The sequence below is a fragment of the Photorhabdus caribbeanensis genome (assembly GCF_018448885.1).
Taxonomy (GTDB): Bacteria; Pseudomonadota; Gammaproteobacteria; order Enterobacterales; family Enterobacteriaceae; genus Photorhabdus; species Photorhabdus caribbeanensis.
This window is the reverse complement of sequence record NZ_RCWB01000008.1, coordinates 57,672-115,342: the sequence shown is the minus strand read 5'-3', so window position 1 is coordinate 115,342 and position 57,671 is coordinate 57,672. Positions and strand designations below refer to the sequence as shown.

General features: G+C 40.7%; 53 protein-coding genes, 1 tRNA gene and 1 pseudogene (1 of these 55 only partly in view). 30 read left to right on the top strand and 25 right to left on the bottom strand.

All coding sequences use genetic code 11. From position 1 onward, the window contains the following. The first annotated feature begins 175 nt into the window (after window positions 1-175). Both EAE90_RS07995 and EAE90_RS07990 read left to right on the top strand, forming a co-directional pair. Window positions 176-697, top strand: a complete 522-nt coding sequence (locus EAE90_RS07995) for a MarR family winged helix-turn-helix transcriptional regulator (RefSeq protein WP_214053051.1) — start codon at window positions 176-178, stop codon at window positions 695-697. Window positions 698-854: 157 nt separating this feature from the next. After that, entirely contained in the window at window positions 855-1,226 is a 372-nt protein-coding gene (locus EAE90_RS07990; RefSeq protein WP_214053050.1) for an antibiotic biosynthesis monooxygenase family protein, read from the top strand. A gap of 105 nt (window positions 1,227-1,331) precedes the next feature. On the opposite strand, the gene tkt is transcribed toward EAE90_RS07990, so the two are convergent. Next, window positions 1,332-3,326: a transketolase gene (tkt, locus tag EAE90_RS07985; protein WP_214053049.1), complete on the bottom strand. Its 1,995-nt coding sequence runs from the start codon at window positions 3,324-3,326 to the stop codon at window positions 1,332-1,334. Window positions 3,327-3,966: 640 nt separating this feature from the next. On the opposite strand from tkt, the gene EAE90_RS07980 reads away from it, so the two are divergent. From EAE90_RS07980 to EAE90_RS07965, 4 genes are all read left to right on the top strand, one after another. After that, window positions 3,967-4,656 carry a PAS domain-containing protein gene (locus EAE90_RS07980; RefSeq protein ID WP_214053048.1) on the top strand — a complete coding sequence of 230 codons (690 nt, stop codon included), beginning with the start codon at window positions 3,967-3,969 and terminating at the stop codon, window positions 4,654-4,656. Window positions 4,657-4,716: 60 nt separating this feature from the next. Continuing rightward, on the top strand, window positions 4,717-5,400 hold the full coding sequence (locus EAE90_RS07975) for a helix-turn-helix transcriptional regulator (RefSeq protein WP_339921032.1): 684 nt from the start codon (window positions 4,717-4,719) through the stop codon (window positions 5,398-5,400). Between the two features lie 17 nt (window positions 5,401-5,417). Continuing rightward, the gene (locus EAE90_RS07970; RefSeq protein ID WP_214053047.1) at window positions 5,418-6,086 is read left to right on the top strand and encodes a helix-turn-helix transcriptional regulator; all 669 of its coding nucleotides are present in this window, start codon (window positions 5,418-5,420) and stop codon (window positions 6,084-6,086) included. A gap of 605 nt (window positions 6,087-6,691) precedes the next feature. After that, window positions 6,692-6,958 carry a helix-turn-helix domain-containing protein gene (locus EAE90_RS07965; RefSeq protein WP_214053046.1) on the top strand — a complete coding sequence of 89 codons (267 nt, stop codon included), beginning with the start codon at window positions 6,692-6,694 and terminating at the stop codon, window positions 6,956-6,958. A gap of 141 nt (window positions 6,959-7,099) precedes the next feature. Here the strand turns inward: EAE90_RS07965 and EAE90_RS07960 are convergent. Then, a tRNA-Asp gene (locus tag EAE90_RS07960) sits at window positions 7,100-7,176 on the bottom strand. A gap of 129 nt (window positions 7,177-7,305) precedes the next feature. Then, the gene (gene dnaQ / locus EAE90_RS07955) at window positions 7,306-8,052 is read right to left on the bottom strand and encodes a DNA polymerase III subunit epsilon (RefSeq protein WP_214053045.1); all 747 of its coding nucleotides are present in this window, start codon (window positions 8,050-8,052) and stop codon (window positions 7,306-7,308) included. 57 nt (window positions 8,053-8,109) lie between these two features. On the opposite strand from dnaQ, the gene rnhA reads away from it, so the two are divergent. Then, window positions 8,110-8,580, top strand: a complete 471-nt coding sequence (gene rnhA, locus EAE90_RS07950) for a ribonuclease HI (RefSeq protein ID WP_214053081.1) — start codon at window positions 8,110-8,112, stop codon at window positions 8,578-8,580. Here rnhA and EAE90_RS07945 read toward each other — a convergent pair. Next, on the bottom strand, window positions 8,577-9,293 hold the full coding sequence (locus EAE90_RS07945) for a class I SAM-dependent methyltransferase (RefSeq protein WP_214053044.1): 717 nt from the start codon (window positions 9,291-9,293) through the stop codon (window positions 8,577-8,579). The genes rnhA and EAE90_RS07945 overlap by 4 nt on opposite strands. 42 nt (window positions 9,294-9,335) lie before the next feature. Here EAE90_RS07945 and gloB point away from each other — a divergent pair, with 42 nt between their 5' ends. The 3 genes from gloB (at window position 9,336) to EAE90_RS07930 (ending at window position 13,177) form a co-directional block, all read left to right on the top strand. After that, window positions 9,336-10,088: a hydroxyacylglutathione hydrolase gene (gene gloB, locus EAE90_RS07940; RefSeq protein ID WP_214053043.1), complete on the top strand. Its 753-nt coding sequence runs from the start codon at window positions 9,336-9,338 to the stop codon at window positions 10,086-10,088. A gap of 71 nt (window positions 10,089-10,159) precedes the next feature. Continuing rightward, on the top strand, window positions 10,160-11,524 hold the full coding sequence (gene mltD / locus EAE90_RS07935; protein WP_214053042.1) for a murein transglycosylase D: 1,365 nt from the start codon (window positions 10,160-10,162) through the stop codon (window positions 11,522-11,524). A 717-nt stretch (window positions 11,525-12,241) separates the two neighbouring features. Continuing rightward, window positions 12,242-13,177, top strand: a complete 936-nt coding sequence (locus EAE90_RS07930; RefSeq protein ID WP_214053041.1) for a 2OG-Fe(II) oxygenase family protein — start codon at window positions 12,242-12,244, stop codon at window positions 13,175-13,177. A 206-nt stretch (window positions 13,178-13,383) separates the two neighbouring features. Here EAE90_RS07930 and EAE90_RS07925 read toward each other — a convergent pair whose 3' ends face one another. The 4 genes from EAE90_RS07925 to EAE90_RS23730 are packed head-to-tail and all read right to left on the bottom strand — an operon-like array spanning window position 13,384 to window position 15,794. Next, window positions 13,384-14,565, bottom strand: coding sequence for an MFS transporter (locus EAE90_RS07925; RefSeq protein ID WP_214053040.1), 1,182 nt, complete (start codon window positions 14,563-14,565; stop codon window positions 13,384-13,386). A gap of 49 nt (window positions 14,566-14,614) precedes the next feature. After that, window positions 14,615-15,286, bottom strand: a complete 672-nt coding sequence (locus EAE90_RS07920; protein WP_214053039.1) for a dTMP kinase — start codon at window positions 15,284-15,286, stop codon at window positions 14,615-14,617. Further along, window positions 15,279-15,506 (bottom strand): hypothetical protein, encoded by a 228-nt coding sequence (locus tag EAE90_RS23735; protein ID WP_232832529.1) that lies wholly within the window; start codon window positions 15,504-15,506, stop codon window positions 15,279-15,281. The genes EAE90_RS07920 and EAE90_RS23735 overlap by 8 nt, the downstream gene beginning before the upstream one ends. Window positions 15,507-15,530: 24 nt before the next feature. After that, complete coding sequence (locus EAE90_RS23730; RefSeq protein ID WP_246550486.1) at window positions 15,531-15,794, bottom strand: hypothetical protein; 264 nt, start codon at window positions 15,792-15,794, stop codon at window positions 15,531-15,533. A gap of 455 nt (window positions 15,795-16,249) precedes the next feature. On the opposite strand from EAE90_RS23730, the gene EAE90_RS07910 reads away from it, so the two are divergent. Together EAE90_RS07910 and EAE90_RS23725 are read left to right on the top strand one after the other, a co-directional pair. Further along, entirely contained in the window at window positions 16,250-17,050 is an 801-nt protein-coding gene (locus tag EAE90_RS07910; RefSeq protein WP_246550484.1) for an MFS transporter, read from the top strand. Next, the gene (locus tag EAE90_RS23725) at window positions 17,051-17,383 is read left to right on the top strand and encodes a hypothetical protein (protein ID WP_246550482.1); all 333 of its coding nucleotides are present in this window, start codon (window positions 17,051-17,053) and stop codon (window positions 17,381-17,383) included. A gap of 121 nt (window positions 17,384-17,504) precedes the next feature. On the opposite strand, the gene EAE90_RS07905 is transcribed toward EAE90_RS23725, so the two are convergent. Beyond that, window positions 17,505-18,890, bottom strand: a complete 1,386-nt coding sequence (locus EAE90_RS07905; protein ID WP_214053038.1) for an SLC13 family permease — start codon at window positions 18,888-18,890, stop codon at window positions 17,505-17,507. A gap of 1,417 nt (window positions 18,891-20,307) precedes the next feature. On the opposite strand from EAE90_RS07905, the gene EAE90_RS07900 reads away from it, so the two are divergent. The 6 genes from EAE90_RS07900 (at window position 20,308) to EAE90_RS07875 (ending at window position 26,034) form a co-directional block, all read left to right on the top strand. Further along, on the top strand, window positions 20,308-21,030 hold the full coding sequence (locus EAE90_RS07900) for a helix-turn-helix transcriptional regulator (protein WP_214053037.1): 723 nt from the start codon (window positions 20,308-20,310) through the stop codon (window positions 21,028-21,030). Between the two features lie 310 nt (window positions 21,031-21,340). After that, on the top strand, window positions 21,341-22,063 hold the full coding sequence (locus EAE90_RS07895; protein ID WP_214053036.1) for a helix-turn-helix transcriptional regulator: 723 nt from the start codon (window positions 21,341-21,343) through the stop codon (window positions 22,061-22,063). 318 nt (window positions 22,064-22,381) lie between these two features. After that, entirely contained in the window at window positions 22,382-23,104 is a 723-nt protein-coding gene (locus EAE90_RS07890) for a helix-turn-helix transcriptional regulator (protein WP_214053035.1), read from the top strand. A 310-nt stretch (window positions 23,105-23,414) separates the two neighbouring features. Further along, entirely contained in the window at window positions 23,415-24,137 is a 723-nt protein-coding gene (locus EAE90_RS07885) for a helix-turn-helix transcriptional regulator (RefSeq protein ID WP_214053034.1), read from the top strand. Window positions 24,138-24,428: 291 nt separating this feature from the next. After that, a complete protein-coding gene (locus EAE90_RS07880; protein WP_214053033.1) occupies window positions 24,429-25,151 on the top strand; it encodes a helix-turn-helix transcriptional regulator in 723 nt (240 codons plus the stop codon). A gap of 160 nt (window positions 25,152-25,311) precedes the next feature. Further along, window positions 25,312-26,034: a helix-turn-helix transcriptional regulator gene (locus EAE90_RS07875; RefSeq protein WP_214053032.1), complete on the top strand. Its 723-nt coding sequence runs from the start codon at window positions 25,312-25,314 to the stop codon at window positions 26,032-26,034. A gap of 332 nt (window positions 26,035-26,366) precedes the next feature. Here the strand turns inward: EAE90_RS07875 and EAE90_RS07870 are convergent, their stop codons facing one another. The 8 genes and pseudogenes from EAE90_RS07870 to pyrG all read right to left on the bottom strand — a co-directional run bounded on the left by EAE90_RS07870 (window position 26,367) and on the right by pyrG (window position 32,582). Then, the gene (locus tag EAE90_RS07870; protein ID WP_214053031.1) at window positions 26,367-26,579 is read right to left on the bottom strand and encodes a helix-turn-helix domain-containing protein; all 213 of its coding nucleotides are present in this window, start codon (window positions 26,577-26,579) and stop codon (window positions 26,367-26,369) included. 443 nt (window positions 26,580-27,022) lie between these two features. After that, a complete protein-coding gene (locus EAE90_RS07865) occupies window positions 27,023-28,201 on the bottom strand; it encodes an MFS transporter (protein WP_214053030.1) in 1,179 nt (392 codons plus the stop codon). A gap of 22 nt (window positions 28,202-28,223) precedes the next feature. Then, the gene (locus EAE90_RS07860; RefSeq protein WP_246550503.1) at window positions 28,224-28,631 is read right to left on the bottom strand and encodes an aminotransferase class V-fold PLP-dependent enzyme; all 408 of its coding nucleotides are present in this window, start codon (window positions 28,629-28,631) and stop codon (window positions 28,224-28,226) included. 108 nt (window positions 28,632-28,739) lie between these two features. Continuing rightward, window positions 28,740-29,069 (bottom strand): annotated as a pseudogene (locus EAE90_RS07855) (hypothetical protein); the annotation flags it as partial. Beyond that, complete coding sequence (locus EAE90_RS07850; RefSeq protein WP_422615982.1) at window positions 29,029-29,184, bottom strand: type II toxin-antitoxin system RelE/ParE family toxin; 156 nt, start codon at window positions 29,182-29,184, stop codon at window positions 29,029-29,031. The pseudogene EAE90_RS07855 and the gene EAE90_RS07850, both read right to left, overlap by 41 nt. Window positions 29,185-29,269: 85 nt before the next feature. Continuing rightward, complete coding sequence (locus EAE90_RS07845; protein ID WP_214053029.1) at window positions 29,270-29,425, bottom strand: type II toxin-antitoxin system antitoxin, RelB/DinJ family; 156 nt, start codon at window positions 29,423-29,425, stop codon at window positions 29,270-29,272. 145 nt (window positions 29,426-29,570) lie between these two features. After that, the gene (eno, locus tag EAE90_RS07840) at window positions 29,571-30,872 is read right to left on the bottom strand and encodes a phosphopyruvate hydratase (protein WP_036780494.1); all 1,302 of its coding nucleotides are present in this window, start codon (window positions 30,870-30,872) and stop codon (window positions 29,571-29,573) included. Window positions 30,873-30,944: 72 nt separating this feature from the next. After that, a complete protein-coding gene (gene pyrG, locus EAE90_RS07835) occupies window positions 30,945-32,582 on the bottom strand; it encodes a glutamine hydrolyzing CTP synthase (protein WP_214053028.1) in 1,638 nt (545 codons plus the stop codon). 409 nt (window positions 32,583-32,991) lie between these two features. Between pyrG and EAE90_RS07830 the strand changes: the two genes are divergently transcribed. From EAE90_RS07830 to EAE90_RS07810, 5 genes are read left to right on the top strand one after another with little or no spacing between them, the layout of a single operon-like run. Next, window positions 32,992-33,339: a hypothetical protein gene (locus EAE90_RS07830; protein ID WP_214053027.1), complete on the top strand. Its 348-nt coding sequence runs from the start codon at window positions 32,992-32,994 to the stop codon at window positions 33,337-33,339. A 1-nt stretch (window position 33,340) separates the two neighbouring features. Continuing rightward, window positions 33,341-33,943 (top strand): restriction endonuclease fold toxin 5 domain-containing protein, encoded by a 603-nt coding sequence (locus tag EAE90_RS07825; protein WP_214053026.1) that lies wholly within the window; start codon window positions 33,341-33,343, stop codon window positions 33,941-33,943. A gap of 12 nt (window positions 33,944-33,955) precedes the next feature. Further along, window positions 33,956-34,678, top strand: coding sequence for an Imm52 family immunity protein (locus EAE90_RS07820; RefSeq protein WP_214053025.1), 723 nt, complete (start codon window positions 33,956-33,958; stop codon window positions 34,676-34,678). 60 nt (window positions 34,679-34,738) lie between these two features. Beyond that, a complete protein-coding gene (locus tag EAE90_RS07815) occupies window positions 34,739-35,461 on the top strand; it encodes an Imm52 family immunity protein (protein WP_214053024.1) in 723 nt (240 codons plus the stop codon). Between the two features lie 59 nt (window positions 35,462-35,520). Continuing rightward, a complete protein-coding gene (locus EAE90_RS07810; RefSeq protein ID WP_214053023.1) occupies window positions 35,521-36,243 on the top strand; it encodes an Imm52 family immunity protein in 723 nt (240 codons plus the stop codon). A gap of 155 nt (window positions 36,244-36,398) precedes the next feature. Here EAE90_RS07810 and mazG read toward each other — a convergent pair whose 3' ends face one another. The 3 genes from mazG to rlmD are packed head-to-tail and all read right to left on the bottom strand — an operon-like array spanning window position 36,399 to window position 40,797. After that, the gene (gene mazG / locus EAE90_RS07805) at window positions 36,399-37,184 is read right to left on the bottom strand and encodes a nucleoside triphosphate pyrophosphohydrolase (RefSeq protein ID WP_214053022.1); all 786 of its coding nucleotides are present in this window, start codon (window positions 37,182-37,184) and stop codon (window positions 36,399-36,401) included. A 23-nt stretch (window positions 37,185-37,207) separates the two neighbouring features. Beyond that, window positions 37,208-39,439 (bottom strand): GTP diphosphokinase, encoded by a 2,232-nt coding sequence (gene relA, locus EAE90_RS07800; protein WP_214053021.1) that lies wholly within the window; start codon window positions 39,437-39,439, stop codon window positions 37,208-37,210. Window positions 39,440-39,480: 41 nt separating this feature from the next. Further along, window positions 39,481-40,797: a 23S rRNA (uracil(1939)-C(5))-methyltransferase RlmD gene (gene rlmD / locus EAE90_RS07795; protein WP_214053020.1), complete on the bottom strand. Its 1,317-nt coding sequence runs from the start codon at window positions 40,795-40,797 to the stop codon at window positions 39,481-39,483. Between the two features lie 53 nt (window positions 40,798-40,850). Here rlmD and EAE90_RS07790 point away from each other — a divergent pair, with 53 nt between their 5' ends. Then, window positions 40,851-43,202, top strand: a complete 2,352-nt coding sequence (locus EAE90_RS07790; protein ID WP_214053019.1) for an ATP-binding protein — start codon at window positions 40,851-40,853, stop codon at window positions 43,200-43,202. Here EAE90_RS07790 and dgt read toward each other — a convergent pair. Further along, on the bottom strand, window positions 43,186-44,712 hold the full coding sequence (gene dgt / locus EAE90_RS07785) for a dGTPase (protein WP_214053018.1): 1,527 nt from the start codon (window positions 44,710-44,712) through the stop codon (window positions 43,186-43,188). The two genes, EAE90_RS07790 and dgt, sit on opposite strands and share 17 nt — an antisense overlap. Before the next feature lie 126 nt (window positions 44,713-44,838). Here dgt and mtnN point away from each other — a divergent pair, with 126 nt between their 5' ends. Further along, window positions 44,839-45,540: a 5'-methylthioadenosine/S-adenosylhomocysteine nucleosidase gene (gene mtnN / locus EAE90_RS07780; protein ID WP_214053017.1), complete on the top strand. Its 702-nt coding sequence runs from the start codon at window positions 44,839-44,841 to the stop codon at window positions 45,538-45,540. Between the two features lie 95 nt (window positions 45,541-45,635). Next, window positions 45,636-46,463: a vitamin B12 ABC transporter substrate-binding protein BtuF gene (gene btuF, locus EAE90_RS07775; protein ID WP_214053016.1), complete on the top strand. Its 828-nt coding sequence runs from the start codon at window positions 45,636-45,638 to the stop codon at window positions 46,461-46,463. Window positions 46,464-46,550: 87 nt separating this feature from the next. On the opposite strand, the gene erpA is transcribed toward btuF, so the two are convergent. Beyond that, a complete protein-coding gene (erpA, locus tag EAE90_RS07770; protein WP_036781943.1) occupies window positions 46,551-46,895 on the bottom strand; it encodes an iron-sulfur cluster insertion protein ErpA in 345 nt (114 codons plus the stop codon). Between the two features lie 346 nt (window positions 46,896-47,241). Here erpA and EAE90_RS07765 point away from each other — a divergent pair, with 346 nt between their 5' ends. Next, window positions 47,242-48,027, top strand: coding sequence for a DUF1460 domain-containing protein (locus EAE90_RS07765; protein WP_214053015.1), 786 nt, complete (start codon window positions 47,242-47,244; stop codon window positions 48,025-48,027). Window positions 48,028-48,077: 50 nt separating this feature from the next. Continuing rightward, window positions 48,078-49,361 (top strand): glutamate-1-semialdehyde 2,1-aminomutase, encoded by a 1,284-nt coding sequence (gene hemL / locus EAE90_RS07760; RefSeq protein ID WP_214053014.1) that lies wholly within the window; start codon window positions 48,078-48,080, stop codon window positions 49,359-49,361. Between the two features lie 41 nt (window positions 49,362-49,402). On the opposite strand, the gene EAE90_RS07755 is transcribed toward hemL, so the two are convergent. After that, complete coding sequence (locus tag EAE90_RS07755; protein ID WP_214053013.1) at window positions 49,403-49,663, bottom strand: antitoxin; 261 nt, start codon at window positions 49,661-49,663, stop codon at window positions 49,403-49,405. Between the two features lie 152 nt (window positions 49,664-49,815). Here EAE90_RS07755 and EAE90_RS07750 point away from each other — a divergent pair, with 152 nt between their 5' ends. Both EAE90_RS07750 and EAE90_RS07745 read left to right on the top strand, forming a co-directional pair. Next, complete coding sequence (locus EAE90_RS07750) at window positions 49,816-50,076, top strand: type II toxin-antitoxin system RelE/ParE family toxin (protein ID WP_214053012.1); 261 nt, start codon at window positions 49,816-49,818, stop codon at window positions 50,074-50,076. Next, window positions 50,066-50,350, top strand: coding sequence for a helix-turn-helix domain-containing protein (locus tag EAE90_RS07745; RefSeq protein ID WP_214053011.1), 285 nt, complete (start codon window positions 50,066-50,068; stop codon window positions 50,348-50,350). Before EAE90_RS07750 ends, EAE90_RS07745 begins: the two co-directional genes overlap by 11 nt. Before the next feature lie 136 nt (window positions 50,351-50,486). Here EAE90_RS07745 and EAE90_RS07740 read toward each other — a convergent pair whose 3' ends face one another. Continuing rightward, window positions 50,487-55,349, bottom strand: coding sequence for a non-ribosomal peptide synthetase (locus EAE90_RS07740; protein ID WP_214053010.1), 4,863 nt, complete (start codon window positions 55,347-55,349; stop codon window positions 50,487-50,489). Next, on the bottom strand, window positions 55,346-57,671 hold the end of the coding sequence (locus EAE90_RS07735) for a non-ribosomal peptide synthetase (RefSeq protein WP_214053009.1). The gene runs 2,384 nt beyond the window's last position; the window shows 2,326 of its 4,710 coding nt (coding positions 2,385-4,710); the start codon falls outside the window, past its right edge; the stop codon is at window positions 55,346-55,348. The genes EAE90_RS07740 and EAE90_RS07735 overlap by 4 nt, the downstream gene beginning before the upstream one ends.

Genomic DNA, 57,671 nt, shown 5'->3' with positions numbered 1-57,671 from the left:
GACTGTTGCTCATATTCGTCGAACGTAAACAAGCAGAAAGAAACAATCCCACCGTTATTGACTCACAACTGCGACATTGATCATCAATATCACTTGTTGAAATATTGACATTCAATCTCAATAAATGGAAACTGGTTGTCGTTTTTTGAGGTGATAAGGAATAAGGAAGTAAATCGTGCCAACCGAGAAAACTTCAACGTTTGAGGTATTCACTGAGATCACATTGGCAGTATTTCGGCTCAATGCCCTACTGCTCTCTAAAGGGGATCAGCTCGTTGCTCCGTTGGGAATCACGAGTGCGAGATGGCAAATACTCGGTGCGATTGCGCATGCGCCACATCCACTTACTGCGCCTCAGATTGCCGCCGCAATGGGTATCACGCGCCAGGGAGTGCAAAAGCAATTGAATCTCGGGCTGAGCTCAGGGATGGTGAAAACTATCACTAATCCTCGCCATGAACGCTCACCACTCTATCAACTGACCGAGCTCGGTTGGCGTACTTTTGATGCGGCAATATCGCTGGAAGCTGAATGGGTCGGATCATTGATGCAATCCTCTGATCCTAACGAGCTAAAGGTGACACTAAACACCTTAATGAGCCTGGAGACGGCGCTGGAAGAGTTACCGGTGCCAAATACACGACATAGCGCTACAGATTCGTTTGTTAATAACGATCAAGAGTTACCAAATAGTTAAACGAAATACAACGTGGAAACAGCATGTAATTGGTGGAACACATTTGTCTCTACGTTGACATATTGTTGCCGTCAAAAGCCGCGTAAATCACGCGACTCGTCTTGGCAGGATAGCAATACAAGCATAAATATAAACAAATAATTTTCAGGAGATAGAAATGGTCAAGCTAGAAGAAATGGACACCCACGTAACCCTGCGGGAACAGTTATTTTCGAACACCGATGGCTCCATAGTGCTGGTGAACATATTTCATGTTGATCCCTCAATGGCTGACGCCCTAATAGAAACTTGGAAGGAAGATGCAGAATATTTCCGGTCTAAGGTAGGACTGATTTCCGCACAATTACATCGTGGAATCGCTGGCAGCGGCACATTTATGAACTATGCCATTTGGGAGAGCCTGGAGCGTTTTCGCGACGCGTTCATGGACCCTGAATTCAAGGAGAAACTCTCCAAGTATCCTGATGGGATTGTCGGCTCGCCTCACGTATTCCAAAAAGTAGCCGTCCCTGGAATTTGCGTGGCATAAGCCGAGGAAAACTGTCACGATCCCTCTTCGATAACGATATCGTGCAGAAAAAGAGCGCACCCGCTCAACGTTTACCTCAGGTGCGCTCATTTATGAAGCGATTAATTATTTCAGCAGCGCTTTAGCCTTAGCGACCACATTCTCTACAGTAAAACCAAACGCTTTAAACAGTTGATCAGCAGGAGCTGACTCACCAAATGTATCCATACCAACGATAGCGCCATTCATACCGACATATTTAAACCAGTAATCGGCGATACCCGCTTCGATTGCAACACGTGCCGAAACCGCAGCAGGCAGAACCGCTTCTCGGTATGCAGCATCTTGCTTATCAAAAGCATCAGTAGACGGCATGGAGACTACGCGCACCTGACGACCTTCCTCAGTCAATTGGTGGTAAGCACTCACCGCCAACTCAATTTCTGAACCGGTTGCAATCAGAATCAGTTCTGGCTGTCCTTCACAATCTTTCAGAATGTAAGCCCCTTTCTCAATATTAGCCAACTGCTCAGCAGTACGTTCTTGCTGTGCCAGATTCTGGCGAGAGAAAATCAGCGCTGATGGACCTGCTTTACGATCAATAGCGTATTTCCACGCCACCGCAGATTCAACCTGGTCGCATGGACGCCATGTGCTCAGATTTGGCGTCACACGCAAACTGGCAAGCTGTTCTACCGGCTGATGAGTCGGACCATCTTCACCCAAACCGATTGAGTCATGGGTATAAACAAAGATGCTGCGAATTTTCATCAATGCCGCCATACGCACTGCGTTACGGGCATATTCAACGAACATCAGGAAAGTTGCGCCATAAGGCACAAAACCACCATGCAGAGCGATACCGTTCATAATGGCTGACATGCCAAATTCACGAACGCCGTAATGGATGTAGTTACCTGCCTGATCTTCGTTCAATGGCTTAGAACCTGACCACATCGTGAGGTTACTTGGCGCCAAATCAGCGGAGCCCCCCATAAATTCAGGCAGCACCTTGCCAAAAGCTTCCAAGGCATTCTGAGATGCTTTACGGCTGGCGATATTGGCCGGATTTTCTTGCAACTGTTCGATAAATGCTTTGGATTCAATTTCCCAGTTTGCCGGTAGCTCGCCACTGGTACGACGTTTGAATTCAGCCGCTAATTCAGGATACGCTTTTTCATAGGCAGAGAATTTTTCATTCCAAACGGCTTGTTTCGCATTACCAGCTTCTTTTGCGTCCCATTCAGAATAGATGTCCGCTGGAATCTCAAATGCCGGATAATCCCAATCCAGTGCTTCACGAGTCGCGGCAATTTCCGCATCACCCAATGGAGCGCCATGAGAATCATGAGTGCCTGCTTTGGTTGGCGCGCCAAAACCGATAACTGTTTTGCACATTAGCAGAGAAGGTTTATCAGTAACTTTACGTGCTTCTTCAATAGCAGCTTTAACGGAAGCCGCATTATGGCCATCAATACCGCGAATCACATGCCAGCCATAAGCTTCAAAACGGCTTGCCGTATCATCCGTAAACCAGCCTTCAACATGACCATCAATGGAAATGCCATTGTCATCATAGAAAGCAATCAATTTGCCTAGCTTTAAAGTGCCCGCCAGAGAGCAAACTTCATGAGAAATGCCCTCCATCATGCAACCATCACCCATAAAGACATAAGTATGATGGTCAACGATCTCATGGCCGGGACGATTAAATTGCGCGGCCAGAGTGCGTTCAGCAATCGCAAAACCTACTGCGTTGGCAATCCCCTGCCCTAAAGGACCTGTCGTAGTTTCTACGCCTGGAGTATAACCATACTCAGGATGGCCTGGGGTTTTAGAATGTAACTGACGGAAATTTTTCAGATCATCAACTGAAACATCATAACCGGTGAGATGCAACAGGCTATAAATCAGCATAGAACCATGACCGTTAGACAATACAAAGCGGTCACGATCGACCCAATGTGGATCTGTTGGGTTATGATTCAAATAATCACGCCATAAAACTTCAGCGATATCAGCCATTCCCATAGGCGCACCAGGGTGTCCTGATTTTGCTTTCTGCACAGCATCCATGCTCAGGAAGCGAATAGCATTAGCAAGGGTTTTACGAATGGTCATTTTCTACTCCAAGTGGGATAAAAACGTTTAGGGGATAATTTTCTCAGCACCGCGTACAAACCGCAATCTTTAAAGCCAACTACCGGGAAACTATCTTAATTTCATCTGAACGGCAATTCTTTGATTTACCTTATGGCTCTATATAAATTTCGGCGTCATCAGAGTAATAAACACACTCATGGCACATATAAAGGGATTAATGAATTAAACACAGCTATTAGTTGTAAATCAAGAGATAAAACAACCCATTAAACGAGACATATTCTTAATTTATAGCAATTTTCAGCGATTAAATTGATTGTTTATATTGATCCTAATTATATGCTAATGATCTCTTAATAATTTGATTTATCAAAAGTGAATACAGAAAAAAAACTCCAATCAAAAACCAATGTTATTTTAACATCAATAACCAAATAAATAATTTAAGATAAAATAATACTTGTAGTTATATTTTCTTATATGATGATATTTTTACCAAAAATAATAAGCAATTTGATTAACAGATATAGATAAAATAAAAAAATATTATTTTTTGGCAAATTAATTATTGCATTCCATTATATAATCAGGTTATTTTAAATAGAACATATAAAATAGACACGCAGATGACTACTTAATTAACAACTAGGGCATTTTCATGTCAAATATCAAAAACAGACCAAGTAATATCACTCCGCAATTAATTTACATGTGGGAAAAAAGTAATGAGCCTTGGGGCGCGAAAGATCGCCAATCAAGATTTATATATGCAAATCCTGCTTTTTACCAACTGCTCAATCTGCCCGAAGATTTCGAGATTACTGGGCTTTCAGCAAAGGAACTGCCCTTACCTATTGCGGAGTATGCAGAAGAATATTGTCGCCAAGATCAAAAAGTGATGCAAACCATGAAAACGGTCACTTCACTTGAGACCCATCTATTTGGGGAAAATAAAGTCAAGCAAACCTATCGCTGTAGTAAATACCCACTTTGTGATGAAAATGGGAACTGTATCGGCATTACTTTTCATATGTCCAAAGTTCAAAATTTTTCTATTGCTTACTATCATGAAAAAGTATCTCCAGCAGCTCTGGAATTTACCCCCCCTAACGACATATTGACTCAAACTGAATGGGAAGTTCTTTTTTTAGCTCTTCGCTCACTGGACGAAGAGAGTATCAGCGAAACATTAATGATAAGTACAGAAGAAGCCATTAACCATATTCAGTCAATTTACCGAAAATTTGATCTACCGCTGCATATAGAATTAGACGATTTCTGCAAAGCAAATAAGTTTGATCTATATATTCCAGAAAGGTTCGTCGCTACTGGCAGCCAAGAGTTATAGCTTCCCATTAATTAAAATCTAAGTTCCAGATATTTCTCCAATAACAATAGGAATTATGTTGTGAGTTATAAAAAATTAACCGTATCGCCTCAAATTATCAATCTAATGGAAACCAGTCATGAACCCTGGGGCATAAAAGATCAAAGTTCCCGTTTTATCTATGAAAACAAGGCAATGGCTATGTTGCGCGATCTTCCCCGAGGTTTTAATGTAGAAGGACGTCTAGACAATGATCTGCCTTGGGAAGGCGCCGCTTTTGCAGAACAATTTCAGATCCATGACAGAGCGGTAATGCAAGCAGAACAAAGAATATGCTCATTAGAAACCCATTTATATGGTAAAGAAAAATTACTTTCCTCCTATTTCTTCGAAAAGTTTCCATTTTATAATGAAGATAATCAATGTGTCGGTGTCATTTTCCATGCCTGGAAAGCCGAAGCCTATTCTCTGACCCGCTTTTTTTATGGCAAACTCCCCGGTTCTATCATGTTCCAGCCTCCTTCTGATCTATTTACTCAACGGGAATGGGATGTCATTTTTCTATTTTTACAGAAATACACCAGTAAACAGATCGGGCGAATACTGAATATTTCTTATCGCACAGTAGAAACGCATATGTTACGGATATACAAGAAAATTGGTATTAATTCCGGTCAACAATTGGATGAATACTGCCGCCTTAATGATTTTGATCTCTATGTCCCTGAGAGATTTTTAAAACCTGGTAGTAAAATGTTTATATAATGTGGTAAATAAAACAGATGAAACCAACGAATAATATATCAGCACAGATAATAAACACCATAAAACATAGCCATGATCCTTGGGGCATTAAAGACAAAAGCACTTGCTTTATTTATGAAAATAAAGCAATGGCTATGCTACAAGATATTCCGCTTAACTTGAACGTCGAAGGGCGTTTTGATTGTGAATTACCTTGGGCTGGAGCAATCTTTGAAGAGCACTTTCAACGACATGACAGAACAGTCATGCGCTTGGAAAAAAGTGTATGCTCATTAGAAACACATAGATTTGGCAAAGAAAAACATCTTTGTTCCTATTTCTTCGAGAAATTCCCATTTTATAATGAAGATAATGAGTGTATTGGCATTATTTTCCATGGACGAAAAGCGGAAGCGCTTTCTTTAAAAGAGTTTTTCAATGGAAAATTGCCACCTTCCATTATGTTTTGCTCTCCCTCAGAAAAATTTTCCCAACAAGAGTGGGAAATTATTTTCCTATTTCTGGCAAAACATAGCAAAAAGGAAATCAGTGAGAGACTCAATATTCCTTATCAATCGGTAAAAAACCAGATAGAAAAAACATACCAGAAACTAAAAGTGAATTCTGATTCTCAATTTGAGGAGTATTGCCGTATAAATAATTTTAACCTTTATATACCAGAGAGATTGTTATTTCCTTATTTATAAATCTCATCTTTATATTAAAATTATTATAAAGGCAATAATATTATAAAATCCAAATATGAACCTATTAAACTAATTATGCCACGACTCAGCCAGATGATATACCTTATAGATTTCAAGATGCATCGCGACGGCAAGGGAGCGAATCCCCGGGAGCTAGACAACTATGTTACCGGGGTGAATGAGTGCAGCTAACAAAGAGGCAACTTGAAAGATGACGGGTATATATGAAATAAAATCCCAGAATCGTGGTTTGCAAAAGATAAGGGATTTCTCCATATTTATGTAAATGTAATATTTACTACCGTTAATAAATTTTCTGAAAGATAGCAAAAAGTATTCATAAGCAACTATTAGTTATTTAGGTTATTAAGCTAAGAATATTTTTCGCCGATAATAATAATGCTCTTTACATTCACAAAAAACACCTCCAATATATAGGGAATATTCTGTTATAAAACAATCGATATATTATTCAGTATTCTCTCCGATAGCCTATTCAATTAACCTTGATCGATAATCTGCACCCAATTACTACCAAACAGCAAGACATTGATAATTTATCTATTATCAATGTTTTTCTCACAATAAAAACTTGGAGATTATTTATGGGTATTCAAGACTGGCATCCGGCAGATATTATTGCAGCACTGAGAAAACAAGGAACAAATCTTTCAGCCGTTTCTCGTAAAGCTGGCTTAGCATCATCGACGCTAAGTAATGCATTACATCGCCCGTGGCCAAAGGGAGAAGCATTAATCGCGACTGAATTAGGTTTACATCCATCGGATATTTGGCCATCACGCTATAGACCTGGTAAAGAGAATAAATTCTTAATAAAAGTTGCAGAAACAAGCTGTATAGAAAGCTGGTAACATCTGTATGTCTTATTTTAATGCAATTTCATTATCATCTATATTGTCTATCGAGAGATTACTGCATGATGTAAGTACGAACAAACAAGATATAAGTACAAATAAAAAAGCCCCGGGCAACTCCCAGGGCTTAGAAATCTTTGGCGGTGCGGACGGGACTCGAACCCGCGACCCCCGGCGTGACAGGCCGGTATTCTAACCGACTGAACTACCGCACCGCGCAGCGTTCTGGTTGAGAACGGGGTGAATATTACGAATCCAAGATCATTCCGTCAATATCTTTTATAACAAAGTGGCGCATTTGATCAATTTTCCACCCCAAAAGGTGATTTATCCGCAATTTTATGTTAACTCTGTCCAGAATTTATACGCCATAAACAGCTCCCGCCCTTCTTCTCAACTAAATCCAATCTGGATTCGTGAGCGGCGAGTTCTTCATCCGTTGCATAAACGACTTTTAATGCCGTTTGAGGCCGGGTAACACGCTGTATTTCAGCAGCATTCGCACCGCCAGCAATTTCCCCTTCCATTGAAAAAGCAAGGGAAGTCTGACCGCCTGTCATTATCAAATAGACATCAGCCAATATCTCGGCATCGAGCAACGCGCCATGTAAGGTTCGTTTAGAATTGTCTATATCATAACGATCACATAACGCATCAAGGTTATTTCTTTTTCCTGGAAATAGCCCTCTCGCAAGTTGTAAGCTATCAGTAATCTTACAGAAATCCGCAGTCGGCGGAATATCACGATCCAGCTTGCCAAACTCATAATCGATAAAGCCGATATCGAAGGGAGCGTTATGGATGATCAATTCGGCGCCGCGAATAAATTCAATAAACTCATCTGCAATATCAGCAAACAGCGGTTTATCCTGCAAAAATTCATCACTGATCCCATGCACTTCAAATGCTTCAGGATCGACCAATCTGTCCGGTTGAATATAGACATGAAAATGGCGTCCAGTTAAACGACGGTTAATAACCTCCACAGCCCCAATTTCAATAATTTTGTGCCCTTCATAGTGAACACCTAATTTATTCATACCGGTAGTTTCGGTATCAAGAACAACTTGTCGTGTAATTGCCGTGCTCATAATGCCTTTTTATGTCAGACTTAGGGTTTTGAATTGAATAAGCAGAGTCTACCAGATATGAGCAAGCAGGTAGAAATTTTCACCGATGGATCTTGTCTCGGCAATCCGGGGCCTGGGGGCTACGGTGTGTTATTACGTTATCAACAACACGAAAAAACCCTTAGCGAAGGTTTTTACCATACAACCAACAACAGAATGGAGCTCATGGCAGCAATTATTGGCCTGGAAACACTGACTCGCCCTTGTAAAATTGTTTTAACCACCGACAGCCAATATGTGCGTCAAGGCATTACACAATGGATTCATAACTGGAAAAAACGCGGCTGGCGTAAAGCAGATAAATCTCCGGTCAGTAATGTCGATTTATGGCAACGCCTTGATCAAGCCATTAGCCGCCATGACATTGATTGGCTATGGGTCAAAGGCCACGCCGGACATGATGAAAATGAACGTTGTGACGAATTAGCCCGTACCGCAGCAAACTCACCAACAGAAACCGACACTGGATATCTCGAAAATAGAGATTAACTGCGCTTTCGGTAACATTTTGTTACACCAACAGCACTGCCCAATTTAGGCTTTAATAATGTCACTTTCATCTGGTTTAGTGTTAATGGCAATGTGCGTTTGCGGGCAATAATCAGACTGACACACCCTAATGCAGACAGGCGCCGATTAACAAAACCCGTTTCATTTCGCCAGGGCAATACTTGAAAACTATCACGGTACACCACTTCATAATTAAGCAAACTCAACCAATCAAGTTGGCGCATCAGGGAGAACATCCGACTGCAATAGGGCTGATGACGCCATAATCCCGGCACTAATTTTCCCAAACCAAGCAAACTCAATGAATTAAAACCACTGATAATGAGCCAACCATCATCAATCATCACCCGGTCAACTTCCCGTAAAAGACGATGGGGATCGGCGCTGTAAGCCAGCATATGACTCAGCAAACAAGCATCAACGGACTTTTCTTCAAACGGTAGATGGTAAGGATCAGTAATCACATGCATATTCTTGCCTTCCTTACCCACATTGGTCTGATTAAAAATCGGACACTCTTTGCTGTCAATTTCGGCACTCAAATTACCGACTTTCAGCAGGTGGAAACCAAATATTTTCGGCCACCAAGGTTGTAATTGACACTCCAAAGCGGCACGGTAATACTCCCCCCAAGGTAAATCAGCCCAAGAAGCCGGGGGATTTATATTCTGTATTGTATGTGCAGATTTCATGGCTTCTTTTCCTTATAACCCGCTGTTAATAAGAGGTATACAATGGAGCTTATCAGCATTTCTGCCCTTTCGGATAATTACATTTGGTTACTTTGTGACGAAAATAGACATGCTGTAATCGTTGATCCGGCAGAATCACAACCTGTTCTTGATACTTTAAAATCCCGCGGCTGGATACCCGATGCAATTTTACTTACCCATCATCATCACGATCATGTTGGCGGCGTTCCTGGAATTATTGAGCGATTCCCTGAGCTACCAGTATACGGTCCAAAAGAAACCGAGAGCAAAGGCGCCACGATAATAGTACATGGCGGCGACAGCATCCATTTCGGTCACTTTTCTTTCCAGATCATCGACATTCCAGGCCATACTCTGGGACATATTGCTTTTTATCAAGCACCTTACCTCTTTTGTGGGGATACTTTGTTCTCTGGTGGTTGCGGCCGCCTCTTTGAAGGAACCGCTGAACAGATGTATACATCTCTAAGTAAAATAGCTGAACTGCCCGATGACACACTGATCTGTTGCGCCCATGAATATACCGTTCCTAATATGAAATTTGCTCATGCTGTTTTACCCAATCAGACTATCAGCGAATATCAGCAAAAAGTAACTCAAATGAGGGAAAACAATCAACCAACAGTACCAACCACATTACAAACCGAGAAAAAAATTAATATTTTTTTAAAATGTGATGATGTTGATTTACAAAGAAATATTGGAATTGTCCCCAACTCTCAACCGCTTTCCGCCGTTTTCCGTCAGCTAAGAAGACAAAAAGATCAATTTTGATTGAGAGAGTTGCTATATCAAGCCAAGATAAGTATTATTGGTCGTCTTTTAAACAACCATAAAAATTAATTATGAAGACAAAAGCGATTCTGTTCGCATCTGTCTTGCTGGTTGGCTGTCAATCCGGGCCTGATTGGTCGACGACAGCCGGACAACGGGCACAGAATTCGTCTTCAACGAGTCTAAAAACAGGCAAGATAGCAGCAACTGATAATACCGATCAGCTTGCTGCCTACTGGGGAGAGGATGGTTCTGGCGCTCAGCGTGAGCTGTGGGGATACATCCGTGATGAGTTGAAGATGAAGATCCCTGATAATTACAGGGTTCGTGAACAACGAAATTATTACCTGAAAAACAAGAGCTATCTCCACGATGTAACTTTACGGGCTGAACCGTATATGTACTGGATAGTCAGGCAGATCAAGCAACGCGATATGCCGATGGAACTAGTACTGGTACCCATAGTGGAGAGTGCTTTTAACCCGCATGCTACCTCACGCGCTAAGGCTGCCGGCCTGTGGCAGATTGTCCCGGATACGGGCCGCAATTACGGTCTTACTCAGGATAAATGGTACGATGCACGCCGAGACGTTGCCGCATCAACAACGGCTGCCCTGAATCTGTTACAACGCCTGAATAAAATGTTCAATGGCGACTGGTTATTGACTATTGCTGCTTATAACAGTGGCGAAGGCCGTGTTATGCGCGCAATAAAAGAAAACCAGATAAAAGGTAAACCAACGGATTTCTGGTCATTATCACTACCACGGGAGACTACGCTCTATGTGCCTAAAGTTCTGGCGCTCAGTGATGTCATCCGTAATAGCGATAAATATGGCATTACGCTGCCAAAATCCAATAACCAGCGGGCGCTTGCTCAAGTTGATGTTGGTCAACAAATCACCCTATCTCAAGCCGCTGAACTGGCTGGCATGTCCCTGACATCGATTAAAGCCTATAATCCTGGGTATAAACGAGGGGTAACATCGCCTAACGGTCCACATTACATCATGTTGCCAAAGGCAAAAGTTGATCAGTTTAAAAACTCGCTAGCAAATAAAACCGTCCTAAGTAATATTCGTCAGGAAGTTGCTAAAAACAACCGTCGATTGAGTAAACAGAGCCAATATAAAGTTCGCTCAGGTGATACATTATCCGCTATTGCAAAGCGGTTTAATGTTTCCACCCGCGAATTACAACGCATGAATAATCTGAAAACCGCCAAATTGTTAAAAATTGGACAAGTATTAAGGGTAAATAATGACAATGCCATTATTTACCGTGTACGCCAAGGCGATTCAATTGCCAGTATTGCTAAACGTCACGGTATCAACATTAAGGATTTAATGAACTGGAACGATGGCATAAAAACAACAGATATCAAACCAGGAATTGAGTTAACGCTCTATGTCAATGAATTTTCTGATGAAGCTTAAAATCTTTTCCAATAGATGTTTTATTGTTGTAGGAAGATAAATAGATGGCCCTCTTCTTAGGGCCATTTCTTCATCTCTAGTGAAATAAATCTTTGCTTATTATTTCCGAAACCAAACGAATTGATAAACAACGTAAGGAAATCATATGATCAATTGATAAATACAACATTCAATCATTAAAATCAGATTAATTATCAACATATTAAAGTGTTAAATATGCTATTTAAGAAATAGCATTTAAATAATATAGCAATATAATCACAATAAAAATCAATTATTAAATTTAATGATAATTATAAAAATATCATTGATAAACTATCACATTCAAAAATAAATAACAAAATCATTAAAACATAACCAAGTAATTTATAAAACTTCTATATTAACAACCGATTAAAGAAGTATTACTCTATTGTCGCCATTTATATTTCCATTATTTTCCATATATAAACCATCAAATTCTTGTAATATTTAAAAAGTCAGCTAGGATAGTTAATAATCAACATCAATTACTTTGCCGAATAGTTACTTAACGTTTTAACAAATAAACTTGTTAATATAATTATTCTGACTTTAATATAACGGAAAAACAGATTAATACACTATAAGAAAACAATATAAAAATAAGCACTACATGTAATATTGGCAATATACATTTCCGAGATACAGAAGAATAAACAAAAGTTCTGCCTGCTACCACAACTAAGGACTATCATTATGACAACATCATCAACAATGCGAACTCCAGTCAAACTCCCTCCCATGCCATCGGAAAGCGAAGCCTCAAAAACATATAAATCAGCAGACATGGCGCGCTCCTATCTAGAGGGAGATGATCTTATTTTTACTGACAAAGACGGCTTTAACCGAGCCCTCCGGGATGGTTTTTTCCTCCTGAAAGCACCATCATATATAGATTTTGAACACGGCGATCGATTTGCATACCACTTCTTTGAACCCGCCAAAGAAGGGGACCTTCGCCCCTATACAGGATTCAAGTCATGTACTTTTTCCAATAGTTACGAAGGTTATTTCGACAGAGAGCATGATCAATGGGAACATTTCCGCCTTGAACGGGAACATTGGCACCTTATGCCATCAGAGGTTGCGACACTAGGCCATCATATGGCACACATCGGTATATGCGTACTACGTTCCGTGTTAACTTATATTGGCATTCCTCGTCGTGACTGGGAACTCATTACTAATGGTATTTCAGAAGGGTTAAAAAACCAGATGTTATCGTTTAACCACTTCCGATCAGAGAAAGCCGTCCGAGGTTCTAAATTTCATCGGGATTCAGGATGGGTGACAGTTTTAAGATCAACTGAACGTGGCCTTCTTGCCTATATAAATGATGAGCTTTTAGCTATTGATCCTGTTCCAGGATACCTGATCATTAACTTTGGTAGTTCAATCGAAGTGCTGACAGAAAATTTAACCCCGAATGTTCGAGCCAATATACATGGCGTTGCTCGCACAGAAAGAAATGGGCAACGCGATAGAATGTCATATGTCATGTTTTTAGTTAGCGATCTGGCTGGTAATGTCTACAAATATGGTCCCAACGGCCCCATCAAAGTTCAATCCGTTAAAGAGTTTGTTATCCAGGAAGCAAGTCGAACATACGATGATGATAATGATACTTTGTAGATATTTTCTGCACAATAAATCGGGGTTATAACGCAGATTTGAGCTGACAGATACCTTATTATCAGTATCTGTCATATCGATTCAAAGCTAATTCAGATAAAATTTTTTGAAATAATTTAATAATAATTGCTATTGCCGGAATTAAACTTTCTAAAATTGTGTTTTTGTTCACTGGGTTCCTACAATAATAAAAGGGTAAAATTGTGTCATGACGTGGATTTACGATTTATTAAAATAACCACAATTATAGTTGAAAAAACACCTATAAATGTTGTAAAAAAAACGATGCTTATGGAAAAAAGATAAGATATTGTGGAACCTATCAAAGGGCCAATAAACATGGAAAAACCAACAGAAATTGACGTTAAGCCAAATATTTTAGCCGAGTTATCATTAGTTGCGAATTTCTGCATATAAATGGTAACAATAATATTATTCATCGACGATCCTATTCCTATTATTGCCATTGCTAAAAATATAAAAAATAAATTGATTTTATCAGGAAATAAATCGTTAAATTGATTTGTTATTCCTATTAAAAGATACCCCATTCCCCACAAAAAGAATGAAAATAACATAATATTTAAAGATATGTTAATCCTATACTTTCCAAATACTAAACCAATTAAAACACCTGAAACACCAGAAAGACACATAGCAAAACTATAATGGCTGCCATTTAATCCCTGCTCCATAAAGCTAAGAGCTATTAAGCTATCTGATAGATAACCAAAACACGTTAAAGTGGAAATAACAATAAATGAAAACAATATTTTATTATCTTTCATTATATTAAAGTAATTAATTAATGATATCTTGTTTTTTTTGCGATTAACATTGATCAACGGTTCTGAAACAAAAACATACAAGACTGCTGAAATAAAATAAAGGATTGATATTAAAATAAGAATCTGTTTTGTTGAGTAATAAATGAGAATAAAACCTAAAAATAACGGGGCCGACATTTTATATATTTGAAATAAAACCTGCCAATAACTAAAGTTTTTTTCAAATTGATTGGTTGATATGTTTTTTAATATTTTAAAATTAGAAGGTCCTAAAAATAAACGAAGGATGTTTTTAATAAAAGAATAAAGAATATATATATTAATGTCATCAATATTGTATTGAAAAGTGGTAATAACACCGCAAAGTACCGAAATGATAATAATGTACTTTTTGGGTTTTATATTTTCATCTACAAATGACGAAACATAGGGCGTTAGAAATAGTAATGATGCAGCATATGAAATTGTATATAAAGACGAGTATATCGCTCCACCATTCCAGTGATATGTAATTAGCGTGAATGATATTATCATCTCCAAATACAAGGTGAAAGAATTCCCTGAGGAAGCTAATATTAATTTTCGAAATTCTTTATCCATTATTTCCCTCCAACTAAAACAGCCTCATTAAATATAGCACTTGCAGTAATTACATTCTTTTTAGTATTTCCACTTGAATAATATTCACTATTGATTTAATTACTGCATCTTTAGTTAAGGTGTCAGTATCAATAATTTTCCAAGTGTCATCATAAAACGTCTGGTATTGATTAAGAACGTGTTTTTGATATTCTATAAAATCATATTTTTCATTTTTCTCTAATTTTCCTGATTCACTAGGTTTTAATATTTTTTTCCTTTTTTCAGCAATGCCTGGAGGAACATCAAGATATATCACCATGTCTGGTTTTGTGTTTATAGATAGAACCGATTTACTTAACTTTGCTAATTCCGTGGATTTAAGTAAGAATCTTGCTAAATATTTATAATACCAACTATCACATATAATAATTTTACCTTCTAATAAACAAGGTTGAATAATTAAACTATCTAAAACAGAAAACCATGATGCTATCAATAAAATCCAGTGCCGGTCCCCAAGTTCACCCAATGGAGCTGAAATGTCATAATCCCAAAGGACATCTCGTATTTTTCCCATGTGATACATACTATACCCAGATGGTAATAAAGGATAATTCTTATCTAAAAAAACAATATTATTATAATCTAGAGATAAAATATCATAAACTTCGCGTGAAATTGTTGATTTACCTGCACCATCATTTCCTTCAAAAGCTATAAATAAACCGCGTTTAATCATTTCTTTTTTCCCCGTAGTACGCTTCAGTATCAAGTGAATTTCTACCACTACCGATAATAAATGGTTTGAATCCATATTTTTGATATAATTTATGCATTTCAGCATACGTTTTATAAATATCTTCAAAAATAGGTCTAGGATGATTTTGATATTCAGAACCATGATCGGGATGAAAGACTGCTACCGCTGGAACTATGCCATTTTTTGAAAAAAATTCCATTCCTTGTACTAAATCATTTAAAGGTTATAACCCCGCTACAAACCCAACATAAACATTGCCTTTACCTAACTCTGAAACAGCAGCCAAGTATGCTTCTAATAGATTATCTCTCCCATAGTCCTGTGATTTACCAGGACATATCTGATCAAATAATTTAGGATTAAATATTTCTAAACTAATAGCCCAGCTATCAACAAACTCAGAAATCCCCTTTATTTTATTTAGATCTCTAGGGGGCATTGATATTAGATGACTGTTAAGTTTGTTTTTTTCACAAAATTGTACCATTTCCTAAAATAACTTCTTGAGGTACGGTATGCGTTGTTTCTAATTTAGAGCTATCACTTGTTCGATACGCCCTTCTTTTAGGAATAAAATTTCGTCATTAGTCAGTGACCTAAATGCTTGTGCTGTTATCACATCCATTTTATTCTCCTCTAGGATTCTTTTTACAAATAAATTTGATTAAAATTTAATTCAGCATCCTAATAATAACAGTGTTTTTTAATTCAGCTATGTAATAGTTAATATATTTGTGGGTGCCATCACAACTAAAAATATAACCCATTGAAAAAACTGTAAATTATTTGTTGCTTTTTGTATAAAATTTATATCAAGCTTGGTATGCTTTCCAAGAGGTTTATTTAATGTAATTATTTGAATTTATTGTTATTATTTCTTCGGTCATGTATTCAATGCAGTGTTCATCATGTAAAATTCTGTCATTTATTAAAGAATTCTTGATGGCCAAAATACACGTTTTTATTATCCTTTCAGTCACCGTATTCTTCGTTGGCGCCACCGAATTCATGTTGTCATCCATGCTTACCCCTCTTGCAGTCGCCTTCGGGACAACGGCGATCGGAGCATCCTGGCTGGTATCCAGCTATGCATTTTCCTACGCTCTGGCAGCACCTATATTTGGGTATTTTTCAGATCGTATTAACAGAAGCAGATTACTTATGATTTCTCTGCTGTTTTTCGCCGCAGATGGCCTCGCTATCACTCTTGCCCCCACTCTTAATATCGCAATCACGCTACGAATTTTTGGCGGTATAGCATCAGCGGTAATCATACCCACCGTATTTGCCTTGATCGCCGATATCATTCCCTATAATCGCCAAGCCGGAGCGATGGGTATCGTTATGCTCGGTATGACTTTTGGCATTGCATTCGGTCCAGCTTTAGCCGGGATATTGACAAATTTAATAAATTGGCAAGCGCCGTTTTTATTTAGCTCACTTGGCAGTGTCGTTACATTCATCATCGGGATCTACTGCCTGCCATCAAAAACTGCGCCTCTACAGCCAACAAACCAGCGCTTAGTCTGGTTTCGGCAATGGTCGGTTGTCAGGCCGCTCATTGCAAAAGGAGCGTGGAATGGCACCGGCGTCTCTGCTTTTCTTTTGTCTGGAGAAGTCTTACGTCAACGGTACGGATTTGGCCCCACTGAAATCGGTCTGACCGTTGCAACCTTTGGTGTTGGCTTAGGGTTAGGTAATCTGTCCGCTGGTTGGCTTCGTAAGCTTTGCAGTCGAGAATAAGTGATTTTAGTTTTGGTCAGTTTGCTACTGACTGGTGTGATCTCAGTTTTTATGCTGGTTCCGCTTACGCTCCTAGGTTCTCTAGGATGTTTAATATTCTGGGGTGCCGCGCTGGGCGTTGGAGCGCCTGCAAGTACCGTCGTTTTGGCAACACGAGCAGGCCCTAACAAAGGTATGGTTCTGGCCTTTGCAGAAACATTCAATAATCTGGGGATTTTGTGCTTAGTGCCATTAGCCACTATCGGGTTAGTCGCAGGAGGTTCAAGCTCAGCAATGGCCGTGCTATTCGTCGGATTGGTCATCGGCCTTACATTGACAATATTAGATTGCTAGCTGACGCGCTCGGCAAATCCTTCTCTATGAATCTTCCCCCTCTGGCTTTATTTCCCCACCGTACATTTGATGGGGATATTGAATAGTTATTGTGTCCAGAGGGACATGAGTAAATTTTCAGTTACAACCAGAATAACCAAGCAAACAGAGAGATGATCGCGATACAGGCAATATTCAGCACTATACCCACTCTGACCATTTCAGTCTGTTTAATATGACCGGAGCTGAAAACAATCGCATTAGGTGGTGTGGCAACCGGCAACATAAAAGCACAGGATGCCCCAAATCCGATAATAAGTGTCAGCGTCATTATCGGCATCCCCAACGCTTCCGCAACGGTTGCGAATATCGGTACTAGCAACGCGGCGCTGGCTGTATTACTGGTAAATTCAGTCAGGAAGATAATAAATGCTGCTACCGCAACAATAATCACAAACCAGTGGCTTGCGCCAAAAGTAGCGGCCATCCCATTCGCCATGATTTCACTAGCGCCTGAATTTTTCAAAATAGCGCTTAAAGTCAGACCACCGCCAAACAGCATCAACACACCCCACTCGGTGTTATTTTGAATCTGGGACCAACTCGCCACCCCCGTTATACCAATCAGAACGGCAGCACTGACAGCAATAATGGTATCCAGATCTTTCACGCCCCCTAAGGCAGAACTGATAACCGTACTAAAGATCCAGCAAAATACAGTTAATAGGAAGATCAGCATGGTCATTAGACGCTTACCAGTCCAATCCAGTTTTTCCAGCTTCATGTCGAATTTATGATTCAAATTCGGGCGCAACATCAAATACATAACACCAACCATCATTGGCATCAGAATAACCACCAACGGAACCCCAAATTTCATCCAATTGAAGAAATCGATGCCCAGTTGAGCCGCAGCAATCGCATTTGGCGGACTTCCCACCAAAGTACCTAAACCACCGATACTTGCACTATAAGCCACGCCTAACAGCACAAATACAAATGTATGGCGTTCAGAACGTGCATCCAGATTGGACAAAATACCTAATACTAATGGCAGCATCATCGCAGCAGTCGCTGTGTTACTGATCCACATGGAAAGGCCAGCCGTTACACCAAACAACAACATCACCGCTACAGACAAACGTCCACGGGCAATCATCAGCAGACGGTTAGCAATCAGTCTGTCCAATCCTTGAATGTGAAGTGCAGTTGCTAAGGCAAAGCCACCAAAAAACAGGAAGATAATGGGATTAGCAAAAGATTTCAGTGCATCTCCCGTATTCATCAATCCCATACCAACCGCCAGAATTGGAATACATAATGCAGTAATAGTGACGTGAATAGCTTCGGTAAGCCACAACACACCAACAAATACCATCAGTGCTAAACCTGCATTAGCTTTTTCACCAAACGGCAATGTATTAAGTAGAATAAATAGTAATACAACATCAGCAGCCAGAATAATTAAGCCTTTTTTATTCGAAAAATTTAGCTTCATGGCTGGTGTTAAAGATTCAGAAGCATCCATTGGTAACTCCATTAGCGCCGGTGATATCTGATCCACCATTGCTACAATTGTTAAAAAAATACAAGGCGTGTGAATATAAGGAGTCTTCTCTAGGAAGCAAATGCAGTTCTTTGAATTTTGGGATCTAAAGCGCAAGAACCAATCAATTAAATCATAATAGACGGTGTTTTATACAAATTTTTGTTGTTACATCACATTATTACACCTTTATAGGTATAGGAAACCGTTACGTTTTATGCAGTTTTTTTAGGCACAAAAGCAGGTGAGTTTTACTTCTCCTCAAGTTGATAATAAACCCATTTAAAAAATGAGAGAGCGTTTTAGCATCAACGGTGGTTAAAAATCTGGCGAATTAATTTACCAGAAAGGTTATAGGTTGGACGGGTATTTAAACATTAACAAGACCATTTTTTTCGTTTTTCACTGATAGCTTTATGATGGTAGGCTTTAAACTGTTATTAAAAACCACTATTTAAATTTCTGGTTTTAATCGTACAAAGTTTTAACCTTTTTCATTAAACTAACACTTAGTTTTTCCTTCTTATATAATTTATTTTTTAGATTTAAAACCAGAGAGGGTAACAGATATGCCAATAACTTTAAGACACCCCTCACTCCTTTAATCATTTTTAATGTGATTAAATAAAATTTTTTATCCCTTTTTTCGCAGCTAATCGGGTTAATCCTGTTAAATACTTTGATATAACATCATACTTTTGTTATTGGATTAATCCTATCTATTTAGTCACTCTATTAATCAAATTAAGACCTGTTTTCTCTTCCAATGTCAGTATAACATCGAGTTTTTCACCCACTCTTAAAAACCTTTAATCACTTATTTTTATCTTTAATGATTAAAGTTTTTGCCTGCTTTTTCATAATGTGCTTGTCTTTTTTCCAGATTTTAAAACCATTTTGACAGATAAAAAATGACTTTTCTTAACCCTATTTAATCATTTTCAGATAAAGAATGGTTAATCTTATTTGAATAAATGAAAATTTCTATAATCTTTTGTTTTAAAATGACACGAAAAACGATAATCCACATGATTTAACTTGAGTGAATAGGGCCATAAGCTATAAAATTATTTTTTTATTTGATTATAAAAAAGATCGAAAATCAATATACACGTCACATTTCTACACTTAATTAAACCGATTACATAAACAACTAACTTTTTTTCACATTCCATCCAGCACACTTCATATTGTGATTCTTCATTAAAAACATAATTATTCATTGTGCCGTAAAAGTGATAACCTTAACATGGAAGTTTTTACAGTTTTACAGTTTTACAGTTTTACAGTTTTACAGTTTTACAGTTTTACAGTTTTACAGTTTTACAGTTTTACAGTTTTACAGTTTTACAGTTTTACAGTTTTACAGTTTTACAGTTTAATCATGATGGGTGAAATTATGAAAGATAAAACTATGAGTTTCTCTGTAAATAAAGATCTGGATGTTCATTCAAAAAGCTTTGACGCCTTCATTTCATACATGGAAAACAGCAACGATCTTTGGATCATAAAAGACAGCGAATCTCGGTTCGTCTATGCTAATGATGTTGCACTCTATTACAGCGATCTTCCTAAGGGTTTTAACATAGAAGGTAGGCTTGATAGTGAATGTCCAGCTCCGTGGTCTGAGGTTGCAGATATTATACAAGCTAACGATAAAAACGTAATGACCAGCCAAAAAACCATTCCGGTACTAAACACTTTCACTTATGGTGGGAGAGAAAAAATGATCCAACCATTTTTAGCCGATCTTACACCTTTAATGAAGGACGGAAAATGCATTGGAGTTGTTGGTCACGGTAAAAAACTTGAAATTTATTCCATGTACCATTTTGAAAACAATAGGCATCCTGAATCATTAACTTTTGGCACACCAACTGATTTATTTACTGATAGAGAGTTCGATATAGTGTTTTTTGCGTTGCAATCACTAAGCGCTAAAGATATAGCTAAAAAATTAGGTATTTCATATAGAACAGTACAAAGCAGGCTACATATCATTTATCAGAAAATAGGAATAAATTCATTAAGCCAGTTAAAAGAATATTGCAGGGGTAAGGGATATGATAATTACGCTCCTACCCGATTTATTAACCCGAATCCCTATATACCTCTAGTATAACAATGAACCGCACTGTTATCGTCATTAAGCAATTAGGGTTCTGCCTGGCAGAGCCTTACACTTGGTTTCTCTCACATTCCATCCAGAATATTTCATTTTGCAATTATTTATTAAAAAAATGATTAATAATAAAAATTTTACACAACATAGAATATTAGTATATGGAAGATAATTACAGGAAACTGCTCCTCTGTAAAATCATCCGCACCAAATAGGTACCCAAAAACTCATAAATATAATTATCCATTGTGTCGCAAAAGTGATAATTTTACATGGGAGTTTTTACAGTTTAATCATGATAGGTGAAATTATGAATGATAAAACTATGAGTTCCTCTGTAAACAAAGATCTGGATGTTCATTCAAAAAGCTTTGATGCTTTCATATCGTACATGGAAAACAGCAACGATTTTTGGGCTATAAAAGACAACGAATCTCGATTCGTCTATGCGAATGATACTATGCTTTATTACAGCGGCCTTCCTAGGGGGTTTAACATAGAAGGTAGGTTTGATGGTGAATGTCCAGCCCCATGGTCTGAGTTTGAAGATATTATACAAGCTAATGAAAAAAACGTAATGATGAGTAAAAAGACCATTACGGTACTAAACACCTTAACTTACGGTGGGAGACAAAAAATAATTCAACCATTTCTGGTCGATGTTACACCACTAATGAAGGATGGAGAATGCATTGGGATTGTTGGGCATGGTAAAAAACTTGAAATTTATTCCATGTACCATTTTGAAAACAACATTCACCCTGACTCATTAAATTTTGGCAAACCAACTGATTTATTTACTGATAGAGAGTTCGATATAGTATTTTTTGCGTTGCAATCGCTAAGCGCTAAAGATATAGCTAGAAAATTAGGTATCACATATAGAACGGTACAAAGCAGGCTACATATCATTTATCAGAAAATAGGGATAAATTCATTAAGCCAGTTAAAAGAATATTGCAGGGGTAAGGGATATGATAACTATGCTCCTACCCGATTTATTAACCCGAATCCCTATATACCTCTAGTATAACAATGAACCGCACCGTTATCGTCATTACGCAATTAGGGTTCTGCCTGGCAGAGCCTTACACCTTGGTTTCTCTCACATTCCATCCAGCATATTTCATTTTACAATTATTTATTAAAAAAATGATTAATAATAAAAATTTTACACAATATAGAATATTAGCATATGGAAGATAATTACAGGAAACTTCTCCTCTGTAAAATCATCCGCACCAAATAGGTACCCAAGAACTCATAAATATAATTATCCATTGTGTCGCAAAAGTGATAATCTTACATGGAAGTTATTCCAGTTTTACCGTTTAATCATATAGGTGAAATTATGAAAGATAACACTATGAGTTTCTCTGTAAACAAAGATCTGGATGTTCATTCAAAAAGCTTCGACGCCTTTATTTCATACATGGAGAACTGTAATGAGTTCTGGTATATAAAAGATAAAGAGTCGAGATTTATCTATATGAATGATTATGGACTTCATCATAGCGGACTACCCAAAGGGTTTAATGTTGAAGGTAAACTGGATAGTGAATGTCCGGTTTATTGGTCTGAGGTTGCTGACATTATTCAATCTAATGATCGTAGAGTGATGGAAGAAAAAAAAGTCATTCCTACTTTGATTACATTTATGTATGGCGGTAGGGATAAAATTATTCAACCATTTATGGCGGATGTCACGCCTTTGATAAAAGATGGAGAGTCGATTGGCGTAGTAGGCAGAGCTAGGAAGCTAGAGGTTTTTTCAATGTATCATATGGAAATTAATAAACCTCCTGAATCATTATCATTTGGCAACCCAACTGAAATTTTTACAGATAGAGAGTTCGATATAGTGTTTTTTGCACTGCAATCACTAAGCGCTAAAGATATAGCTAAGAAATTAGGCATTTCATATAGAACGGTACAAAGCAGGCTACATATCATTTATCAGAAAATAGGAATAAATTCATTAAGCCAGTTAAAAGAATATTGCAGGGGTAAGGGATATGATAATTACGCTCCCACTCGATTTATTAACCCGAATCCCTATATACCTCTAATATAACAATGAACCGCACTGTTATCGTCATTAAGCAATTAGGGTTCTGCCTGGCAGAGCCTTACTCCTTGGTTTCTCTCACATTCCACTCAGCATATTTCATTTTGCAATTATTTATTAAAAAAATGATTAATAATAAAAATTTTACACAACATAGAATATTAGCATATTGAAGGTGATTACAGGAAACTGCTCCTCTGTAAAATCATCCGCACCAAATAGATGCCCCAAAACTCATAAATATAATTATCCATTGTATTGTAAAAGTGATAATTTTACATGGGAGCTCTTACAATTTAATCATATAGGTGAAATTATGAAAGATAACACGATGAGTTTCTCTGTAAATAAGGATCTGGATGTTCATTCAAAAAGCTTTGACGCCTTTATATCATATATGGAAAGCAGCAATGATATTTGGGCTATAAAAGACAACGAACATCGATTCATCTATGCCAACGATGCAATGATTTATTACAGCGGTCTTCCTAAAGGCTTTAATATAGAAGGGAGGCTTGATGGTGAGTGTCCAGCACCGTGGTCTGAGTTTGAAAATATTATACAAGCTAGTTGTGATGTTGTAATGACGAGTCAAAAAACCATTCCAGTATTAAACACCTTGACTTATGGTGGGAAACAAAAAATGATCCAACCATTTATGCTCAATGTTACCCCCCTAATGAAGGATGGGAAATGCATTGGGGTTGTTGGTCACGGTACAAAACTTGAAATTTATTCCATGTATCATTTTGGAAACAACATTCAGCCTGACTCATTAACTCTTGGCAAACCAACTGATTTATTTACTGATAGAGAGTTCGATATAGTATTTTTTGCATTACAATCGCTAAGCGCTAAAGATATAGCGAGAAAATTAGATATCACCTATAGAACGGTACAAAGCAGGCTACATATCATTTACCAAAAAATAGGGATAAACTCATTAAGCCAGTTAAAGGAATATTGCAAAGGTAAGGGATATGATAACTATGCTCCTACCCGATTTATTAACCCGAACCCCTATATTCCTCTAGTATAACAATGAACTACACATTCTATTAGGGTTCTGCCTGGCAGAACCTTACACCTTGGTTTCTCTCACATTCCATCCAGCATATTGCAATTATTCATTAAACACATAATTAATAATAAAAATTTTACACAATATAGAATATTAGTATATTGAAGATGATTACAGGAAACTGCTCCTCTGTAAAATCATCCGCACCAAATAGGTGCCCAGAAACTCATAAATATAATTATCCATTGTGTCGTAAAAGTGATAATTTTACATGGAAGTTTTTACAGTTTAATCATGATAGGTGAAATTATGAAAGATAACACTATGAGTTTCTCTGTAAACAAAGATCTGGATGTTCATTCAAAAAGCTTTGACGCCTTTATATCGTACATGGAAAACAGCAACGATTTTTGGGCTATAAAAGACAAGGAACATCGATTCGTCTATGCCAATGATACTATGATTTATTACAGCGGTCTTCCTAAGGGTTTTAGCATAGAAGGGAGGCTTGTTAGTGAGTGTCCAGCTCCGTGGTCTGATCTCGAAGATATTGTACATGCTAGTGATGGCAATGTAATGACGAGTCAAAAAACCATTCCAGTACTAAACACCTTCACTTACGGCGGGAGAGAAAAAATAATCCAACCATTTTTGGTTAATGTTACACCACTAATGAAGGACGGAGAATGTATTGGGGTTGTGGGGCACGGTAAAAAACTTGAAATTTATTCCATGTATCATTTTGAAAACAACAGGCATCCTGAATCATTATCATTTGGCAACCCAACTGAGATTTTTACAGATAGAGAGTTCGATATAGTATTTTTTGCTTTGCAATCATTAAGCGCCAAAGATATAGCCAAAAAATTAGGCATCACCTATAGAACAGTACAAAGCAGGCTACATATCATTTACCAGAAAATAGGGATAAATTCATTAAGCCAGTTAAAAGAATATTGCAGGGGTAAAGGATATAATAACTATGCTCCTACCCGATTTATTAACCCTAATCCCTTTATACCTCTGGCATAACAATGCACAGCATTGCTGTCGTTACTATACCATTAGGGTTCTGTCTAAACAGAATCCTATGCGCCGACCAAAACTCGCTTAACAACGCGAAAAGAGTTTTGTGGGATACCTCACATGAACGTTATCACGGTCTTACAGTTCAATCATGATAGGTGAAATTATGAATGATAAAACTATGAGTTTCTCTGTAAACAAAGATCTGGATATTCATTCAAAAAGCTTTGATGCCTTCATATCGTACATGAAAAACAGCAATGATGTTTGGGTTATAAAAGACAAGGAACATAGATTCATCTATGCCAATGATACTATGATTCATTACAGCGGTCTTCCTAAAGGTTTTAATATAGAAGGGAGGCGTGATGGTGAATGTCCAGCACCGTGGTCTGAGTTTGAAAATATTATACAAACTAATGATAAAAATGTAATGACGAGTCAAAAGACCATTCCGGTACTGCACACCTTCACTTATGTCGGAAAAGAAAAAATAATCCAACCATTTCTGGTCAATGTTACACCGCTAATGAAGGATGGAGAATGCATTGGGATTGTGTCGCACGGTAAAAAACTTGAAATTTATTCCATGTATCATTTTGAAAATAACATTCATCCAGAATCATTAACTTTTGGCAAACCAACTGATTTATTTACCGACAGAGAGTTCGATATAGTATTTTTTGCGTTGCAATCGCTAAGCGCTAAAGATATAGCAAGAAAATTAAGTATTACCTATAGAACGGTACAAAGCAGGCTACAATTTATTTATCAAAAAATAGGAATAAATTCATTAAGCCAATTAAAAGAATATTGCAGGGGTAAGGGGTATGATAATTATGCTCCTACCCGATTTATTAACCCGAGTCCCTATATAACTCTAACATAACAATGAACCACCCGTTATCGTCACTATGCCATTAGGGTTCTGTCAAACAGAATCCTACTCCCCTCCCAAAAAGTTTTGTTTCACCCGCTTTTGTAATACTACACCTATCTGGCGATCCGTGAAATCAACAGAAATATAAAGAGGAATGTCAGCATAATGCAAAAAATTAAATAATTGATGCAGAAAAATTAATTATGACAAACATCAAGGCGTAACGTTAATAACTCTATTTTAATCTTATGATCATACCTGAAACTTTCCACAAAACACCATGAAAGTTTCAGGTATTTAATCTCTTCTCATTGAATTTTTTTCGAGAAGTTTATTTTAATTCACTTTGAATATCTGCTTGGCCATATTTCGAAAGGCTCACAATTTAAAGCGGTAGCAATGAGCTGCTCACCTTTAGGCCACGGACGGTGCAAAGCATTTGATAAAGTGGATGATGCAAGCCCCGCTTCTCTTGAAATAGCAGATAACGACGTTCCCCGCTTTTTAAGCTCTGCAATAATATCAGCCGGGTGCCAGTCGTTTTTTACAATCATTCCTGATTCTCCTCTCAGTTTGGTTATTCAAGGTGCTATATTCATACTCTCTTTAGATTAATATTTTTATATTGTTACAGCTTTTTCCCTGAGTCCGCACTGGTGCGGAATATAAAAAACAACTGTACTAAAACGTTAAACTCCGCTAAGTACAGCCAAATATTCTCCGAATAGGAACATTTATATCTAACAGCTAAAAGGTCATAAATGAACGTTAATTGTTAAGAAATGTTCTTTTATGGATACTAGAATGTTTAAAAAGTTTAGTTATTTTGGGAAATGTTGGAAGCGCATTAAATACATTAGCGAACATCCTAAAAAAGCGCTTCAATGACGAGGAATAACACCAATTAATACTTTATAGCCATCGAAAAATTGCCTGCACAACAGCAAAGCCAATCGATAATTATCGACTGGCTGAATGACTGTTAACGTGCTTCATTCTATGCCGTTAACCTGCCCTTAATGCGATAAAACCACCGTCCTCCCAATATTGCCACCATAAGTTCAAGAGACGCTATTGCGGCTAAAGTTAGGATAAATAAGGTCTTGCCCGCGCCAACTAATATCCATCCTCCTATCGCTGGAAATCCAAATATCCCCACAAAGTAAGCGACAACGAACCAAGTAAGGGCCGCATGACGGTTCTCAAGCGCAGAGTCGTTTACTGCCCATGTTTGAATAACGGGATACACCAATCCATAACCTATCCCCGTTAACATGGCCGCCACAATCTGAAACATAGGGTGAACCGGTATGCCTAGCAAAGCCAGAATGCCCATGATTAAGAATAACATCAGTACAATGACTAACGGGATACGGGGCATCGTCGATAAACAGCGGGCTAGCAAAAGCCGCGCTACAACCACAGTCGCTGCATGTACAGCAAAGAATGTACTTGCATTTGCTTGAGTCCCTTCAACCAACGAGCTCTGGAACGACATCATCCCAGAGAATACGCCGCCTCCCAGACCCACCATCACAATAGGACGGATCGCACTACTGGCAGCAATCTTGGTTATTTTTTTCACCCAAGGTCTCAGTGATAACTCCCGTTGACCATGCGGCTCTTTGATCCCAAAGGTCGCCAGAAGTAGTGAGGCGAGGATGCCAATAACGCCAACAAAGAGAAATGTTATTCGGATGGGCACTCCTGCCTGTTCAACCGCCGCAGCGAGAAGGATGGGACTACCGCAAATCCCAGCCATTTGAAATGCGCTGAAACGAGTAAACCAGTGACCCCTGTCAGCGTCAGTGACACGCTCCGACAATGCCATAGGCCCACTGATATAGAACATTCCCCAACCAAGTCCAATCAAGAACGCCGCGATACGCGGGATGTAACTCAGTTCACCGCTGAAACCGCCTAAAAGAAAATAACCACAAGACATCGCTAACGCCGCGAGGGCTGCAAGACGCGATGCTTCCAATTGACCGGCAAACCATCCGACCAAAGGAACGCCAATCAAGGTGCCAACCAAAGCCACGCTAAGGGTCGTCCCCGTGTCAATGTCACTCCCCCCTTGTAACCGAAAATACGCGGAAATAAGAAAGGTGGCGCCATATCCCCCAGCAGTGAACAGGGTTCCGAACAGGAGAAAAAGTGCCGACATTGTTCGCATGAGTCTAACTCCATCTTAATTATTACAGGACGCCGAATGGCTTTGGCGCCATCGACCTCAGTTTATTCACCGCTTTTTGTAGACGGAGACAAACATACCGTATCTCGTCTTCATTATTAAATCTTCCTAGCCCGAAACGCACACTGGCTTGAGCCTGAGCATCGTTGAGTCCTATTGCCTTCAATACATGTGATGGCGCCCTGTTAACGGATGTACATGTAGACCCAGAGGACAACGCAATCTCGGAAAGCTCCAGCAAAAGCGAATCAGCATCCAAGCCGTTGAAGGAGACATTTAACAGACAGGGAAGGCATTCGGTGAGATGCCCGTTTATCCGAACGTCAGCCACATTCTCGATAATATATGACCGAAGTAAATCCCTTAAATAACGTAACCTCATCGACTCATCAGGCAAGTTTTTAACAGACAGTTCGACGGCACGCCCGAAGCCTACTATCCCCGGAACGTTAAGGGTTCCAGGCGTAAGCCTCGCTCATGTCCCCCGCCAACAATGAGAGGAGCGAGGGTTATATTTTTATCCACGCACATATGCCAAAGCTCTCGACCAAGCGCAGTCCTCAAAGAATACCTCCAGAATAGCGTCTGAGCCTTTGTTACCACCTGTGGCTTTCTCAAAATATTCCTTCGTAATTGCCGCACAGGTAAGTTTCTGAGTTGGCTCTTCGTAAGAAACATCTGATGTCAGCGATTTGCCGTCAGCAAGGTTTTTGGACACCATCCGCCGGGTGATGGTTTCAGGTATTTCTCCGGAAGCTAGAATGTGGACAAGGTGCTGCCTGGCTGAATCTTCGTGAATAACACGTATTTCACTGAGCGGAATCTGATATTTTTCTGTTACGGGTAAGAAGTAAATCCGGTGCTCCATGACATTCCAAATAACCAATATAGTTACCATTCAGGCGGTGTTCTTTATACTTCGGTGGTAATGGCTGGCAGGTTTGCAAAAGCGCAAGGGTTTTCATAATGATTTCTTGCGCTTTTTTATTGTTGACGTACTTTTTGGCATCCTTTTTTAAATCGGCTTTGATAAACGAAAATCAGCACTTATTACCAACCTAAATCACTTTTTAATTCATCAAGCGTGTTGGCACGGTGAATACCTATCCCGTTTTCTAGATCATGAATTGCCTGTAACGTCTCGCTATTCGGTTGCAGCAACCCATCCGGCAGCCGACCTTCTGCGGTTAATCGATTAATAACCATATTCACTTTTATATAGTCGTTGTTCCACTACCGACAAAATGATAAGAAATACTCAACACATCAAAACTGCCAAACAAATCAGTTCTTGCATCTGTATTCTTTGAAAGGAGGGTTTTACCCCTCCTGTTTAACTAATACTTACCGATTAAGCCTGACCTTTTACTTCTTTCAGGCCATAGAAAGGAGCACGATTACCCAAAGCTTCTTCAATACGGATCAACTGGTTGTATTTAGCAACGCGATCAGAACGGCTCATAGAACCGGTTTTGATTTGGCCTGCCGCAGTCCCTACTGCCAGATCAGCAATAGTCGCATCTTCCGTTTCACCAGAACGATGAGAAATTACCGCCGTGTAACCTGCGTCTTTTGCCATTTTAATCGCTGCCAGTGTTTCTGTCAGAGAACCAATCTGGTTGAATTTGATCAGAATGGAGTTAGCAATGCCTTTCTCAATACCTTCTTTCAGAATATTGGTATTGGTGACAAACAGGTCGTCGCCAACCAACTGGATTTTTTCGCCCAACACTTTTGTCTGGTAAGCAAACCCTTCCCAGTCAGATTCATTCAATCCATCTTCGATAGAAACAATCGGGTACTTTCTGGTCAAATCTTCCAGGTAATGAGTGAACTCTTGAGAAGTAAAAGTTTTACCTTCGCCTTTCAGTTCGTAGTTACCGGTTTCTGAGTTGTAGAATTCAGAAGCGGCGCAATCCATAGCCAAAGTGACATCTTTACCCAAAACATAACCGGCTTGTTCTACCGCTTCTTTAATAGCAGCCAGTGCAGCCGCGTTAGATTCCAGGTTAGGCGCATAGCCCCCCTCGTCACCAACCGCAGTGCTCATACCTTTCGCTTTCAGAACTTTAGCCAAACTATGGAAAACTTCAGAACCGATACGCACCGCCTCTTTCAACGTTTTTGCACCAATCGGCTGAATCATAAATTCCTGGATATCAACGTTGTTATCCGCGTGTTCACCACCATTGATGATGTTCATCATCGGCAATGGCATAGAGAATTTACCCGGAGTGCCATTCAATTCAGCAATGTGCTCGTACAACGGCATGCCTTTCGCCGCTGCTGCTGCTTTAGCGTTAGCCAGAGAAACCGCCAGAATCGCGTTAGCACCGAATTTGGATTTATTTTCAGTACCATCCAAGTTGATCATGATTCTGTCGATGTTAGTCTGATCTTTAGCATCCTGACCGATAACTGCCTGTGCAATCGGGCCATTCACTGCATCAACAGCTTTCAATACACCTTTACCCATAAAACGGGATTTGTCACCGTCACGCAGTTCCAACGCTTCGCGAGAACCGGTAGATGCACCAGAGGGCGCAGCCGCTAAACCCACAAATCCCCCTTCCAGATGCACTTCTGCTTCTACGGTTGGGTTGCCGCGGGAGTCAATGATTTCACGACCGATCACTTTAACGATTTTGGACATTAGGTTTTCCTCAGTACAAGTTACATTTCAGGTAAGTGACGGAATACTTCATACCGCCACTCACTGCACATCTTATTTGAGCTGGCCTTTCTGATATTTACCGGCGGCTTTAACAAAACCAGTAAACAATGGATGGCCATCACGAGGAGTGGAAGTAAATTCTGGGTGGAACTGACAAGCCACGAACCAAGGATGGTCTGGGATCTCAATAATTTCGACTAATTTATTGTCTACTGAACGACCCGCTACCCGAAGACCAGCATCTTCAATACGTTTCAATAGTAAATTATTCACTTCATAACGATGACGATGACGCTCAACAATCGTATCTGCCCCATACAAGGTGCGCACTAAGCTATCTTTTGTCAGGTGGCATGGTTGACCACCCACACGCATTGTTCCACCGAGATCACTCTCTTCGCTGCGCACTTCTAAATTACCGTCTTCATCACGCCATTCGGTGATTAGACCAACAACCGGGAACCGGCAATCCGGCTCAAATTCTGTTGAGCTGGCTTTCTCCATGCCCGCAACATGGCGAGAGAATTCAATCAATGCCACCTGCATGCCGAGACAGATCCCCAGATAAGGAATTTTGTTCTCACGAGCATAACGGGCTGTCATGATTTTGCCTTCCACACCACGACCACCGAAGCCGCCAGGAACCAGAATCGCATCCAGTCCCTTCAATAATTCAACACCACGAGTTTCAACATCCTGAGAATCAAGCAGTTTGATATTAACCGTCAGACGATTTTTCAATCCACCGTGCTTCAATGCCTCAATCACGGATTTGTACGCATCAGGCAATTCAACGTATTTACCCACCATCCCAATAGTGACTTCACCAGAAGGGTTAGCTTCTTCGTAAATGACCTGCTCCCATTCGGACAAATTTGCTTCCGGGCAATCGAGGCTGAATCGTTTACAAATATAATCATCTAAGCCTTGAGATTTCAATAGCCCTGGGATTTTATAAATGGAATCAACGTCTTTTAGGGAGATAACCGCTTTCTCCGGCACATTACAGAAAAGCGCGATTTTTGCCCGTTCGTTAGCCGGGATGACGCGATCTGAACGGCAGATCAGAATATCCGGTTGAATACCGATAGAAAGCAGCTCTTTTACCGAGTGCTGAGTCGGTTTAGTTTTGACTTCGCCAGCCGCCGCCAAATAAGGCACCAGTGTCAGATGCAGATATAAAGTGTGTTCACGGCCAACTTCGACTGCCATTTGGCGAATGGCTTCAAGGAATGGCAACGATTCGATATCACCGACCGTACCGCCAACTTCCACCAGCACCACATCATGACCTTCACCACCACTGATGATGCGATCTTTGATTTCATTAGTGATGTGAGGAATAACTTGAACGGTTGCCCCCAAATAGTCGCCACGGCGCTCTTTGCGCAGCACTTCGGAATAAACCCGCCCCGTCGTAAAATTATTGCGGCGAGTCATTTTAGTGCGGATGAAACGCTCATAGTGACCTAAATCGAGATCAGTTTCAGCACCGTCTTCGGTAACGAAGACTTCCCCATGTTGGATTGGGCTCATCGTACCTGGATCGACATTGATGTACGGGTCCAGTTTCATAATCGTGACATTGAGTCCACGGGCTTCGAGTATAGCCGCCAAAGAGGCTGCGGCAATGCCTTTACCCAGAGAGGATACGACCCCGCCGGTCACAAAAATATAATTAGTTTTCATGCTGAACCTGAAAGTTTAGGTTTAAAGATGATGGATATAACCAGGACGGGAAAGCAGTATACCCGAACCTTAAATTTGCCACAAATAATCTGAACGCAAATTAAGGTACTTTTCCCGCATTTTGTTGTCCCACATTAACCCCATCTCTACTTAAGCATAGCCGGTTCATTCGTTGTACATGGATAACAGCCCCTTCATAGCATTGTCAATGTCAACATGAGCACAGACACAAACTTTATTTTCCATGAAGTCAATCGTGCCTGTTTATTCTCAATGTCGGATGATTTTATTGCTTTAATTGATTAAAAAACAGTATTATTGCTTCTATAGTGATCATTTCATCTAAATCACACTCAACCCAAAGGCCCCATTATAGGTAACAGTCGCTTATGATTTAAGGAGCGGTGCCATGATTATACTGACCCAGGAACAATTCGATAAAATTATTGATGCAGAGGACAATACTTATATTGAAAAAATCAGGCAATGCATTTTGTCAGAACATGCCGACTTGGTTGTGCATGAGGATGAGAAAAATTTGCATAAGCGACTGAAAGAGGCATATCGATATCTAATCGACGACCTAGGATTTAGAAATAAAAAGCTGATTAAATCATACCTTTATTTAACCGCCTTCAATCTTAATTTCCATGATGCGCCAGAAATCAAAAATGCCCTTGAAACAGGAGAAAACCCGGAACAACAATACAAAGATATCCTGAGAATAATAGATAAGTTGTTGAAAAGGAGCAATTAACATGCCTTTACCTCTGTTAGTCCCGGCAGCCCTGACTGCTGCCGAATATGCGGCATCAGCCCTTGCGGGCATATTAGTCGGCGTTGGGGTTGGCCTCGGTGTTGAAGAGATGACAAAAGAGGATGAAAAAGAGGAATCGCTAGCCCAAACAGATGAGATCAGTACAACAAGGGAAGAATGCAAGGTGTGTCCAGCTACTGAGAGAGTGAGTTCTGGCTGGGAGAGCACCAGTTCATATTCGCAGATTACCCTTGATTATCAACTCCAGATAGCTAAAACCGTTTACAAACCGGACGCCAAACTTATACAGGTATGGGAATGTCTGGGAGTCAGTTTTGATGGCTGGCGCCCAAAAGCATGCCTGTTTCTGGAATCCAAAGCGAAATATGATCAGTTTTTTAGGAAGGGAAAGCCAATGGAGTGGTGGACGGGAGATCAATCTATGATAAAGCAAGCTAGTAGACAACAAGAAGTATGTACTTCATTGAATGGCATTCCACGCGCCCACTGGCATTTTATGGAACCTATGAGTGCAACTTACTATTCGAAAGAATTCTCTGGGCATCCCAACGTTAAAGTATTTCTCACCCCTTTAATTAAATAGACGAGGTAATAAATGGCTATTTTATCACTAGAAATAGAACTGTATTTTGACTGGAAAGAATCGTTGACTCCACAAATGGCACTCACTGATTTGTATAAGATAACGCAACAGATTGATCTATTCTTTGGATATCACAAGACTTGGTTTCTTCCCGGACACTCCCGTAAACAGGCATTAGAACACACCGCCTTTGATGAACAAGGGGCAACGAAAAAGGTAATAGAGGCATTTGAGAAGGATTATAAGGAAATACCACCTTTTATTGTCCAAAAAATCTGGGATGGTGAAGATGATGACCTTGCCTGTTCTATATCCTACAGAAACTACCGTAGTGACAGGTTAGGACAAACCAAAATAAGAATAGATCTCAACATTGATGAAAAAGAGTTTCAATTTTCACGGTTAATTGATTTTATTACCTTTTTGGTTTTCAGCCGTAATACTCCCTACATTATGGTGGAAACTAACGGCTATACCTTGAAACGAAATCAGGTATTTCCCGACAGGTTAAGTGCAGGCTGGATGATTTATTTACCCTTCGTTATAGATCCCGCATTATTACCAATGGCAGATGAAATCTTGCCTATTGCAAATGATAAAGAGCAATTAGGCACATTAATCATCAGCAAAAAAAGCATTTTTGACGGCGAAAATCAGGACGATATTGATAAAGCCAATGATGTTGAAATTCAGTTGTTAAATCTGGGATTACTGCCATTAATTACTGAGGTTTAGTCGCTACCCTTATCAGGCAGGCATTTCACACTCTTTTATTCGGATAGTACGAAACAACATATGACTATTTTATCACCAGAAATAAAGCTGTATTTTGACCGGCAAGAACCCTTAACTCCTCAAATAGTATTAACTGATTTATATCGAATTACTCAGCAAATCGATCACTTTTTTGGGCGTCATAAGACTTGGTATCTGACTGGTCATACTCGTAAAGAAGCATTGGAACACCTTGTTTTTGAAGAGAACCACCCGACGGAAAAAGCGTTTCAAATATTTGAAAAAAGTTACAAAGAAGATTTCCCTTTTATAGGAAAAAAAATTTGGGATGGCGAAGATGATGATCTTGCCTGTTCCCTATTTTATGAGAACTATCGTAGAGACAGGTTAGGACAAATTAAGGTAAGAATGGATCTCAATATTGACGAAAAGGCGTTTCAATTTTCACGGTTGATTGATTTTATTACCTTTTTAGTTCTCAGCCGTAATGCTCCCTACATTATGGTGGAAACTAACGGCTATACCTTGAAACGAAATCAGGTATTCCCCGACAGGTTAAGTGCAGGTTGGATGATTTATTTACCCTTCGTTATAGACCCCTCATTGTTACCAATGGCAGATGAAATCTTGCCTATTGCCAATGATAAAGAGCAATTGGGCACATTAATCATCACCAAAAAAGGCATTTTTGACGGCGAAAATCAGAACGATATTGATAAAGCCAATGATGTTGAAATTCAGTTGTTAAATCTGGGATTACTGCCATTAATCACTGAGGTTTAATGCTGCCCTTATCAGGGCAGTACTTTACCCCCCTTTATTTGGATAGTACGAGGTAATGCATGGCTATTTTATCACCAGAAATAGAGTTGTATTTTGACCGGCAAGAACCCTTAACTCCCGAAATAGTATTGGTTGATTTGTATCGAATTACTCAGCAAATCGATCACTTTTTTGGCCGTCATAAAACCTGGTTTTTGACTGGACACACTCGTAAGGAAGCATTAGAGCATCCTGTTTTTGAAGGACAGCATCCAACGAAAAAAGCAGTTCAGGTATTCGAAAAAAATTACAAAGAAAATTTTCCTTTTATGGGAAAAAGTATTTGGGATGGTGAAGATGATGATCTTGCCTGTTCCCTATTTTATGAGAACTATCGTAGTGACAGGTTAGGACAAACTAATATAACAATAAGACTCAATATTAACGAAAAAGATTTTCAGCTTTCACGGTTAATTGATTTTATTACCTTTTTAGTTCTCAGCCGTAATGCTCCCTACATTATGGTAGAAACTAACGGTTATACCTTGAAGCAAAATCAGATATTTCCCGACAGGTTAAGTGCAGGTTGGATGATTTATTTACCCTTCGTTATAGACCGCTCATTGTTACCAATGGCAGATGAAATCTTGCCTATTGCAAATGATAAAGAGCAATTAGGCACATTAATCATCAGCAAAAAAGGCATTTTTGACGGCGAAAATCAGAACGATATTAATAAAGCCAATGATGTTGAAATTCAGTTGTTAAATCTGGGATTACTGCCATTAATGACTGAGGTTTAACAGCGACGAGATAATTTTCTATTCTTCATCATTCTTTTGATATCTCTTCGTGAATCAGCGCCACTTTCCATTTCCGCTTTTTTCGTGCTGATAACAGCCCCCTTGGGCTGTTTGCCATCTCTTTACTCAACCAGCTTTCATGCTACTCTTTACGATTATTGCTTCTTAACTTGTTGCCATATTTGTTCCATTTCTTCCAATGTTGCCGCTTCCAAAGTGTGACCTTGGTTCAGGATCTGCTTTTCTACTTCTCTAAATCGGTTCTCAAACTTATTGCATGCTTTTTGCAATGCAATTTCCGGTTTGTATCCGAGATGGCGAGATAAATTCACAACGGCAAACAATAGATCACCAATCTCCTCTTCCAAATGCTGTTGATCAACCACCGCCTGATGAGCCTCATCCATCACTTCGTCGATCTCTTCATAAACTTTGTCCAGAACCGGCCCCAAAGTATCCCAGTCAAAACCAACCGCAGCACAACGTTTCTGTATTTTATACGCTTTCATCAATGCCGGCAGACTTGCCGGAATGTCATCAAGGACCGAATGTAGATCTTTTTGCGCTCTTTCCTGTGCCTTACGTTTTTCCCAACCATTGATAGCCACATCACCGCTGATATCCTGCTGCTGACCGAAAATATGTGGATGACGACGCTCCAGTTTGTCGCTAATCGCGTCGCAGATATCATCAAAATCAAACAACTGTTGCTCTTTGCCCATTTCAGCATAGAACACCACCTGGAATAACAGATCGCCCAACTCTTCTTTTAGATCAGAAAAATCACCTCGTTCAATGGCATCAATGACTTCATAAGTCTCTTCTAATGTATAAGGCGCGATAGTTTTGAATGTCTGTTGTTTATCCCAAGGACATCCCTGTTGAGGATGGCGCAACTGCGCCATAATCCCCAGTAACCGTTCTATAGCAAATGATTTCATTTTTTATCCAAATTTTCCTGCGGTCAGTTGCCATGAAGGCGTTTGGCTTCAATAACATCCGGTAACTGATTGATTTTCGCTAAGATTCTCCCCAGTACTTGCAGGTTATAAATCTCAATATTCATGTCAATGGTGGCAATCTGCTGTTTTACATCACTACGGCTACTCACCCCAAGCACGTTCACTTTCTCATTAGCCAAGATCGTGGTGATATCACGCAATAATCCACTGCGATCGTTCGCAACAACACGCACAATCAGTGAGTAACCACTGGAATAGCTCTCTCCCCAAACCGCATCCACCACCCTTTCCGGCGCATTTGCCTGCAACTCCGCCAACTGTTCACAATCAACCCAATGGATAGAGATTCCTCGACCACGAGTGATAAAGCCGACAATCTCATCGCCGGGAATGGGCTGGCAGCAACGAGCAATGTGATGCATCAAGTTACCCACACCTTCTACCACAATCCGCCCATCGTCTTTAGCAGAACTACGCTGTGGATGGGATTTATTCTCTAAATTGCGAAGCGCTTCCCGATCTGCATCCTCTGCGGTGGTTTTCTTGAGTTTGCTTTGTAAGAAATTGACCAACTGGTTAATACGGATATCACCAACGCCAATTCCCGCCAGTACTTCATCAAGTGTATGGACGTTATAACGGGCAATGAGCAGCTTTTCCGCCTCTTTTAGGCTGATATCCAAGTGTTCCAGTTCGTTATCCAGCATCTGACGACCGGCGATAATGTTTTTATCCCGATCCTGTTTGCGGAACCAGTTATGGATTTTCGCCCGACCACGGCTTGTGGTGACATATCCCAAGTTTGGATTTAACCAATCACGACTTGGGTTCGGGTGTTTCTGTGTGATGATTTCAATCTGATCGCCCATTTGCAATTGATAGCTAAATGGCACAATGCGACCACTGATTTTCGCCCCAATACAACGATGCCCCACATCGCTGTGAATATGGTAAGCAAAATCCAGCGGCGTAGAACCGGTAGGTAAATCAATAACATCGCCTTTCGGTGTAAATACATATACCCGATCATCAAACACCTGACTGCGAACTTCATCCAGCATCTCACCAGAATCAGCCATCTCTTCCTGCCATGCGATCAGTTTACGCAGCCATGCAATGCGCCCTTCATATCCGGCACGATTGCCCGCCATTGCCCCCTCTTTATATTTCCAGTGGGCGGCGATTCCCAATTCTGCATCTTCATGCATCTGACGGGTACGGATCTGGATTTCCAATGTCTTACCACCCGGCCCAAGTACTACGGTATGAATGGATTGATAGCCATTCGGCTTCGGGTTAGCAACATAATCATCAAATTCATCCGGCAAATGACGATAGTGCGTATGTACTATCCCCAGAGCCGCATAACAATCTTGCAAACGTTCAACCACAATCCGCACAGCCCGAACGTCAAACAGCTCATCAAATGCCAGTGACTTTTTCTGCATTTTGCGCCAAATGCTGTAGATATGTTTAGGACGCCCATATATCTCAGTAGTGACGCCCTCCTTGAGCATATGCTTGCGTAATGTATTGACAAAGTGATCAATATACTGCTCACGATCAATGCGGCGTTCATGCAGTAATTTCGCAATTTTTTTATATTCATCAGGATGGAGGTAACGGAAGCAGTAATCCTCAAGTTCCCATTTAAGTTGACCAATGCCTAATCGGTTAGCGAGCGGCGCATAAATGTTGGAACACTCTTTCGCAGCCAATACACGCTCATCCTCAGTCGCCTCTTTAACTTCCCGCAAATGGGCAATCCGCTCTGCCAATTTGATAATGACACAACGAAAATCTTCCACCATTGCCAGTAGCATCCGGCGAACATTATCAACCTGTACAGAGCAGATTGAGTCGTGATGAGTGGCTTTTAGCTGGCGAATGGCATCCATTTCCATAACGCCTTTCACCAGATTGGTAATCACACTACCAAACGCCTCAGTGACGGTTTGAGCGTCAAGTAATTTGGCATCCACTAACGGGAACAGCAGCGCAGCACGCATACTGTCACTATCCATACTCAGCGTAGAGAGGATCTCAACCATCTCTACACCACGCCATAACAGAAGTTCTGAATCAGGATGATTTTGCGCTTTTTCGTGACAATAACGCCAGGTTTCGGCTAATTTCTCACCCAATTGAAGATTCGCTACATTTAAACTAGCGATCCACCTGTTTACTGCAAACTCTCCCGCAGGGGTTAAATGAGCACTTCTTACCGCAACCATAATCTCTCCCGACTACTTCATAGCTTCTACCCAACCACGATCTAACGACTAAATAGCACCATTGACTCCAGATGACCTGTATGCGGAAACATATCCAGCATCCTCACACTGATAATTTGATAGCCAGCCTCAAGCAGAATCTTACTGTCCCGCGCCAATGTTGTTGGATTACAAGAGACGTAGACCACCTTTTCCGGGGCTAACTCAACAATGTGTGACATGACTCCTGCCGCACCAGCACGCGCCGGATCTAATAAGACCTTGTTAAACCCCAATTTCGCCCAGGGTTGATGATGTATGTCAGCTTCCAGGTTCTCATGGCAGAAAGATATGTTATCCAAATTATTTAATCTGGCATTATATTGCCCATTAGCCACCAGTGTGGCAACCCCTTCGACTCCGACCACAGATTGCACTACGCGACCAATAGGTAAGGTAAAATTCCCCATTCCACAGAACAGATCGAGCACCCTGTCACTCGGTTGCAAATCGAGCCACGCTATCGCCTGAGCAACCATTTGCTGATTCACCTGATCATTAACCTGAATGAAATCTCTTGGACTGAAAACCAGTTTCAAGTCACCTACTTGATACCAAGGTTCCTGCGGTTCATTCAGCGATTCAAGTGAGGTTTCATCCGCTGCCAGATAGACAGCAGCATTATGTTGCACGGAAAATGTGCATAGTTTCTCTTTATCTTCCCGTTTCAAGGGATCAAGATGGCGCAATATTACCAATGGACCATTATCTGCCAGCACCAATTCCACATGCCCCAATCGTTTAACCGCTTTTAAGTTATTCAGACACTGAGATAATGGCTGCAATAACTGTTCCAATTCAGGTCGCAAAACAGGGCACTCTTTTATAGCAACTAATTCATTGGATTGATTTTGACGAAATCCCATCACCAGTCGGCGCTGTTTTATTTGATAATGTAAACCAAGCCTTGCCCGGCGCCGATAACCATATTCGGGACCGAAAATCACCGGCTTGGCAGAAACCGTTACACCGGTTTCCCGTCTAATTAGATGTTCGAGGACGCTGGCTTTACTCTCACGTTGTAAATCAGGCGCAACATGTTGTTGCTGACAACCGCCACATACTCCAAAATGCGGACAACGGGGATTGACACGATATGGGCTGTCAGATAGACGCTTAACCAACTTTGCTTTTGCAAACTGACGCTTCTCTTCCGTTAGTTGTACCTGTGCTTGCTCACCGGGCAATAATCCGGCGACAAAAATAGTTTTACCCTGATGGCGAGCTACGCCCTGCCCCTGGGCATCCAGATTATCAGCAGTGACTGTGATGATATGTCGATTTACTGTTCGGCGATTGGGGGAATAAAATTGCACCATGATTCTTACGGACTATGAATTATTAAGTTCTTATTTTCCCATAATGGACGATTATGACCAAATATAGCTTACGCATCCGCATGATGAGCCTGATCCTGATTCCAATTTTACTGGTTGGCATGTTTTTCAGTATCTCATTCCTCTGTTATCACCATCGTGAACTGAAAAACCAAATTGTTCGATCCGGGATCAGTATTATTGAACCCCTTTCCATCGCCAGTGAAATTGGCATAAACCTGCATAACCGTGAACGTGTCAATTCATTGATAACCCGGCTTCATCGCAGAAATTCTGAGATAGTTCGGGCAATTGCCATTTTTAATGATGATAATCAGCTATTTGATATATCAAACTATAAATACAATGCAACTCAACTACAGATCTCGCCAGATATGCCTCTGCCAATCACCCTGACAAAAACGGAGATTAAAAATAGTATTATTTTACGCATCCCCATTATTTCAGAACACCATTTGTCTCAGAATCAGCAGAATGCTGACGCCCCATCTTTACATCCGATTGGTTATATCGCTATTGATCTTGATTTACGGTCCGCTCACTTACAGCAATATAAAGAAATCGTTATTTTTATCTTACTATTACTCATTTGTCTTGGTTGGGCATCGCTGTTCGCCTACCATTTGGTTCGTAAGATCACAAAACCTATCAGCGATATCGTCAGCACTGTTGATAGAATTCGCCAGGGACAATTAGACAGCCGTGTCAGTGGGAAATATTTTGGTGAACTAGATACGCTGAAAAATGGCATTAATGCAATGGCCAAATCGCTCTCCAGCTATAAAGAAGAGATGCAAAACGATATCGATCAAGCAACGTCGGATCTGCGGGAAACAATGGAGCAATTCGAAATTCAGAATGTTGAGCTGGCAATAGCGAAAAAACGCGCTCAAGAAGCGGCCAGAATAAAAACGGAATTTCTGGCAAACATGTCTCACGAATTACGCACACCACTTAATGGCGTCATTGGCTTTACCCGCCAAACACTGAAAACACCTTTAACAATACAGCAAACTGAATATCTGTATATTATCGAGCGTTCCGCTAATCATCTACTGAATATTATCAATGACATACTGGATTTTTCGCGGCTTGAAGCGGATAAATTGGTATTGGAAAACATTCCATTCCTGCTACAAGAGACGATTGATGAAGTTATGGTGTTACTGACACTCAGTGCCAAAAGTAAGAATATTCAGCTAACTCATCATGTTGATCCTCAAATACCGAATCTGGTTGTAGGCGATCCTACGCGCCTCCAGCAAATATTCACCAATATCATCGGTAACGCGATTAAATTCACTGAACAGGGCTCTGTGGAGATAAAGATAGCTCTGTTACAACAGAAGCACCACAAAATCAATTTAGAGGTTACGGTCAGCGATACAGGCATTGGTATCAGCCCTGAACAGCAACCTCATCTATTTCAAGCTTTCCATCAAGCAAATGCCAGTATTTCCCGCCGTTATGGCGGCACCGGCCTCGGTCTGGTCATTACACGGAAATTGATCCAAGAAATGGGCGGAAATATCAGTTTTACCAGTGAGCCGAAAAAAGGTTCTGTTTTCCGTTTTGATTTATGGCTAGGAAAAGACGATTTCATTCTAACCGGCTCAGTTGTACCACAAAAGACGCTTATCCATCCTCCACGTTTACCGATGACCGTTATGGCCGTTGACGATAATCCAGCTAACCTCAAACTAATAGGCTCATTACTGGAAGAAATCGTGGAAAAAACCGTGCTATGTCGCAGTGGAAAAGAAGCTTTCCAGTCAGCAACCGCTCACCATTTTGATGTTATTCTGATGGATATTCATATGCCAGGTATGGATGGCATCTGTACTTCTGACAGCATCCATCAGCTACCGCAACACCGCAGTACACCGATCATTGCAGTTACAGCCTATACTTGCCGACCAAAGAGCGATACAGATCAATCTCCATTTGAGGATTTCCTGACCAAACCTCTTGATGAAGATCGCCTGAGATCAACGTTAAATCGCTACGTCAAAACGCCAAAATCACAACATATTAACTGGCCATTAGCGCTACAACAGGCCATTGGAAAAGAACAGATAGCTGTAAGCATGTTGCAAATGTTGGTAGATTTATTGCCAACGATTAAAACAATCACAGAAAAAGTTTTGTCAGGGGAAATAGTGGAAGATTATCAGCAGCAGATCCATAAACTGCACGGTAGCTGCTGTTATAGCGGCGTGCCACAACTTAAAGCCCTATGCCAATTAATTGAACAACAATTACAACAAGGCGTTCAATTAACCGATATCGAACCTGAATTGTTGGAGCTGACAGATGAAATTGATCATGTACTTACCGCCGCAAAAAAAATATTAAATAGCGGCGATAACATCAATTGCACACAATAAACTTACGATACTCCTCATAAGCATAATTATCTGTCATGCCACTGATGTAATCCTGAATAAGACGAGCGCGATAATAGAATTCTATCAGGTCTGTTTCAGCTTGATCAGTGGCAACAATTTTCTCTACTGCTTCACCATAAGCCAGGCGATGTTTGGTAGAAAGTTTGTGTAGCAACCGGGTTTCCATAAAATAATCTTTGTGGAAATTGTTCTGGTTCAGTTCCACAAAATCCTGACGGGACATCTTCAATAACGGATAATAAAAATCTAGTAACCCATTGATGATTCTGTATCCCTGCAACTCTAATTTTTCAATCTCTGGATGATTAAACACTCTCTTACAAGCAATGTTTTTCAATGTCCTAAGTAACCGATGCTCCTCGCTCTTATCTTCAAGTAGCGCTTGATTAAATGAACCCGCAAAAACAGCCGGCAGATGATCAATAAAACGACGAGCAGTGTAAGGCACAAGTTTGCCGGTAATATAAACCCGCAGATACATAAAAAATTGGTCCTGCTGACTTCGACGTAATTCGTTACCATGAATTCCCTTGTACGCCTTTCTGACCGTTACGTCGAATAGATCCCCGGCCTGATGACCGCCATTTTCTTGCCACTCCTGTTCCAAATATCTCATCAGGGTATCGACATTGAAAATCGCTTTTTCAACAGCATCATCCAAATCAGCAATGCAATAAGAGATATCATCTGCCGCTTCCATAATATAAGTCAGTGGGAAGCGACAGAATTCACCCATTTTAAGCTCACGACGTAATTCGCGCACAAAATGCGCTTCCGACCAATAAAAACCCGGTTTTTTCATCAAGTAATCAAATTGATTTGGTGTTTCTTCAAGATGAAAAGCAGGACAAGTATATTTTAGAATACAGCCAACCTGAGCATAAGTTAGATTGAGTTTTAATAAGCTATGCACCATACGAATAGCTTGAGCATTCCCTTCAAACTGACATAGATCTTTACGCAACTGGCGACGAAAGCGATCTTTTTTCACATCACCACACAAACGCAATGCGGGAATTTCGCATTGATCTTCCCGCTTAATATTTTCCAGGGAAAAATTAAGGTCGAGTTTTCTGGCAAACCAATCTTTAATTGCCGCTTCGCCAAAATGACCAAATGGCGGATTACCAATATCGTGCATTAAACACGCCATTTCAATCAAACTTTCAAATGATAATAGCCGTTTATCCAACCCGTAATCGGCCAGCAAATTACGCGTTTTCAATTCATTAATAATCGTTTTTGAAATATGGCGTCCAACCTGTTGCACTTCCAATGAATGCGTCAAGCGACTGCGAACGGCGGCATTATTTTCCAGTGGAAAAACCTGAGTTTTCTGCTGTAAACGACGAATAGCCGCTGAATTCATAATCCGCCCACGATCGCTTTCAAACTGGCGAATAACCTGCTCTTCATCATGAGGATCAATATGATACTGACGATATTTACGCTGATAGTTAAGCTTTTGACTAAAGTCTATCCCGGACATTTATCCCCCGACTTGTGAGATAGCACTGTTTTACATCACAGATTATCTGCTTGTTCCGAATTAAATGTTAAACTCAAACATGGGATGATTTTATATGATTAATTAATCAACAGCGAGTATGACATCATGAAAGTAGGCGTGATAGGTGCTATGGAACAAGAAGTGACTTTACTGCGCGATCAAATTGAAGATTGCCAAACACTGTCACGAGGTGGTTGCGAAATCTATATCGGTAAGCTCAACGGCGTGGAGATCGCACTGTTAAAATCCGGTATTGGTAAAGTTTCTGCCGCAATTGGTACAACTTTGCTGCTTGAACACTGTCAGCCTGATGTGATTATTAACACCGGATCGGCAGGCGGCCTTGATCCGAAGCTACAAATCGGTGATATCGTGGTATCCAGCGAAGTTCGCTATCATGACGCTGATGTCACCGCTTTCGGTTATGAACCCGGTCAAATGGCACAATGCCCCCCGGCTTTTGTGGCGGATGACCAGTTAATTGCCCTGGCGGAAGAGTGTATTCATTCACTGAATCTGAACGCAGTGCGTGGGCTGATTTGCAGTGGTGATGCATTTATTAATGGCGCGGAACCTCTGGCGCGTATCCGGGCGACGTTCCCACAAGTGACGGCGGTAGAAATGGAAGCAGCAGCGATTGGGCATGTCTGCCACCAATACAATACTCCGTTTGTCGTTGTGCGTGCTATCTCTGATGTGGCAGATAAAGAATCTCATATCAGCTTTGATGAATTTCTTGCCGTGGCAGCCCGTCAATCTACATTGATGGTCAACGCAATGCTGACAACACTGAGTAAAGATAAATAATATATTACTGGCACGCCCCGATTAATATTTTCGGGCGTGTTTGCGGGCGGCATACTTAATGTTTTCAAGAGCATAATTCTAAAGAGCACTCCTCAATGAAATGGATAAAAAGCGCAAGTTCAATTGGGTTATCGCTTTTACTGTTTCTCAGTAGTTTCAGCCATTTTCTGTATGCCACTCCCTTACGGGTAATCAGTTTATCTCCGTCAACCACTGAATTAGCCTACGCCGCCGGATTAGGCGACAATTTGATTGCCGCCAGCGCTTACTCTGATTATCCCCCTCAAGCCCGTAAACTTGAACAAGTAGCCAACTGGCAAGGTATCAATCTGGAACGTATTATTACCCTTAAACCTGATCTGATTCTGGCATGGCGTGGCGGTAATCCCCAACGTCCACTAGAACAACTTGCTGCTTTTGGCATTAAAATCTTTTATTCCGATCCCACAACCACCGAACAGATAGCGCAGGATTTAGAACGACTAGCTGAATATAGTCCTCACCCAGAACAAGCAAAAAAATCCGCGACTGAACTTCGTCAACGATTTGCCAATTTGCAACAAAAATATGTCGCTTTAACACCAAAACCAGTCTTTTTACAATTCGGCACTTATCCTCTGTTCACCGCTTCAGGACATACATTGCAAAGTGAAGTGCTTTCAATCTGTGGCGGCAGAAATATTTTTGCCAATAGCCCCGTCCCCTGGCCCCAAGTCAGTCGTGAACAAGTACTCATCAGGAAACCTGAGATAATTGTTATTAGCGGTGGACAGGAACAGGTGAAATTAATTGAAGATTTCTGGCATCCACAATTACGTGCCAAAGTAATTACATTACATGAAGATTGGTTTCATCGCGCAGGACCACGCATTATTCTGGCCGCCGAACAGCTATGCCAGCAATTGAACGATGATGGTTCCTGATCAATCAGAATCATTCAAAAGATGGCAGGAATATCCCGCAAACAGGTCATATGATATTCATAGACCTATCGCGGGAATCGCCTGGAATCAGATACTGAAAGAAGAACCACAACCACAAGTTGTCTTAGCATTAGGGTTGGTGACGATAAAACGTGAACCTTCCAGACCTTCGGTATAATCAACACAACCGCCAACTAAATATTGTAGGCTCATCGGATCAACAACCAGCTCCACTCCCTGCTTCTCAATGGTCATATCACCTTCATTTATTTGATCATCAAAGGTAAAACCATACTGAAAACCGCTGCAACCTCCACCGGTGATATAAACCCGTAAACGCAAGTTTGGGTTTTCTTCATCCGAAACTAAGATTTTCACTTTGTTAGCAGCAGCATCCGTAAACTGCAAAGGTAATGCGATATCATCGCTCATCATTTTTACTCCAGCTAAAACTCGGCAAAAATGTTCAGGAGACTACAAAATTTGCCAATTATTAATAATTCGAATTATCCAATACCTGATTGGTTCGTTCAAGTTTTGTCATTTTGGTAACACACCAACCGCCAAAAAGTTATCACACCTTAGGCTTACTACTGACCATCCGATGATACTTTAGCAACAAATGTTGTTCTTTTACGATAGCCTCAAAGGATAGTAAACCGCCACTATAGTTAAACTCTTAATCAATCAATTAACGGTAAGAAGGAAAAAGTGTTGATTAATCATCATGATTAGTTACTTTATTGAATATTTTTCAAAGTAATCACATGGAGTTCCTATGCGAAAAATGTTGCCACTTATGCTTATCGTCACCTTAGCAGGCTGTGCCGTTCATAGCAGACAAGCCGATATTGACAGCGATACCTCGAAAAAAATTAATGAAATTATAGAAAACCAAGTAAAACCGGAAAACAAAGATAATCCAGGCGAAATAATAAAAAACGTCTCTTATCAATTTCTGGGTACGCCTTATGTCGCCAACAAACTTATTGGTTCCCCTACTGAACCTGAAAAATTAGTTATCGACTTCAACGGGCTGGACTGCTTTACTTTCCTTGATTATGTAGAATCGTTAAGGAAATCCAACGACCAAAATGATTTTGTAAAAAATCTCATCCAGACAAGATATGTCGACGGAAAGATTAGCTTTTTGCAAAGAAAACACTTCTTTACCGATTGGTCAACCAGAGAAAAGTTAAATGCCAAAGATGTAACGGATGAAATAAGTTCTTCTTACATAAAAATCACAAAAAGCCTGAATAAAAAGGCTGATGGCAACGAATATATCCCCGGACTTGGTGTTACCCAAAGAGATATCAAATATATTCCAGGGGATAAAGTCAACGATGATGTTATTAAGAACCTAAGAACAGGCGATTATATAGGAATATATACCCATCTTGCCGGGCTGGATGTCACACATACCGGGATTTTTATTATGACAGATCATGGCCCAATGCTGAGAAATGCATCCTCACTTGCTGCGAATAAAAAAGTTGTCGATTCACCATTTCTTGATTACGTAAAGAATAAACCCGGAATTATCGTTCTAAGAGCATTATAATCCGAGTGGCAAACGACAAACCCTCTTAAAAATAGATTCAGGAGCCTTTCATGAGCCAATCCGACATCCTCTATTCTCAGGCAAAACAACTTATTCCCGGCGGCGTCAACTCTCCGGTACGTGCATTTAATGGTGTTGGCGGTACTCCGCTGTTTATCAAACATGCTGATGGCGCTTATCTCTATGATGTTGACGGTAAAGCCTATATCGATTATGTCGGTTCCTGGGGGCCAATGGTGCTGGGACACAACCACAGCGCTATCCGTAATGCCGTGATCAAAGCCGCAGAGCAAGGATTGAGTTTTGGCGCTCCCACCGCCACCGAAGTGGAAATGGCGCAATTGGTGACTGAACTGGTGCCATCAATGGATATGGTGCGCATGGTTAACTCAGGCACGGAGGCAACCATGAGTGCTATCCGTCTGGCTCGTGGCTATACCAACCGCGACAAAATCATCAAATTCGAAGGTTGCTATCACGGCCATGCTGATTGCCTGCTGGTGAAAGCCGGTTCTGGCGCGTTGACCATCGGCCAACCCAACTCGCCAGGGGTTCCGGTTGATTTCGTCAAACATACGCTAACCTGCACTTATAATGATTTGAGTTCAGTTCGAGAAGCGTTTGAAAAATATCCGCAAGAGATCGCCTGTATTATTGTCGAACCGGTTGCGGGTAATATGAACTGCGTACCGCCACAACCAGAATTCCTGCCCGGTTTACGCGCGTTGTGTGATGAGTTCGGCGCTCTGTTGATTATCGATGAAGTGATGACCGGTTTCCGCGTCGCCCTCTCCGGCGCACAATCTTATTACGGTGTCGAACCCGATATAACTTGCCTTGGCAAAATCATTGGCGGCGGTATGCCCGTTGGCGCTTTTGGTGGACGTTATGAAGTAATGGAGAAATTAGCGCCAATTGGCCCTGTCTATCAAGCGGGAACCCTATCCGGCAATCCGATTGCAATGGCGGCTGGCCTTGCTTGTCTGAAAGAAGTGTCTCAACCCGGTGTACATCAACGTTTAACCGAGCTAACAGATAATCTGGCTACCGGCCTGACGAAAGCAGCAAAAGCAGCCAATATTCCTCTGGTGGTTAACCATGTCGGCGGTATGTTCGGCATTTTCTTTACTGATGCAGAAACCGTCACTTGCTATCAGGATGTGATGAATTGCGATATTGAGCGTTTTAAACATTTCTTCCACCTGATGCTTGATGAAGGAGTTTATTTAGCGCCTTCTGCATTTGAAGCGGGTTTTATGTCTATTGCTCATACTGATGAAGATATTCAGCGTACTGTTGATGCAGCCGCTCGCTGCTTCGCCAAGTTGAAATAATTTCTTTATTTTCAAATAATAGCGCCGTATTTTTACGGCGCTTATTCTTTCCATCCTTCGAATGGATCACAAGATTGTTCTTGCTGACACCGCTCATCTTTACTCAGAAAATCATTAGGAATAGTTGTCCCTTTCAATGCCGCAAAAAATCCAGCCCAATCGTGTGGCTTACAGGACAGTATTACATCCCCTGTCTCAGGATCTTTTCGAATAAAAACTTCATCAGAGTCAAACCGATAAGCTGCTGGCAAACATACCGCTTGACTCTTCCCATCCATAAACAATTTAGCTTTTTGACTCATACAACCTCCTGATATTGATTGGAATATCCCAAATCCTATCACAGATCTTGATACATAAATCAAAAGAGATTTGATAATCATAAACTGATAAATCAATTTGATGTCACACTCACCGCTACGATTGCTACTGAAATATCGTAACTTGAATCATAATGAGAGGTAAAACAATACTGGCGCTTGATAAGCTAGAAGCTGAAGGGAACAAGTTGAGGTATCCGACAACAGAGCCGCTAAGAGACGGTCTATTTCAACTGAGAGTAGGCAACAAAGACATCACCAGAACAATTTTTGCTTATGCTAAGGGAAGAAGAATTTATATACTTCGCACATTTATAAAGAAAACCCCGAAGACTCCACCGACAGAAATCAAACTGGCATTACAAAGATTAGAGGAAATGACAGATGAAAGTTAAGGGTATTCCATTTTCAGAAGTGAAGGTGCAAGCCCTCTCATCCCCCAAAGCTCAGGCCGCTTATGAAGCAGCTAAACAGGAAGAAGAACTCTACGAGCTCATTCAAAACATGAAACAGAAAGCAGGTATTAATAGTTCGCAGTTAGCCGAACGACTAGGAATTACTCCACCGGCAGTAGCTAAGGTTGAAAAAAACCCAATGAAAGCAAGTATTGCAACACTTGAACGCTATGCAGCAGCCTGTGGAGTAAATCTCAAAATTACTATCGCATAATACGTTAATCCCAATACCTGATATCTTAATCAAACTTCATGGTAAAGAATGACGGGTATATACAGCGGCATATTCGTATTCAGATGTCACGATTGGCCTCATCCCTGAGGCCAATCTCTTCATATCTCAGAAAAATTTAATCATAAAACTGACTGATACTCTCTTTTTCTTGGCCGGATACGATGACGTTTAACAGTCGTTCATAATATATAGCCATCTTATCAATGACTGCTTCTGTATACAGTTCCGGATTGTAATTGAGTTCACACTTGATATTCTGTGGCAAATATAAGAAATTCATCCCAAGTGATTCAAAGGGAATTATTTCGGTATCTATCACTTCCACATCAAGATTTGGCAATGACAATTTTTCATCTTTAGACACGTCGATAAAATCATAGAAATTTTGTGCATCCAAATAGTTAAACAGAACGTTAAATATACCCTCCCTCGCCTTTTCTCCCACCGCGTCAATCACGACAGACATGTGGATATTAGAATTCTCTATAGCGTGATGAATAGACTGACTAACCTGCTTAATGATTTCTTGTAGGCTCATTTCCTTACTGATATTGGATTTTACTATCAAGTCACCCAGGAATAACCCTATTGTTTGATGGCTTTCGATACGAGTTCGGTCAGCTTTGGGTGAGGTAACAATATGCTGTGATTCACCGGAGTACATAAAAAGACAAGTGTGGAACAAAGCCATAAATAACATATAAGGTGTGATTTTATGAGCTTCACAATATTGCAAAACAGCTTTATCCAGCGAATCAGGTATTTTGATATCACGGGCATGAGACCGATATTTTGAAGCCAAATGTTTTCTGAAAGAAACTGGAAAATCGCGTTCTGGATTAACATCAGCAAATTGTTGTTGCCAGAATTTAATTTGTTTTTTAGCTACCTCAGTCGCATGAATTTCTTGCAAGTCATAAACATAACCAGAATATTGCATGGCAACGGGTGGCAATGTGTTTTCTTGCCCCTGAGAATAAGCGGTATATAACTGTTTAAACTCATTCATAATGATATTAACAGACCAGCCATCGGAAATAATATGGTGTACATCAATCAATAATACCGTGATTGTTTCCGAAACAGGCAGTAGGAATGTCTTGATTAACGGACCATTATAAACATCAAAAGGTGTTCTTAATTTCTCTTCCCAGAGCTTGTTAATTTCAATAATAATTTGGTCTCTCTCGATTCCTCTTGGTAATGCTTCGATAACTTGAAGATTGATTTTCATACTATTATCAGGCTGCATGAAAATTTGCCCATTTTCTTGATAAAACTTAAAACGTAAACTTTCATGTCGCGCTAAGATGGTATTTAAACTTTTTTCCAACGCACTGTGATTCAATTCTCCTTCCATCAGCAAAGTAACGGGTACGTGGAAACAATCCTCCAACAACGCTTCTTGAACAAAATACCAATACATTTTCTGACAATAAGAAATAGGCATTTTTCCATCAAATATATTGTGATCAGATATATTGTGTGTTGTCTGCTGTGCGGATATTTCGTGCTTATGACTGTGGCGAATCACACTGGCAATCTGAGCAATAGTTGGATTCGCAAACAACTCATGCATACTGAAATGATTGGTTAAAGTATTTCTTATCGCAGCAGTTATCTTAACGCCCAAGAGTGAGTGACCACCGAGTGAGAAGAAATTATCATAAATACCAATTTGATTGATTTTTAGATGTTCTTGCCATAACTGACAGAGTTTTTCCTCGATTTCATCTCTCGGTGCAATATAAGCCTGACGACGTAAGTCATTTTCATCTGGAATAGGCAACGCTTTTTTATCCACTTTATTGTTTAAATTCAGTGGAATACGTTCCAATGGGATATAGAGACTGGGCACCATATAGTCAGGCAGTTGTTTTTTCAAGGCGGATTCCAGTAGCTCTGCAAGTTCTCCTCTAATAGCAGGAAGTCGCAGATAATCAGCTAAATGCGTTTGGCTGTAATCTGCATTAAAAGCGGCCGCTTTCTCCGCCAGCCAATTCGCACTCGGGCAAACATAAGCAATGAGTTTCCTGTCTTCACTGTCATGTCCATCAACGATCACCGCAGCATTACTTAAAATCTCCTGCCCCGCCAGCACCGACTCGATTTCCCCCAACTCAATGCGATGGCTGCGAATTTTGATCTGCGAATCCCGGCGGCCAATGAATTCCAACTCACCTTCCGGCGTCCAGCGTACTAAATCACCCGTACAGTAAAGTCGGTCCGCCAGGTTGGTACTGAAAGGATCTCGGATAAACTGTTTTTCCGTGATATCCGGTGCATTACGGTACCCCCGTGCCAGTTGAATGCCACCGATATGCAGCTCCCCGACAGCCCCAAAAGGCAACAAATTGCCGTCGGCATTCAGGATTCGCATCACGGTATTCGGCAACGGTTTTCCAATCGTCACTCGCTTATTTGCTGTTAATAAGGCGGAGGTGACAATCGCAGTACACTCTGTTGGGCCATAAACATTAAACAGCTTTCTGCCCTGCGACCACTGCGCGGCGATATGCGGCGCCACAGCTTCCCCTGCCAGCAACAAGGTTGAAACTGTGCGCCATTTGTTGAAATCCAAATGAGGCAACAGCGCCGGTGGGAGTACGGCGTGGGTAATGTGGTGTTTTTCAACCATCTCATCCAACCATTCAGGCGAACGGCGCTGTGTTTCTGAAATCAAATACAGTGTGGCGCCATAGGCCAAGGTCATTGCCGTTTCCAACACTGCGGCGTCGAAGCTCCAGGAAGCAAACTGCAACCCACGAACATCAGCATCCGCACCAAATAACGTGGCTTGTGCTTGTACCAAATTCACCCAACCCTTGTGTTCCAGCATCGCGCCTTTTGGCCGGCCGGTAGAACCAGAGGTATAAATGACATAGGCCAGATGATTTTCTGTCAGGGGCACTGGACGATGAACGATATTGCCAGTAGGCAGGTTTTGTACATATAAATGTACCGTTTCAGCATCCAGACAGATAACACGTTGCTGGCTGATAGGCAATTTATCAACCAGCGATGTTTCAGTCAGGATAACTTCAGCCCCGCTGTGCGCCAGCATGTATTGCAGTCGCGCTTGCGGATAACTGGCATCCAAAGGCACATAAGCACCACCCGCTTTGAGGATGCCCAGCAGTGCAATCACCGTTTGCAATGACCGGGGAAGGCAAATTGCAACCAAGGTATCTGGCTGGATACCCTGCTCAATCAGGTAATGCGCCAACTGATTGGCCTGAGCATTAACCGCCTGATAACTTAAGGTTTCCTCACCAAAAACCAACGCGGTTTTTTCAGGATTCAGCGCTGCCTGTTCTTCAAACAGCTCATGGAAACAACGCCCTTGTGGGTCATGGTTCTGTGGCCCATTTAATTCATACAGTAAAGTATGCTTTTCAGCCTCTGCCAATAATGGAAGTTCATGAACAGAGGGCTCTTTATTTACTGAATCATCTGTCATTACCTCAACAATGCCAGAAAGCAAGGTTGCGTAATTGGCGATAAATCTTTCAATGGTACTGCTATAGAACAGACTGGTATTTGCAATCCATACTATAGATAATTCGCCGGTCTGCTCTTCTTCAAAAACATGGATTTCCAAATCAAACCGAGTTGTTCTAAGTAAATTATCCCCGAGTTCAATAACATCATCCTGTCCCAGTATTGCGTCACGTCGGTTATTCTGTACTGCAAACATGATCTGAAATACCGGATTATAATTTAAGCTTCGTTCCGGGCTGAGCTTTTCCACTAACATATCAAACGGCAAAGCTTGATGTTCATAAGCATCCAGGATGGTGCGGCTGTTTTGTTTTAATAATTCACTGAACGTCGGCTGACCGGATAAATCTGTTCTAATAACCAATGAGTTAACAAAAAAACCGATCAGAGGTTCAATATCAGGATGTTGTCTGCCTGCAATGGCTGTTCCAACCAGAATATCTTTTTCATTGCTATAGCGGCTCAGCAATACAGTAAAAGCCGTTTCCAGGAACATAAATAGTGTAACGTTATGTTCGGCGCATAATGCTCTAATTGCTTGGGTAAGAGATGCTGAAATACGCTGTAGATGAAACCGTCCTTCAATATTTTGTTTTTCCGGACGTGGATTATCCAGCGGCACACGGTGGACGAGTGAAATTCCGGCTAACTGCTTCTGCCAGTATGTCAACTGTTTTTCCAGCACATCACCTTGCAGCCAGCCCTGTTGCCACTGAGCATAATCGGCATATTGAATTTTCAGCGGCGGTAGCGGATTTGCTTTATCCTGACAATACGCTTTGTATAACGTAAAAAATTCATGGAGAAATATTGCCATCGACCAACCATCGAAAGCGATATGATGTATCGTATAAATAATAAGATAATCACTGTCTGCCAATTTTATTAACCTAATGCGCAGCATTAGATCTGAATTAAGGTTGAAAATTAGATTTTCTTCTTCCTTACTAATTTGTTTTACCTGATCGTTTTTCTCAGTTTCAGGTAACGCCGATAAATCATGATGTGTAATCGGTAAATCGAAATCCGTGGCAATAAATTGCCGTGGTTCGTTATTGATAATTTTAAAATAGGTACGCAAGACTTCATGGCGTTCAAGTAATGATTTAACCGCCGCCTCAAATGCCTCTATGTTAATGGATTCCCGCAGCCTGAAATCCCCCATACAGTTATACTGACGACTGCCTCCATCCAGTTGATCAATAAACCATAGTCGTTGTTGGGCAAATGAAAGCGGATAATGTTCTGCTTTGCCATCACGCTGAATATCTTGTAAAAAATGATGCGTTTGAGTTTGCTCTTCTGCATCGATCTGGTTCAGAAAATCAATCAACTCCTGTTTATGCCATTTCCATTCACTGAGCAAATCGGGTGAAATACTGCTGTGGCTGGTTTCGTATTGTAAACGGTTATCAGTAACGAACAGAGTAATTCCCTGCTCTAAAGCTTCATTGACAATTCGCGCGGCATTTCTCATATTTCACCCTTCAATAGTTCTTGCGCTGTCTCTTTCCCAGCCTGGAAATGTTTTCTTTTTTCTTTGATAAGATGAATAGTGACAACCTGTGATAGCTGCTCAAGCGTCGGGTGTTCAAAAACACTTCTCAACGGAACTTCTATTTCTAATTCGTTACGTATTGAACTAATAAGGCGGGTTGCTTGCAGTGAATGTCCACCCAAGGTGAAGAAATTATCATAGATGCCGACTTGGCTGACATTCAATAACCGCTTCCATAATTGACCGATCTTAATTTCTATTTCATTTCTTGGCGCCACATAGTTTTGTCGGCGTAAATCGTCTTCATTTGGGATCGGTAACGCTTTTTTATCCACTTTATTATTTAACGTGAGTGGCATTCGTTCCAAAGGAATATAGAGACCTGGAACCATATATTCTGGCAATTGTTGTTTCAGTGCGGATTCGAGTAATTCTGAAAGTTCTCCGCTAATGGCCGAAATTTGCGGATAATTAGCTAAATGGGTTTGATTATAGTCAGTACGGGCTTGTACCGGTGGTAATTCTCCACGACTAAAAATCACATCCAGCAAATCAGGTTGCTGTTGTGACCACGTGACGCCGCATTGATAACCACATTGTTCAGCATATTGCAGTAAGGATTCGAATTCCTGAACCTGTTGTAATGCCTGTGGGGAGAAACTGCCGGCATTTTCTGGTGGCGTTATCATCTGATTGGCCGACCAGTGACGCAATCCTTCTGCCAAAGTGAGGTCATCTTTAATTCTGGCGTTGGGGATACCTGAAACACCTAATATATCCTCTGCGCCCATCTGTAATAAATTACGCAGACTTTCAAAAGAATCGAAATTATGCCAATTTAACAGTAATTCATGACAAGATTTGGTCTTTTCATCTCTTTTATGCAATATGACATCGTAACGATAACGCAACATCTCATTGTCGCCGATGCCACGTTTAACCAGAATATCAACCCGGCCAATTTCAGGGTAACGCTCCGGTAATTGGGCAAAATAAGTCGGACTGAGTAAAAACTCGGGTTCTTGTTGTAAACGCCGCTGAATACGGTTCGCCAGCGCCCCTACCTGAATACGCTGCCCGTTAAGATGACTTTGCTCTATCGCTGTAGCATGGGCGGTTAATAGATCTAAATTGCGGATATCTCCGAGCAAAATTTTCCCACCCGCTTCAACCGCCGGTATTAACTGTTCAAGCACTTTTTCCAGATATTGAACATTGGGGAAATATTGGACCACAGAGTTAATCACGACGGTATCAAATTCATCAACACTCAATGTTCCTAAGTTGAGTGCATCTCCTCTTCTGAGCTGCACATGTGACCAGCCACGTTGTTGCAGAATAGGCTGATGACGATTTAAAACCTCAGCCGAAACATCGGTAGCCACCACTGATTCGCACCGTTCAGCATAGCGATACAACAATAATCCGGTACCACAACCGATTTCCAGTAAGCGATGGGGATGCAGGGCTTTAATCCTGTGCATGATCCCTGCTAACCATTCCTCCATTTGCTCAAGGGCAATCGGCTGTTCAGTATAACTGTTCATCCAACCGCCGAAATCACTGTCTGATACGACTGCATCACCTTTCTGAACACTCTCTTTTTGTGTACTATCCGTTGTGGGTCGACGGTACTGCTCATCAAAAATTTCTGTCCAGTTCTCAACGCTGCTTGCGTTAAATTCAACCGCTTTTTCACCTAGCCACTCTGTACTTGGGCAGACATACGCAATGAGTTTTTTATCTTCATCTTGACCATAAGCGATCACAACAGCACTACTTAAAGCATCATGCCCGGACAAAACTGTCTCGATTTCACCCAATTCTATACGGTGACTACGGATCTTAACCTGAGAGTCAACACGGCCGATAAATTCCAACTGACCATCCGGCGTCCAGCGCACTAAATCTCCCGTTCGATAAAGCCTGTTTTCCCTGCCATCCGTTACATGTGAACTGAATGGATCTCGGATAAATTGCCTTGCTGTGATTTCCGGTGAGTTTCGATAACCGCGTGCTAACTGAACGCCGCCAATATACAGTTCCCCGATAACGCCCATCGGAGCCAAATTACCTTCCTGATCAAGAATACGCATCACAACGTTAGGCAACGGTTTTCCAATCGTAATCTTCTCGTCAGTAAGTAACGCTGTGGTGACAATGGATGTACATTCTGTCGGGCCATATACGTTAAACAGCTTTCGATTCTGTAACCAACGAACAGCAATCTGCGGTGGTACTGCTTCACCCGCCAAAAGCAAAGTTGAGACAGAACGCCATTTGTTAAAATTCAGATGTGGA

Excerpts from the sequence above, each read along its gene's own strand:
- EAE90_RS07905 (WP_214053038.1), bottom strand. The coding sequence starts at position 18,890 with ATGGATGCTTCTGAATCTTTAACACCAGCCATGAAGCTAAATTTTTCG.
- EAE90_RS07895 (WP_214053036.1), top strand. The coding sequence starts at position 21,341 with ATGAATGATAAAACTATGAGTTCCTCTGTAAACAAAGATCTGGATGTT.
- EAE90_RS07745 (WP_214053011.1), top strand. The coding sequence starts at position 50,066 with ATGAAAGTTAAGGGTATTCCATTTTCAGAAGTGAAGGTGCAAGCCCTC.
- EAE90_RS07790 (WP_214053019.1), top strand. The coding sequence starts at position 40,851 with ATGACCAAATATAGCTTACGCATCCGCATGATGAGCCTGATCCTGATT.
- EAE90_RS07920 (WP_214053039.1), bottom strand. The coding sequence starts at position 15,286 with ATGATTAAACGCGGTTTATTTATAGCTTTTGAAGGAAATGATGGTGCA.
- pyrG (WP_214053028.1), bottom strand. The coding sequence starts at position 32,582 with ATGAAAACTAATTATATTTTTGTGACCGGCGGGGTCGTATCCTCTCTG.
- EAE90_RS07965 (WP_214053046.1), top strand. The coding sequence starts at position 6,692 with ATGGGTATTCAAGACTGGCATCCGGCAGATATTATTGCAGCACTGAGA.
- EAE90_RS07945 (WP_214053044.1), bottom strand. The coding sequence starts at position 9,293 with ATGAAATCTGCACATACAATACAGAATATAAATCCCCCGGCTTCTTGG.
- EAE90_RS07925 (WP_214053040.1), bottom strand. The coding sequence starts at position 14,565 with ATGGATAAAGAATTTCGAAAATTAATATTAGCTTCCTCAGGGAATTCT.
- EAE90_RS07880 (WP_214053033.1), top strand. The coding sequence starts at position 24,429 with ATGAAAGATAACACTATGAGTTTCTCTGTAAACAAAGATCTGGATGTT.
- EAE90_RS07820 (WP_214053025.1), top strand. The coding sequence starts at position 33,956 with ATGGCTATTTTATCACTAGAAATAGAACTGTATTTTGACTGGAAAGAA.
- EAE90_RS07890 (WP_214053035.1), top strand. The coding sequence starts at position 22,382 with ATGAAAGATAACACTATGAGTTTCTCTGTAAACAAAGATCTGGATGTT.
- EAE90_RS07825 (WP_214053026.1), top strand. The coding sequence starts at position 33,341 with ATGCCTTTACCTCTGTTAGTCCCGGCAGCCCTGACTGCTGCCGAATAT.
- mltD (WP_214053042.1), top strand. The coding sequence starts at position 10,160 with ATGAAGACAAAAGCGATTCTGTTCGCATCTGTCTTGCTGGTTGGCTGT.
- EAE90_RS07875 (WP_214053032.1), top strand. The coding sequence starts at position 25,312 with ATGAATGATAAAACTATGAGTTTCTCTGTAAACAAAGATCTGGATATT.
- EAE90_RS07750 (WP_214053012.1), top strand. The coding sequence starts at position 49,816 with ATGAGAGGTAAAACAATACTGGCGCTTGATAAGCTAGAAGCTGAAGGG.
- EAE90_RS07845 (WP_214053029.1), bottom strand. The coding sequence starts at position 29,425 with ATGGTTATTAATCGATTAACCGCAGAAGGTCGGCTGCCGGATGGGTTG.
- EAE90_RS07910 (WP_246550484.1), top strand. The coding sequence starts at position 16,250 with ATGGCCAAAATACACGTTTTTATTATCCTTTCAGTCACCGTATTCTTC.
- relA (WP_214053021.1), bottom strand. The coding sequence starts at position 39,439 with ATGGTTGCGGTAAGAAGTGCTCATTTAACCCCTGCGGGAGAGTTTGCA.
- erpA (WP_036781943.1), bottom strand. The coding sequence starts at position 46,895 with ATGAGCGATGATATCGCATTACCTTTGCAGTTTACGGATGCTGCTGCT.
- mazG (WP_214053022.1), bottom strand. The coding sequence starts at position 37,184 with ATGAAATCATTTGCTATAGAACGGTTACTGGGGATTATGGCGCAGTTG.
- dgt (WP_214053018.1), bottom strand. The coding sequence starts at position 44,712 with ATGTCCGGGATAGACTTTAGTCAAAAGCTTAACTATCAGCGTAAATAT.
- EAE90_RS23735 (WP_232832529.1), bottom strand. The coding sequence starts at position 15,506 with ATGGAATTTTTTTCAAAAAATGGCATAGTTCCAGCGGTAGCAGTCTTT.
- tkt (WP_214053049.1), bottom strand. The coding sequence starts at position 3,326 with ATGACCATTCGTAAAACCCTTGCTAATGCTATTCGCTTCCTGAGCATG.
- EAE90_RS07755 (WP_214053013.1), bottom strand. The coding sequence starts at position 49,663 with ATGAGTCAAAAAGCTAAATTGTTTATGGATGGGAAGAGTCAAGCGGTA.
- EAE90_RS07970 (WP_214053047.1), top strand. The coding sequence starts at position 5,418 with ATGAAACCAACGAATAATATATCAGCACAGATAATAAACACCATAAAA.
- EAE90_RS07810 (WP_214053023.1), top strand. The coding sequence starts at position 35,521 with ATGGCTATTTTATCACCAGAAATAGAGTTGTATTTTGACCGGCAAGAA.
- dnaQ (WP_214053045.1), bottom strand. The coding sequence starts at position 8,052 with ATGAGCACGGCAATTACACGACAAGTTGTTCTTGATACCGAAACTACC.
- EAE90_RS07980 (WP_214053048.1), top strand. The coding sequence starts at position 3,967 with ATGTCAAATATCAAAAACAGACCAAGTAATATCACTCCGCAATTAATT.
- EAE90_RS07990 (WP_214053050.1), top strand. The coding sequence starts at position 855 with ATGGTCAAGCTAGAAGAAATGGACACCCACGTAACCCTGCGGGAACAG.
- EAE90_RS07765 (WP_214053015.1), top strand. The coding sequence starts at position 47,242 with ATGCGAAAAATGTTGCCACTTATGCTTATCGTCACCTTAGCAGGCTGT.
- hemL (WP_214053014.1), top strand. The coding sequence starts at position 48,078 with ATGAGCCAATCCGACATCCTCTATTCTCAGGCAAAACAACTTATTCCC.
- EAE90_RS23730 (WP_246550486.1), bottom strand. The coding sequence starts at position 15,794 with ATGGTACAATTTTGTGAAAAAAACAAACTTAACAGTCATCTAATATCA.
- EAE90_RS07930 (WP_214053041.1), top strand. The coding sequence starts at position 12,242 with ATGACAACATCATCAACAATGCGAACTCCAGTCAAACTCCCTCCCATG.
- EAE90_RS07900 (WP_214053037.1), top strand. The coding sequence starts at position 20,308 with ATGAAAGATAAAACTATGAGTTTCTCTGTAAATAAAGATCTGGATGTT.
- EAE90_RS07815 (WP_214053024.1), top strand. The coding sequence starts at position 34,739 with ATGACTATTTTATCACCAGAAATAAAGCTGTATTTTGACCGGCAAGAA.
- EAE90_RS07740 (WP_214053010.1), bottom strand. The coding sequence starts at position 55,349 with ATGAGAAATGCCGCGCGAATTGTCAATGAAGCTTTAGAGCAGGGAATT.
- btuF (WP_214053016.1), top strand. The coding sequence starts at position 45,636 with ATGAAATGGATAAAAAGCGCAAGTTCAATTGGGTTATCGCTTTTACTG.
- EAE90_RS07870 (WP_214053031.1), bottom strand. The coding sequence starts at position 26,579 with ATGATTGTAAAAAACGACTGGCACCCGGCTGATATTATTGCAGAGCTT.
- rnhA (WP_214053081.1), top strand. The coding sequence starts at position 8,110 with ATGAGCAAGCAGGTAGAAATTTTCACCGATGGATCTTGTCTCGGCAAT.
- rlmD (WP_214053020.1), bottom strand. The coding sequence starts at position 40,797 with ATGGTGCAATTTTATTCCCCCAATCGCCGAACAGTAAATCGACATATC.
- EAE90_RS07885 (WP_214053034.1), top strand. The coding sequence starts at position 23,415 with ATGAAAGATAACACGATGAGTTTCTCTGTAAATAAGGATCTGGATGTT.
- eno (WP_036780494.1), bottom strand. The coding sequence starts at position 30,872 with ATGTCCAAAATCGTTAAAGTGATCGGTCGTGAAATCATTGACTCCCGC.
- EAE90_RS07865 (WP_214053030.1), bottom strand. The coding sequence starts at position 28,201 with ATGCGAACAATGTCGGCACTTTTTCTCCTGTTCGGAACCCTGTTCACT.
- gloB (WP_214053043.1), top strand. The coding sequence starts at position 9,336 with ATGGAGCTTATCAGCATTTCTGCCCTTTCGGATAATTACATTTGGTTA.
- EAE90_RS07850 (WP_422615982.1), bottom strand. The coding sequence starts at position 29,184 with ATGAAAACCCTTGCGCTTTTGCAAACCTGCCAGCCATTACCACCGAAG.
- EAE90_RS07830 (WP_214053027.1), top strand. The coding sequence starts at position 32,992 with ATGATTATACTGACCCAGGAACAATTCGATAAAATTATTGATGCAGAG.
- mtnN (WP_214053017.1), top strand. The coding sequence starts at position 44,839 with ATGAAAGTAGGCGTGATAGGTGCTATGGAACAAGAAGTGACTTTACTG.